The following is a 57671-nucleotide window of genomic DNA, read 5'->3' on the forward strand; positions in this document are numbered from 1 at the left end:
GACGATTGATGTCATCATAAGGTTGATGACATGATTGGATCCTTGCAAAAGTTGAATAGAGGCTTCCTCCTGCTTCGGAATGACAATGCCATAATCCACCTGCTGCAAGCGCAGCTGTTCCGCCAACGCGGCTGAGGTTGAGATCTGCTCAATCGTGATATAACGGCTGACCTCTTCATGCCGGGAGAACTGTGTAAATGCTTGAGCCATGGACTCGTTGCCTTCACCAACAAGACCAACCGTAGCAACCGGCAGGATAACATCCTCCTGTTTGAAGACTTCTGAGCCCGCCAAGGAGGAACCAAGCACAAAGATCATAATAAGCGGAACGAGTATAAACTGAACGTATGTGCTGCGCTCCTTAAGCCAATAGGAAAGCTCATGCCAGAAAATATGCCAGAATCTCATGCTATCTCCTCCCTTCAATCCCGCAATTGCCGGCCTGTCAGTGATAAGAATAGATGTTCCAAATCCGGAGTTTCTCGCTTCAGTGTGAGAACCGATAAACCGTGTTTAGCCAATATAAACAAGATATCTTGCAAGCGGTCATAGTGTGGAGAGAGCATAAGTTCCAACTGATTGCCTTCCAAGTGAACGTCGAGAACGATGGCGCTCTTCTTGAGTTCGTCAATGGCGGGATGATGTTCTGATTCCACGCCTTCCTCTGTCTCAATCGTAAGCTTCTCTTGACTCGCAATGCGCTGTCTGAGCTCTGCTTCTGTTCCCAAGGCGATGCATTTGCCTTCATTCATAATGCCGATGCGAGTCGCAATCGCCGATACTTCCTCCATGTAATGGCTCGTATAAATGATGGTTGATCCGTCCAGATTCAGTTTTCTTACAGACTCTAGGATATGGTTTCTCGAATGGGGATCAATGCCTACCGTCGGCTCATCCATAATGATCAGCTTCGGCTTATGTGCAATCGCACAGGCAATATTCAGACGACGCTTCATTCCGCCAGAAAAGGTGGATGGAAGATGGTGCTGGCGCTCCATTAATCCGACCCGCTCAAGCGCCTCATCCACGCTCTCCTTTAGCCCTTTTCCACGAAGACCATACAGTTTGGCGAAGAACTCCACATTTTTTCTCGCACTGATATTTTCATAGACTGCAATGTCTTGAGGCACGAGTCCGATATGGCGCTTTACCTCCGTAGGTCTCTCTTGAATGGACTGGCCATCGAGCTTAATGGTGCCGCTGTCGATCGGAAGAAGCCCTGTAATCATTTGAATCAAGGTGCTTTTTCCTGCCCCATTTGGCCCCAATAGGCCAAATACTTCTCCTTCTTCGATATATAGATCCAAATGATCAACGGCGATCACTTGCTTAAAGCGTTTGACGAGCTTATGAACGGTTAACAACACGCTCCACCTGCCTTGTGGTTTTGATATTTCCATCTTACCTTCTCACCTTGAAGCTGACAGGTGGATATGGTCATTCTTTTCCATATGACCTTCGTCATATTTGCATGCGGAACCATCCCATACTGCTTGAGCCATGCTATAATACGTAGGTCTCTTCCCTGGATTCAAGACAACGATAAGGAGGAAGTCGTATGCCTGGCAGCTTGCTGTTTGCGCTGCGCTATCTATTCGCGCTGCTCCCCTTTACCTATGTGCTGCTTGCAGAGCCAGCACTGGCTTCTGCCTTTTCCTTACAGCATTATTGGCTTCTTTTTCTACTGTTTTTAACGAGCATAGAGCTTAGACGGCAGTTTCCACGTTTCACCTTAATCGGCCTTATCTTGGAGACCACTATTGTTCTATGGCTTACATACGATGTCTCAGCCCTACTGTCGCTGCTGTGGATATCAAGCCTGCTCTCCTCAGAAAGATCCGATGTTGTGACGCTGATGCGAAGCCTACTTTTTGCAGGGTGGCTTGCCTTCAACATCGTCTTGTTCGATTCAGACACAACATGGCTGGTCTTATTCAACCTTGTTGTCGGACTTGCGATCTCCTTCCAATGGTATCGATTAAAGATGGAAACCGAACAGCAGCTGCAGCGAATGGAATATGATCATTTGAGAGGGCATAACTACGAGTTGGAACAAGCTAGGCAGGAGATGATTCAATTTTCACGGATGGTTGAAATGGTCGCGCAAATGGAGGAACGCAGCCGCATTGCGCATGATCTTCATGATGAGCTTGGCCATCAGCTCGTTCGCCTGAAAATGATGATGGATGCCTCAGTCGAGGTCATTGAAGTGAAGCCAGAAGAAAGCAAGAAGCTGTTCCTCGTTGTTCGCGACCAATTAAGCGACAGCATGGAGCTAATGCGAGCAACAGTCCAAAGGCTTAAGCCTCGGCAAATGAATACCAAAAGCTATTCGCTTAAGCATCTGATTGAAGAATATAGGGATGCGCCTGTTGCGATTCACTACAGCATGTCCGGCCAGCCAATCGAGATGTATCCAAGCATGGAGATTACGTTCTACCGCAACGCCAAGGAGGCGATTGCCAATGCCATTCGGCATGGACATGCCACAATAATTACATTGCATCTTCATTTTGATCAGCGCCATATCGTCCTCGAGGTGCGCAATAATGGATGTATCCCCGACCATATTAAGCTTGGCATGGGGCTTCAAGGCATGAAGGATCGCGCAGAGACGCTTGGAGGAAAAGTTGAGGTCGCCACAGCACCTGAGGTTACGGTGAGAACAGAGCTGCCGATCCTTTAAATAGAGGTTCGCAACCATTATGTATCGGAAAAGGAGGCTGCACGGATGTCAGCATTAATGCGTGTCGCCATCGTTGATGACGATATTTTTATCCGAGAAAGTCTAAGCATGATTATTCAGATCAAAGAAGGATTTGAATTGGCGGGCACTTGCGCCAATGGCTTTGAGGCCTATGAGCTCGTACAGCAGCAGCAGGTCGATGTTGTGCTCATGGATATGAGGATGCCTGAATGTGACGGCGCAGAAGGAACAAGGCTTGTTAAAGAAGCCTGTCCCGCTACCAAGGTGATTATTTTGACCACCTTTGACGATGAGCAGTATCTTGTGCAGGCTCTGCGTCATGGAGCAAGCGGCTATCTCCTTAAGAACAGCTCGCCTGATCGCTTGCTGGAATCCATACGCAGCGTCATGAACGGCAATGTGCTGATGGACTCCAATATGGCTTTGAAGCTGACGACACTTATTAGTCAGCATCCAACTCCACAAGAAAAGCCAGCATGCATCCCATGGGAACATCTTAGTCTGACAGCTTCAGAACGAGGAATCGTCGAGCATATCGCGAATGGCAGAACGAATCGCGAAATTGCCGAATCTTTATTTTTGAGCGAAGGAACGGTGAAGAACTACGTCACTGATATTTTGTCTAAGCTTGCGCTTCGCGATCGCACTCAGTTGGCCATTTGGTATTGGAAACAGCAGAACCAACAGCAGCCATAATCACTGTAATACCCATTCACGGCAAGGCAGGTTTGAGCTTTAAGCGCATAGAAGCTGATAAAGACATAAAGAAAAAATGTATAAAGTGATTCTTGACCTTACACCGATAAAAGGCATGCCAAAAAAGGGAGATATCACCATCTCCCTTTTATAGAACAACTAGCTAATTCATGATTGGACTCTTATTATCTGCTCTTTACCAACAGCTCCACTGCTTCTTGTATCACATCTGATGGGTCCTCGCCAGCATCCAACTGCTCTTCGATGCAGCTCTTCAGATTCGCGCCAATCACAAGCCCGATTGAGCGGTCAACAGCCGTGCGGATTGCTGACAGCTGGGTTACGATATCCCGGCAATCCTCGCCTTTTTCGATCATATTCAGCACGCCTCGGATTTGACCTTCCGCGCGCTTCAGCCGGTTTTTAATCGCGACTTCATATTCCATTATCCACCCTCCTTACCTTCAATGCTTAAATGAACAGGTTGAGTCCTGAATCCTCCGCATCGCTTAAGTAGCTTGCCACACCGCCAAGCTCCACGCCAGGCATAAGCTCGTCCTGATGAACGCCCATCAGTTCCATGCTCATTGTACATGCCACGAACTTTACTCCTGCAGCTTGCGCATTCTTGATCATCGTATCCAACGAATCGACATTCTTATCGCTCATAACCTTCTCGATCATTTTCGGCCCCATGCCGGCAAAGTTCATTTTAGACAACGGGAGCTGGCTTGCGCTGTTCGGCAGCATCATACTGAACATTTTACCAAATAGATCTTTGTCTGTCTTGGGCGCATCCGTGCGCTTAAGAATGGATAGTCCCCAGAACGTAAAGAACATGGTGACCTTCTTGCCCATAGAAGCCGCGCCTGTTGCAATAATAAACGAAGCAATAGCTTTATCTAGATCTCCGCTGAACACAACCAGCGTAGCGTTTTCTTGCGTTTTTTGCACGGGGGCAATGGCTGACCCTTGGTTCACTTGGCAGCTAATCGCACTCGCTGCATCAGCCTCTGTCATCCCTTGGCCTTTTTGCACATAAGCAATCAGTTCGCCTTTGTTCATCTCAGCATGAAGAAGCTCGTTTCCTGTGCGCTGACACCATTTATCCACATCGGAACGAAAGCCTGGATCTGTCGCCATGATCTTAACCACTTGCCCTTCTTCCATCGACTGTAGTGTCTGGTAGAGCTGCAGGATCGGACCTGGACATTGCAGACCTCTGGCATCAAGCTCCTGATGCGGCTTAGACAAGTCTATCTGAGAAGAGGCCGTCTTCCCTGCGTCAGATGGCGCCTCAACACTAGCCTCGCTCATTTGCTTCAATCCTCGATCATGATTCGTACCGCCGCTTGGTTTCATTGCTGCTCTCATTGCTTGCTCCTGCTCCTTCTCATTAGCTTGCTGACGCTCACGATTGCGAATCACAGCTGCATACGTTTTATAACCGCCATCCACATTCTTTACCTTCTTGCCGTGCAGAGCGAGCAAGCGAGCTGCAACGTAGCCCCTTAATCCCACCTGACACGACACATAGACGACTTGATCATTCGAGATCTCGTCGAGACGATCACGCAGCTCGTTCAACGGTATATTTTCCGTGCCAGGAATATAACCTGCTTCTCGCTCAATCGGCTCACGAACATCAATAACACGTCCGCCCTCTGCGATGATTGCGTCCACCTCATGCCACTGCACGGTGTCCACAAGTCCGTCCATCATGTTGCCGGCAATATAACCAAGCATATTGACTGGATCCTTCGCTGAGGAATATGGAGGCGCATAGCTAAGCTCTAGATCTGCGAGATCCTGAACCAGAAGTCCGCCTTTCATCGCAGTGGCGATGACATCGATTCGCTTGTCCACACCGTCTGCGCCAACACCTTGTGCGCCAAGAATTCTGCCTGTTGCAGGATCAAAAAGCAGCTTCATGGAGATAGAGGATGCCCCTGGATAATAGCCTGCATGAGACATCGGATGTGTATGAACAGCACGGTATTCGATGCCTTGGCGCTTCAGTGTCTTCTCATTATTGCCCGTGGAGGCAACGGTAAGGTCGAACACCTTCGCAATGGCAGTTCCGTATGCCCCTTGATAACGTGCAGCTTTGCCGTTTAATACGTCTGCCAGCAAGCGCCCTTGACGGTTCGCTCCCCATGCCAAAGGTACATATGCGGCTTCTCCATTGACAGCATCCTTCACTTCAATCACATCACCAACTGCATAGATGTGAGGATCACTTGTCTGCAGCTGTTCATTAACACGAATTGCGCCTCTTAGGCCCGTGTCTAATCCTGCTTCCTTGGCCAGCTGGCTCTCCGGCTGCACACCAATCGCCAATATCGTCATGTCCGTTGTGATTTTACGGCCTGTAGAAGTAACCAGCACCTTCCCTTCTTCTTCGAAGGCATTCACGCTCTCGCCGAAGATGAGCTGCACACCGTGGTCCGTCAAGTGCTGATGTACAATAGCAGCCATCTCTTCATCTATCGGGTTCAAGACCTGCTGTCCCATCTCGACTAAGGTGACGTCCACTCCGCGCTCGCGAAGATTCTCTGCCACCTCTACGCCAATGAACCCTCCGCCGATAACAACAGCGCGCTTTGGCTCCTTTTCATCTACATAGGCCTTAATCCGATCGGTATCCGGAATATTGCGAAGCGTAAACACATCCTTAGCCTGCTCTATGCCTTCAATGCTAGGGCGAATCGGCTTGGCTCCTGGCGAGAGCACCAGCACATCATAAGGCTGCTCATACATGCTCCCATCGTCTAGACGACGAATGTGGAGCATCTGTCGCTCCCGATCAATCGCAACCGCTTCGTTACGCACACGAACATCGATCCTATATCGATCCGACATTCCCTTTACCGTTTGCACCAGCAGCTTGCTGCGATCTGTAATCGCTCCGCCTATATAATAAGGAAGCCCGCAATTTGCAAAAGAAATATGCTCGCCGCGCTCCAGCATAATAATCTCATCCTGCTCATTCAATCGGCGCAATCGAGCTGCAGCCGAGGCACCCCCGGCAACGCCTCCTACGACAACAATCGTACGACCTTTTTTTATTTCTAGTGTCATGTACAGTTCTCTCCTTTATCAAAATGTAAACTATTTCACATACCTATACAGGTATTTTTACATGCGCATTTATACCCTTAGGGGTATATTAACATATCCGTTTTTACTGGTCAACCCGATGACCGAATTGTCTTTTATGCACTTCGACAAGAATTCGCAACACGAGTATCGTCAAACCGCTTTTAAACAATGATAAAATGAGAATCATGTCGAACAAGGACTTCTTCATGAGCAGGAGGGTTAATGTGAGCATTGCAACAAAAGGAAATACTGCGTTGTTGGAGGAAGCTGTTGCATTTCTTACACAGATGTACGCAGAGCTGCAGCTATCGCAAGACGAACGGCATCGTCGCATTCAACATATAACGAAGGAAATACAAGAAGAGGGCTTCTACCTGCATACCCAAGGTGAGCTGGAATATGGAGCCAAAGTGGCATGGCGCAACAGCAACCGCTGCATTGGCAGGCTGTTCTGGCAGTCTCTTCATGTGATGGATCGCCGGCATGTATCTACGCCTGATGAAGGCTATCAAGCCCTTCTGGAGCATATTGAGTATGCAACGAATGGCGGCAAGATACGTCCGACAATCACGATTCTCGGCATGGATTATCCTAATCATACTGGGCTGCGCATCGTCAATGACCAGCTGATCCGTTATGGTGGCTATGAGACGAAGGATGGAATTACAGGCGATCCGATCTCCATTGACTTAACGAAAAAGGCCCAATCTCTCGGCTGGAGAAGCAAGCGCACGGCATTCGACATTCTCCCACTCATGCTTGAGTCAGCGGATCAAACTGTTCATTGCTATGATTGGCCGAAGGAAGCGATCCTGGAAGTTCCGCTGACTCATCCTACTCTGGAGTGGTTTGAGGAACTTGGGCTGCGCTGGTATGCTGTTCCTATTGTGTCTAATATGAGGCTAGAGATTGGAGGCATCTCCTACCACGCCGCCCCGTTTAATGGCTGGTATATGGGAACGGAAATAGGCGCGCGCAATCTAGCTGATCCGTTCCGTTATCATTTGCTTCCTGTCATCGCAAAGCGAATGGGGCTTGCAACAGACTCTAACACGACGTTGTGGAAAGACAAAGCGCTTGTAGAGCTAAATCTAGCGGTTCTTCATTCGTACAAGGAAGCTGGTGTGAGCATCGTTGATCATCATACAGCAGCTCAACAGTTCATGCAGTTTGAACGCAAAGAACAAGAGCAAGGACGAAGCATAACCGGGGACTGGACTTGGTTAATACCACCCATGTCGCCAGCTGCGACGCCAATCTTTCACGAGTCGTATGATCCAACATGGAACAAGCCGAACTTCTTCTACCGCAACGATGAAAGCTAATCATCAAAAAGACTGCCTTTTCGCATATTTTGCGAGTAGGCAGTCTTTTTGATTCATAAGTCTAATTTTATGTTTAGGACAGCTGATAGACCTCTTTGGTCTTATTCGTCAAGTAATCAACAAGGTATTGAGGATTCAACGCTTCACCTGTCATGCTCTGAATAATGTCAGATGGCGTTTTCAGCTTGCCATATTGATACACATGCTCGGTCAAATAAGCTTTGATCGGCGCAAGTTCGCCATTCTCAATGCGAGCATCAAGATCAGGCATCCCTTTGCGCATCGAATGCATCATCTGCGCAGCATACATATTGCCAAGCGCATAGGATGGGAAGTAGCCGAAGCTGCCTCCAGACCAGTGAACGTCCTGAAGCACGCCTTCTCCGTTATTTGTTGGCCGGACGCCAAGATAGCTCTCGTATTTGTCATTCCATACCTCAGGAAGATCATCAACAGAGAGGTTGTCATTAAAGAGCATTTTTTCTATCTCATAACGGATAATGATATGCAAGTTGTATGTGACTTCATCCGCTTCAATACGGATAAGAGATGGTTCAACACGGTTAATCGCACGATAGAAGTCCTCAGCCTTCACTTGGCTCAGCTGGGAAGGAAAGGTGCGTTGAAGTTCACCGTAATACTGCTTCCAGAATGGCAAGCTGCGTCCAACCAGATTCTCCCACAGGCGAGACTGGGATTCATGGATACCCATCGAAGTCCCTTCGCATAGCGGCAAGCCAGCAAATGCAGGAGAGATGTTCTGCTCGTACAATGCATGGCCGCCTTCGTGCAAGGAACTAAAGATGGCGCTTGCCACGTCCTTCTCCAAATAGTTCGTCGTGATGCGAACATCGCCCAGGTTCAAGCCGATTGCAAAGGGATGGACACTCTCATCGAGTCTGCCTGCTGTAAAATCAAAGCCCATTTGGTTCAAAATAAAGTTGCTGAACGATTTCTGGCCTTCGATCGAATATGTATCTTTCAAAAATGCAAATGCTGGCTTGTTGTCCGCCTGCTTAACCTCTTCAACGAGCGGCACCAGCTGATCTCTCAAATCGCCGAAGATGCGGTCAAGCTCAGCAACCGTCATACCAGGCTCGTACATATCAAGCAGCGTATCATAACGCGTCTCTTTGACACCCCAGTAATCAATAAATTGCTGTGAGATCTTCACAATATCTTTTAGGAAAGGCTTGAATGTATCATAGTCGCCAGAGTGCTTCGCTTCTTCCCAAGCACTTTCGGCCTTCGATGTCAGTACGACATATTCTTGATACAATTCAGGAGGCAACAGCTTATTGCGGTTGTAATCCTTTCTTGTATCCTGAACCATCTTCTTGAGCGGCGCGTCAAGTTCGTCCATCTTCGCTTCAAGCGTATCCAAATAAGCCCCCATCTCATCTGAGACGCTCAGCTTGAACACGTCCGTGGACAACATTCCAATTGTCTCAGAACGCCCTGGAACACCTTTTCGAGGAGCGCCCGTACGCAGGTCCCAATACAGCATGCCAACCGCTTCGCTGTACGCTTTTAACTTTTTCAACAAATCAACAAATGCTTGGCTCTCGTTCGTATACGTTGCGCTCATCATACCACCTCAATCTAGAATTTATCGAACGTGAATATTTCAAGGATTGCGACCCTACCTCTTGATGATACGCTCTCCATTGATTATAATCAACTTTCAAATACAGCTTATCCCAAAAGGGTTAGTTAATCGAGGTGATCCCCAATTATGATGCAACTGATTCTCTCGGAACCTGCGCTGCAGGATCTAAGCGAGCGGTTGTCACCGAGTGGCATGCTTAAGCTCGTCTATGACACCGACGGATGCGGTTGTGCGGTAAATGGTGTACCGGCAATATGGCTTGTTGATCACCCATCCGCTGATGATCAGACGATCACGAGCAATGCTCCTTTTGAGGTCCTTATTCAGCCGAATCAGGCTGTGTTCTTTGAGGAGCTCATGATGCTTGATCGGAATACAACAGGCTACTTTCGCTTAGCGAGCCATCAACAAATTTATTCTACCCATGTCGCTTGTTATGACAAACGCGGACTGCAATCTCAGGAGGTATAATCATGAGTAAAATGTCAGATATTCTAACCTACAATGAACAATTTGTTAGCCAAAAGGAATACGAGCAGTATTTGACTGACAAATATCCAGAAAAGAAAATGGTCATCATCACCTGTATGGACACTCGTCTCGTCGAGCTGCTCCCAAAAGCAATGAATCTTCGCAACGGCGATGCCAAGATCATTAAAAATGCAGGAGCGATCATCTCCCAGCCATTCGGCTCTGTTGTACGCAGCGTGCTCGTTGCCCTGTACGAGCTGGAAGCCGATGAAGTCATGGTCGTTGGACATTATGGCTGCGGCATGACGGGTCTTAACTCCGAACATATCGTGGAAAAAGCGCGCAAGCGCGGCGTTGATGATGTTGTGCTGGACACGCTGACGAACTCAGGAATCAAGCTTCATCATTGGCTGCGCGGCTTCGACAATGTCCATGAGGGCGTACTGAACAGTGTGCGCACCCTGCGCAAGCACCCGCTTCTGCCAAATGATGTGCCTGTACATGGCTTGCTCATCAATCCAGAAACAGGCGCTATAGAGTGGATCGCTGACGGATATCGTTATCTTGAGGATCAGACTCAAGCAACGCACAGCACGGATGATAAAGAGCACAACCCTTCAATGACAAGGTAATGCTGTCCTTGAGCGAATCACTCTCTATCCTGCCTAATGATTAGCATAAGGGCCGCTGCACTCTCTTGGAGTAAGCGGCCCCTTTTTACAAATACGAAAGTCCCCTTATTAATCCTCTTCAAGCAGTTGGTATAACCTTTGCTCCAGTTCAGCCGCATCCATCTGCTCACCGATGACTACGATGACATCGTCAATCTCGCCTTGTGGCATAATTGGAATAAACTCCGTTGCACGATAGGCATATTGGAACATATAGCGCTTCGACGTATCGGTGAACTGAACAATCCCCTTCGCACGATACACGGTATCAGGCAGCGCCAAGAGCCACTGTTCAAAGCGCTCGCTGCAAACCGGGGACGAAATAGCATGCGTCCAGGCGGTAACAAACGCATGATGGGGCTGATGGATATGGTGGCTGTCGACTTGATCTGCCGTCCTGTGCTGATCATGAGTGCTGCAGCAATCGCATGCCTGCCCGGTTGTGATGGGGTTCTCTGTCCGCTCATCTGATAAGCGAAGCGCATCAAGCCACACATTCCTATCAAGCTTGGCGTGGCTTGTCCTTAACACAGAAGCAGTCGCATTCCATGCTCGGATCTCATGCAAGACGCGGTCTGCTTCTTGTTCGTCCACTAGATCACATTTATTCAAAATGATGGTGTTAGCCGAGCGAATCTGCTCCTTGACGAGTTTCTTCAGCTTCGTGGAACCCTTTTTCTCTGCTTTTACAAACACTTGTTCTGATAACTGAGCAGCATCAGCCAGCGAGATCAGGCTCGTCAGCTGCACAGGGGCATACATCGATACCTCAGTCAATGCATCAACAATCTCCATAGGCTCCGCAATGCCTGTGCATTCGACATAAATAACGTCAGGCCTTAACTCCAGCACCAGCTCGTACAGCTTCAGTCCAAAGTCTCCTCGAACGGAACAGCAAATACATCCCCCAAGAAGCTCCTCCATCTGCACGTTATCAGGCAGCATCTGACCATCGAGATTCACTTCACCCACCTCGTTCATGATCACTGCAGGTGTAAGACCTGCTTCCATGCTCCAATCCACCAGCTGCTTAAGCAGCGTCGTCTTCCCGCTTCCAAGAAAGCCGGATAAGATGACAACCGGAATATCATGCCGCTTGTGATCTTGTTTTTCTATTGAACTCATCTAAACAACCCCATTCTGTCACATCTATGATCCGTGCAGCCTGTATAAAGCGAATACGAAAGGAAATACAAGCTCAACTGTACCATTTTTGTTGCGCAATTGCGCCGTTTCTATTACATTTTATATAGTGAATAGGTTTGCCTGCAAGATAATGCTCATGCAGCCAGTCCTTCACGATCTACAAGGAGGTTGATTATGTTAAACACGCTGTCATACGGTCTGCTTGGCCTGCTTACTAGCGAATCAATGTCAGGATATGATTTGATGCTGCGCATCCAGCCTTTCTGGCAAGCAAAGCACTCCCAAATCTACCCGCTTCTCGCTAAGCTTGAGAAGTCCGGATACGTTCAGTATGAGCGGATTGAGCAACGAGACAAGCCCGATAAGAAAGTTTACACGATTACAGAAAAAGGCCGGACGGCTGTCATGGCATGGCTTGGCGAGCCGCCTACTGAAGCAACAACAAGGGATGAGCTTAGCCTGAAGTCTCAATGCATTTGGCTTGCTGACAAAGAGCTCGTGATTCCGCTGTTCTTGACAAGACGCAAGCAGCTCGATACGAAGATGGCTTATTACGAGAAGCTATTATCACGAATTTCTGAAGATGAACAGCATGTCCACTCCCCTAAGTTCGGCGATTATATTCTCCTCAATCGTGCTATTTCGGTTGCCGAAGCCCATATGAAATGGTGCAATTGGGTGGTCTCCATGCTGGAGCAGGCTAAAGAGCAAGAATCGAGTCAATAAGCGGTCGATGGACCATTCGCACATAGATTAGCTTTGCTGACAAACAAGCAGCCATCCTTGACAGTACATACTGTGATGGGCGGCTGCTTGTTTGTGTGTGTTCTAATCACATTTCCAAAGAATCAGGTGGAGAGCGCCGCAATGCCTCTTTCTTGGCCAACGATGCTTCCCGCGCTTCGATCACGTCTGTGCGATCTCGCTGGCTGTGGCGATGAATAATCGCCTCATCATGCTGCCACTCCCGATCGTGCCAATCAAGACCTATCAAGCTTGCATGCTCTACACATGCTTCAATCAATCGATGATCACACAGGGGCAGTTCAAGATACAAATCATAGGGAGGGGCAGCCTGAGCATGATGATTATGCTGAACCGCCTTGATTCGCTCCTCAACCAGCCCAGTCAGCTGGATTGGTTCTATTTTGAGACGCTGCCAAGCCAGATTGGGCATTGCCTCTAGAACACGTTCATACATGGTCAGTGCCCCTTTTGGATTGGCGCGCCGCTCATGGTACAATCCGACGGCAAGACGGATTAGAGACAGCCACAGCAGCTTCAATTCCGGATCCTGCTCTTCCTTCCATGCCTCCTCCATAATCTCGTGGCATTCAAACCAATCTCTTGTAAGATGCAGTTCAATTAAATAACGAATATAGGATTCAGGATACACACATCCACCCCCAAGATTACCAATTTCAAGAAACAAATAAAAATGTCTATGATTATTGTAACAACACCTAAACTTTTTTGAAACCAACCTGCAACTCTATCGTAGAAAACTAGGAAAAATCTTTTTTTCTTCATGAGGAGGAAGCACATGCGTAAATTAATGACAGCATTCTTGGCTGTTGCGTTACTTTTCACTTCAGTAGCCGTCGTAGCCCCTGATGTAGCAGACGCAAGACGTGGAGGATTCAGCTCGGGTACGAAGAAGTTCAACACAACACCGAAGAAGAGCACAACAAACTCCACGAACACGAACCGCAGTGACAATGTGAAGCAGTCCAACTCCACTAGCAATACGTCATCCACGACTCGTTCTGGCGGACTATTTGGCGGCAGCAGCTTTATGAAGGGCATGATGCTTGGCGGTCTTGCCGGCATGCTGTTTGGCGGATTGTTCGGCGGCATGGGAATGTTTGGCGAGATTCTAGGACTTATGGTTAATGTCCTTGCCATTGTTATGCTGTTCATGCTCGTTTCCATGCTGGTTCGTAAGTGGCGCGAGCGTCGCAAGCCGGCTTCCAATGACGGCAGGTGGAATGGCTAATGCTTACAATCTCGATGGACGAACTCGTTAATGCCATTTGCTTGAATATGGCGATGCGCAAGCAGGTACGGCCTGAAGATGTAGAAGTTGAGCTCTTGTGGGAAGAGGACCTCGGGTTCTCCACCAAGGTGACCATCCACGGGAGAGATCAATATCTCGTTGAAGCCAATATGCTTGAAGCGGTTGAGCAGTATGTCAATCGCGAATATGGCTATCGAGTATTTCGATCCGACATTAAGCTGCATGTAGAAGATGAGATGTGGGCGACGGTTGATATTCATCAATAGCCCGCCTTGTAACCATGCTTTGCAATTTCAAGGACTGTATTCCTGAGGCCATCCTTGGGGGTACCGTCCTTTTTTTATTTTGTCATGCTTATTATTATAGATTGAATGCATCATTGGCCCCAAGAATGTTCCTCAATTATCCGTTTCATCATCTCTTCATCATCAGGAATACAACGGAGCATTGTCCGTTCCTAAGCTTACCGATCTCTGCATATAGATCGTGCTGTTTGCTCCATATTGCATGTGCTAGCTGATATCCATATATATTTCAACCCACAGCAACTCTACCAATTCGTCCATAAGCTTAAATTTCTTTAAGGTAATCATAAAATCCTCATTTTCTTCTCATTTTCCTCAAAAAAACTGCCGAATGTAACAACTTTGTTGCCTGTTTTTAAGATTCATTTAATGTTCAGGCTCTATGATAGAGTCATAGCATTAGTTCACCTTAATTAGGAGGTAGTTAGTCATGAAAATGGTCTATATTGAATTTCAAGATCGTCAAATTCCCGTATATTGCACAAACGTGTCCCACAAAAATACATTCACACTACTTAAGGAAGCGTTGAACAACAAATGGGTAACCGGCAAGCGCGCAATTAAGACATGTCTCGACACACTCATCAGTATCGAAATTGTGGGTTCAGAAGCAATTCTCCACTCCAAGCGAGAGTATGATTCACTTGCTTTATCCTTGTACTAAATGGCTTCATCGCACTACTGGCCTGGGCGTATACTGCACTTCCATCATGGTTGATTCGGCAGTCACTTAAGATCAATAGCTACACAAGAAGACAAAGCGGTGCTCCATCACCTTTAAGGAGCATCGCTTTTTTGCGTTAAATCGACTCTGTTTGAGGGGTTATCTATAACAATTGCTTGACACGATACAATTTGTATCATAATCTACATGTAGAGGTAGATTTCTAGAATGACTGAACTTTAGCGAAAGGAAGTTAAACCATGTCTTTAGGTAAACGATTGCGTCAACTGAGACGACAGCGCAAATGGTCTCAGGAGCAGGTAGCCCGACAGATTGGTGTCACCAGATCCGCATACAGTCATTATGAAATTAACAGTAGACAGCCCGTCTACGATACAATTTGTAAACTATCTGTCTTGTTTGAGGTATCTATTGATTATCTAATCAACCCAGATATTGAGGATGTTGAGCCCGTGAAGACCAAAATCCTTCTGCAGTTGTGGCAAGCCATGGATGAAGTGGACAAGGATCATACACTAAATATGATGGCCCATGTGGTTAAGCAATCTACTGCCGAAGAGTACTAACTTACTGTTTATGAGGCAAGTTCCTCCGAGCTGTCACTCATGCTGCGAACAAGCTGCTGTATGTTGAACCGCATACTTTTTGCCCCAAACATTGTCAACATCTGTAAATATTCGCTATAATAGAGGGCATGCGGAGGTGAATACAAGAAATGCATGATCAAAACATCGTTGTTGCAGATCATGACAAGGAGACCATATCGATCCTGTCATTATTCTTAACACGAGAAGGCTATCAGGTTGCAGCAGCTGACAACGGGATAACTGCCCTTCAGCTTATACATGACATAAAGCCTGATCTCATTATTTTAGATACGCAATTGCACGGTTTGGATGGCATGGCTGTATGCAAGGAAGTGCGCAAGACGTCCAATGTTCCGATTATGTTTTTAAGTTCTGACAGCAAGGATGAAGCTATTATTCATGGTCTTAGCATAGGTGCGGATGACTATATGACCAAGCCTTTTAGTCCTAGCCAATTAGTGGCGCGCGTCAAGGCTCATCTTCGAAGACAGCAGCATCCGCATCTGAATCACCAGCTGTTATCCTTCCCAGGTCTGGAGATCGATCGAAGCAGCTATACCGTCAAAGTTGACGGTACGCTTATCTCCCTTTCCTGCAAAGAATTCGACCTGCTCTGTCATTTGGCCGAATCCCCCAATAAAGTATTCAAGCTCGAGCACTTATACCAACTGATATGGAACTCAGAAAGCTTTGGCGACACCCGAACACTCATGGTACATATCAGCAATCTTCGAAAGAAAATCGAGAAGGATCCTACCAACCCACGTTATATCCTAACCGTCCGAGGTGTTGGGTATAAATTTTCCTATTAATCCTCATGATACGTTTGGTCGCACTCCCCTATACACTTGAATAGCTTCAACGTCCAATTTGTAGTACAATAACGGTTAGTGAATTTTCAAGGTTAGGATGGATGCATTCGTGATGTATATGGCTCAAGACTGGAAAGATTATGAGGTTATTGATACAGGCAATGGCGAGAAGCTGGAACGTTGGGGAGATGTCGTATTAAGAAGGCCTGACCCACAAATTATTTGGCCGATTGAACATGAATCCAAGCAATGGTTTCAAGTGCATGGCCATTACCACCGCAGCCGCTCTGGCGGAGGCCAATGGGATATGAAAAAGCCGATTCCTGATCGTTGGACGATTGGCTATCGGGATCTAAAATTCTATATTCGCCCGACGAGCTTTAAGCACACCGGGTTATTTCCGGAGCAAGCTGTAAACTGGGCCTGGATGATGGACAAGATTGCGGCTGCTAAGCGTCCGATTAAGGTCCTTAATCTGTTTGCGTATACGGGTGGCGCTACGACTGCCTGTGCCTATGCAGGAGCAGAAGTGGTACACGTTGATGCTGCCAAAGGGATGGTGCAATGGGCCAAAGAAAATGTCCAATTGTCCGGTCTTGGCGATCGACCCGTCCGCTTTATTACGGATGACGTATTCAAATTTGTGCAGCGTGAGCAGCGTCGCGGGAACAAATATGATGCGATCATTATGGATCCTCCTTCCTACGGCCGCGGTCCTGGCGGAGAGACATGGAAGCTTGAGCAGAGCTTGTATCCGTTCATTGAATCGTGCATGAGCATCATGTCCGACAACCCGCTCTTTATGCTGATCAATTCCTATACAACAGGTCTATCTCCTTCCGTGCTTGATAACATGTACCAGATGACCATGAAGAAGCGCTACGGGGGACATATTCACTGTGGAGAGATCGGCTTGCCTATTACTCAATCCGGCCTTGTGCTTCCTTGTGGGATTCTAGGTCGCTGGGAGGCTTAGGAAGATGAGCCTGTCAACAGAGAGCAGGATTCCGATTCTGTATGAGGACAATCATATACTTGTGGTGGAAAAGCCAGTCAATATTCTCTCACAGGCGGATTCGACTCAAGATGAGGATATGCTAAGCCTGCTTAAAACAGATCTAAAGCTGCGTTATCATAAGCCAGGCAATGTCTATCTCGGGCTTGTGCATCGCTTGGATCGCCCGGTAGGCGGCGCTATGGTGTTTGCCAAGACATCGAAGGCGGCTTCCCGGCTGTCTGACACGGTGCGCAAGCATGAGCTTGGCAAAGAGTATGCCGCAGTCGTTCATGGCACGCCCTCGCAAAAGAATGGCACACTTGTCCATTCGCTGCTCAAAAATGAACGTACCAATACCGTTAAGGCCGTTCCAAATGGCACAGCAGGCAGCAAGCTGGCCAAGCTCGATTATGAGACAATCGGTACTCATGAGCAGTTATCATTAGTCCGAATTCATCTTCATACAGGACGGCCGCATCAGATTCGCGTGCAGATGAATGAGATCGGATGCCCGCTGTACGGAGATCAGAAGTATGGCGCTCAGGTCAACCGGGCTGGCCAGCAGATCGCATTGTGGTCGATCAAGCTCTCCTTCCCTCATCCAACAACGAAGGAATGGATGACCTTCTACTCTGCTCCGCCTGAGGCATATCCTTGGAATCAATGGACAACATCGAATTGGCTGCAGAGCTAGGCAGCTCTTGATTGAAGGTCGAGATCAGGGAGTTATCCCCTTCTCGACCTTCTTTGTTGTGCAGACATAAGCATTCCTGCCTTCACAACACCTTATGAAAGGGCTCTCACAAATGTCTTTACTCAACTATTAAGAATGGGAACTAATCGTCTCTGCAGAGGCTTCACGGTTTGCAGACGATGAAGGGGTTGCGGTCAGCTTATTCAGAAGCAGCAGTAACAGCTGTTGATTATGTAAAGAGATTCTATCCAATAAACTGTTCCAATACGTCTCGCGTATGGAGATGCCTCGCTTCATCTCCTGCTCGCCAAAGGCTGTCAGGCTGACCCATACAATTCGGCGATCGGCTTGGTCACGCTCGCGCATAATGAGCGCATTTTTCTCCATTCGATCCAACAGCGTCGTTACCGCAGCAGGTGTTGTCGCTAGATGCGGAAGTAAATCAGACGGCTTGACACGACCGTACTCCGCCACATGCTCCAGTACGATCAGTTGGCTTTCGGTCAGACTTGGCGCAAGAGCATCGTCCATGACACTCTTATATTCCTTCGTAAGTTTGGACCATTGCTTCGAAAAATCATTCGCGTACATTGTCATCCTCCCTACTGCATATCCCAAATCTCCAAAAACAACTAAATTATACCACACTTATGTATGGTTGGACATCCTCCCATGTTCGCTGCTGCAGCACAATCTTTAGACAAGCCTCGTCACCAACATCAGCAATCTTACATATGATGCATGATAGGCATCTGTACCAATGGATCTTAAGCACTAAGGAGGTAGGTTCACATGGAAGATTGGAAACGCAACCTGTTCGAACAGGCGCTCGCCACCGGAATAGTCAAAGACCCACAATGGCTGGATCGTCTGAACGAACCTGCTCCACTGTGGGTCATCTTGGATATCGCGCTTAGGCTTAGGGATCAGATCGATCCGCCTAATCGTCCTTATGATTAAGTTAAGTCTGTACCGGCTTGGTTACTGCAAATGCTTCAACGATCGTCTCGCCCTTGTCAAGCGTAACGGCCGATTTGCCGATTGATTTGCGATCCATTAGCGATGCATGCTCTGTAATCAGATGGTGCACTTCATGCTGAGAAGTAAGCATCGTAATCGTATAGGCTTCCCTTGAATAGAAGGCGCCAACCAGCTTGGAGCCGTTAGGCTTCACTCGCTTGCCTTCCTTGAATTCGAAGGTTTGGATTCCCTTCCCTCCACGTCCTTGGGTAGGATAATCAAGCAGCAAAGAGCGCTTGCTCCAGCCAATATCGGAGATCACGGTAACCTCTCCTTCATCTCCAGCAACAAGCATCGCGGCAACGATCTCGTCCTCATCCTTCAATTGAATGCCCCGAACACCGCCAGCTGCGCGGCCCATCGGATTAATCTCTGCTTCTTGGAAACGAATAGCCATTGCATCCTTCGTAACAAGCAAGAGCTCATCTGTACTTGTTGACGACAGCACCGTCAGCAGTTCGTCTCCCTCCTGCACCTTACATGCAACTACAGCCGCAGAACGGTTCGTCTCATAATCCTTCAGCATCGTGCGCTTCACTTGTCCTTTTCGTGTAACGAAGAGGAGTGATTGCTCTGCTTGATCGAAGTTTTTGACAGGAATAACCGCTACCACGCGATCTTCCTTGGCAAGTCCAATCACATTGACAATCGCTGTCCCGTTGTCCTTCCACTTGAATTCTGGAATCTGATGAACAGGCAGCAGGAAGTATTGGCCGCGCTGGGTAAAGATCAGCAGCTTATCCAGCGTGTTGACTTCATATATGATGCGGATGTGGTCGCCTTCTTTTACCCCAGACGCATCCCAATCGCCGCCAGAGCGCGTAAAGCTCATCTGGCTTGCCCGCTTCACATAACCATCATGAGAATACGTCACGATGACATCTTCCGCATTGACGAGCACTTCAAGATTGACTTTGATCTCCTCGACCTCGCCTTGAACGTCCGATCTGCGATCAATGCCGTAGCGGTCTCTAATCTCAGCCAGCTCTTTTTTGATCACATTCAGCAGCTTGCGCTCGCTGTTTAGTATCGATTGGTATTCCGCAACCTTTTTCTGAATTTCATTCAGCTCTTTCACCAAGGCTGTCAGCTCAAGGTTCGTCAATCGATACAACTGCAGCGCCAAGATAGCATCCGCTTGACGTTCTGTAAATCCGAACTGGTTCATCAGATTCACTTGAGCGTCCTGACGGTTCTTAGAAGCCTTAATCGTTGCAATAACCTCATCGAGCACATCAAGCGCCTTCACGAGTCCTTCTAGGACATGAGAACGATCAGATGCCTTATTCAGGTCATAGCGTGTTCTTAAGGTAACAATTTCGCGCTGGTGATCCACATATGCCTTCAGCATTGGCAGCAGCCCTAATTGAGACGGCGCTTTATTCACAATCGCAACCATGTTGAAGTTATACGTCACTTGAAGATCCGTTTTTTTCAACAAATAGTTTAAGATGCCTTGGGCATCCGCTTCCTTCTTCAGTTCAACGACAATACGAAGCCCATCACGTCCACTCTCATCCCGCACCTCGGCAATGCCGTCTACTTTCTTCTCAAGACGCACATTGTCCATCGCCGTGACCAGACGAGATTTAACGACTTGATAAGGGATCTCCGTGATCACAATCTGCTGCTTGCCGCCGCGCAGATCCTCGATCTCTGTCTTGGAGCGAAGGTAAATTCGTCCCTTGCCTGTGCGATAAGCTTCCTGAATCCCGCTCTCACCCATAATGATGCCGCCGGTAGGAAAGTCCGGGCCTTTGACTATTGACATGATCTCTTCGAGCTCCATGCCTGGCTTATCAATATAAGCTATACACGCGTCGATAACCTCACGCAAATTGTGAGGTGGAATCTCTGTTGCAAAGCCTGAAGAAATCCCGCTTACTCCGTTGACTAATAGATTCGGAAAGCGTGATGGAAGGACACTTGGCTCTTCCTCCGTATTATCGAAGTTCGGACGGAATTGCACCGTGTCCTTCTCGATATCGCGAAGCAGCTCCATTGCTATAGGAGACAAGCGCGCTTCCGTATAACGCATTGCAGCTGCAGGATCATCGTCAATCGATCCCCAGTTGCCGTGGCCGTCAACAAGCACATGCCCCATCTTCCAGGGCTGAGCCATTCTGACCATGCCGTCATAGATGGACGAGTCGCCATGGGGATGGTAATTCCCCATCACATCCCCTACCGTCTTGGCGGATTTGCGATATGGCTTGTCTGGTGTATTGTTTGACTCGTACATTGCGTATAGAATTCGCCGCTGAACCGGCTTAAGGCCGTCGCGCACATCCGGAATCGCGCGATCTTGAATGATATATTTCGAATAACGACCGAACCGATCCCCTACCACATCCTCCAAGAACGCGGGTTTAAACTGTTCCGACACACTCATATCTCTCACCCTTCTATTCTTCGAACTCCGTGAAGTCTACATTCTCAACGATCCAGCGCTTGCGCGGCTCCACTTTATCTCCCATAAGCGTGGACACTCTGCGCTCAGCCTTTGCCGCATCCTCAATTTGAACTTGCAGCAGCGTGCGCGATTCAGGGTCCATCGTGGTCTCCCACAGCTGGTCTGGATTCATCTCGCCAAGACCTTTGTAGCGCTGCAGCTCAATCTGGTTGTTGAACTGCTTCATATAGCTGTTCAACTGCTCTTCGGTCCAAGCATACCGTACCGTCGTGTGCTTGCCCTTCTTATTGGTGATCTTAAAGAGCGGCGGCTGAGCAATGTACACGCGTCCTGCATCGATCAAAGGCTTCATGTAGCGATAGAAGAACGTCAGCAGTAGCACTTGAATGTGGGCACCATCGGTATCGGCATCGGTCATAATAATAATTTTTGAGTAATTGCTGTCTTCGATATCAAAGTCAGCCCCTACTCCAGCACCGATGGCATGAATAATGGTACGGTACTCATCATTTTTCAAAATATCAGCAAGCTTCGCCTTCTCCGGATTGAGAGGCTTGCCCTTGAGCGGCAATATCGCCTGCGTCTTCGAATCACGTCCCTGCTTCGCTGAGCCTCCTGCTGAGTCACCCTCTACGATAAACAGCTCGTTGCGGCTGTAGTCCTTCGATTGAGCAGGGGTTAGCTTTCCGTTCAGGTTCGAGCTCTCACTGCGCTTTTTGCCTGTGCGGACTTCTTCGCGAGCTTTACGTGCCGCTTCTCTCGCTTTGGAAGCTTGAACGGCTTTCTTGACGAGCTGCTGTGCGACCTGCGGATTCTCCTCCAAGAAGATGCTCATCTGCTCCGACACCACAGCATCAACTGCACCTCGCGCCGTCGCGCTTCCCAATTGGTCCTTCGTCTGGCCTACGAATTCAACCTCCGACATTTTGATGTTCACAACGGCCATCATGCCCTCACGAAGATCGTTGCCGTCTAGGTTCTTGTCTTTTTCTTTGAGCATGGCATTTTTGCGGGCATACTCATTCATGACGCGAGTATAAGCGGTTTTGAATCCGGTCTCATGCGTACCGCCGCCGCGTGTTGGAATCGAGTTGACAAAAGAAGCGATCGTTTCCGTATAGCCATCGTTATACTGAAGCGCGATTTCAACCTCGATCTCGTCTTTATCCGCAGCAAAATGAATCACATCATGAAGAACATTTTTATCCTCATTAAGATAGCGGACGAATTCACTTGCACCGCCTTCATACAAGAATATCTCAGCCTTGCCCGTTCGCTCGTCCTTCAAACTCACCTTCAAGCCTGAATTCAAAAACGCGATTTCCTGCAAACGCTCATAGAGCGAATCAAAATTCACATTAATATTGCCGTGGAACACTTTTTTGTCCGGCTTAAAGGTTATCTTAGATCCCGTTCTATTGGTATTGCCGACAATCGTAAGTCCCGTTACCGCCTCACCTACATGCTCCTTCCCATCTGGATCAACCCAAGATTCGAAGCGCTGCTTATGAATTTTGCCATCACGGAATATCTCTACCTCAAGCCATTCAGATAAAGCGTTCGTTACCGAAGCACCTACACCGTGGAGGCCTCCTGACTTCTTATAGCCTGCTCCGCCGAACTTTCCTCCGGCGTGAAGCATGGTGAAGACAACCTGCGGCGTAGGAACCCCTGTCTTATGTAATCCGGTTGGAATACCACGTCCATTATCCCGCACCGTAATGGATAGGTCTGCATGAATTGTTACATCAATAACAGAGCAATACTTTGCCAGATGCTCATCGACTGCGTTGTCTACGATCTCCCATATGAGATGATGAAGTCCCGAGGAGCTTGTACTGCCTATATACATCCCCGGTCTCTTACGAACCGCGACAAGCCCTTCGAGCACTTGAATGTCGTCAGCACCATAATCCGAGCCCTGCTGAACTGCTGCTCCATTCTTATTCGGCTGCTGACCGAACAAATCGATCTGTTCGACCATTCGTGCTCCTCCTCAACTAATCAATGTATTTCCATATAAGCGTTATGTTCGATTCTGCCCAAGCAAGCTCCTTTCATCCGCTTGATGGACAGCATTCTCATAATGCTCATATAGTTGTATAAATCCGTCAGCAAAAGAAAATCTGCCGCATCTGGACTTTTTGGCCTTTATCGCCGCGTCTTCTCGTCCAAATGCAAACAGATGTTTCGCATTCTCGTCTATTTTAATTCAACATGTCCTGTTTCGTAAAGACGCGGAATGCAATCAACAGTGCAATTACTCCCCAAACCGCAAGCACGATCAAGGAAAAGCCCAGCGTCATCCCCTCTACGGGAGGCGGACTTCCAGCCAAATAGCTGGTCAAGTTCAAATTAATCATGAACAAATATTTGGCAGTTGGCCAAGAAGAAGCCATATTGTATAAAATAGAGCCTGCGATCAATACTGCCATCAAGGTCACAATGCTTGCCGCAGTGCTGCGCACAAGCACGGATACCATAAACGACAGTGCTGCCACAACGAGGCTCGAAAACCAAATCAATCCACACTGCATGAGAAGATACAGCCAAGAAGGCATCATATGTACAGACTCCACATGCACGTCTGATCCCGACAGATTAAATCCCGAGAATAAAGGAAAGCTCCAGCCGCCATAGCCAAACACCGCGCCAGAGATCAGATATGAGAGCAGTGCAGTCGCGAGGACAATGATCCCCGAGAACAGCATGAGCACGATCCATTTGCTCATTAGAATCTTCCAGCGACGTACTGGCCTAGTAAGCAGCATCTTAATTGTACCAGTCGATCGTTCAGAGGATACAATATCACTAGCAATCGCCATAATCAATAGTGGGATGAACAAAGTAACTGCATTATCCATGAACGTTCTGGTAAAAGTCACGCCGTTCGGCTCATTTGGATTCACATCATGATCCAGATAATATTGAAGCTGCTGAATCATAATCCGCCGCATCGTCTTCCATTCTTCCGGAATGCGATCACTGCCAAGCGTATTTTGATAATCTGCTATTTGCTGAGTGATCTCGCGCCGCCAATCTTGATCGAACTTCTCCCGGCTGTTCTGAGCGATCTTCATCTGCGCATAGGTGAAGACGGGTATTAATACCACAAGGATGAGCAATATGACATAAAAGCGCTTTTTCTTCAGCACCTTTAACGTTTCATTGTGTATAAGTGCCAGCATATTAATCAATGCCTCCCCCTTCCGTCATTTCAAGGAAGAGCTGCTCCAAGGTTGGAACGACACGCTGAATCCCCTCAACTTCCATTCCAGCAGCAAGCAAGGCTTGATTGACCTTTGCAATTAGATCGGTATTCATCTCTGTAATGATATAGTCCTCAGGCAGGCCAAGCAGCGCGGTTTCATCGATCATGCCTTCATGAGGCTGTACAAGATGTACGCCATCCTGCTGCTCAAGCAGCGCTCGGGCACGCTCAGGTGATTTGGTCATCCATATGACGTATTGATTGCGTCCCACGAGCAGATTCTCCACATCATCAACAGCCAGCACTCGGCCATGATTAATGATAGCGACTCGGTCACACATCAGCTGGATTTCACTTAGCAGATGGCTGGATACAAACACCGCCATGCCTTCGTCAGCGAGTTGCCGAATAAAAGTGCGCAGTTCTTTAATTCCCAGTGGATCCAATCCATTCGTAGGCTCGTCCAATATCATAAGCCGCGGCCGCACCAGAAGCGCTTGGGCAATGCCAAGCCGCTGGCGCATCCCAAGCGAATAGTTTTTCACCTTATCATGGATGCGCTTTGCCATTCCTACGATGTCCACAACCTCATGAATGCGGGTTTCATCAATGTCTGGAACCATTCGTGCAAACTGCTCAAGATTCTCCCATCCCGTCAAAAAACTGTACATCTCGGGATTCTCCACAATGGCCCCTACAAAACGAAGGCTTTGTTCTGGATCTCGATTAACATCGTAGCCGCAGACCGTGATCTTCCCTGATGTAGGCTTAATCAGATCAACAAGCATCCGAATAGTAGTCGTCTTTCCCGCTCCATTCGGGCCTAAGAAGCCAAAGATCTCACCTGCTCTAACCTCAAAAGTGACATCCTCAATAATCCATTTGCGGCCAATACGCTTTTTTAGCTGCTGAACGGATAATACCACATCGCGCTTATCTTCATGCAAGGATGTTGTCATCAACGGGCTCCTTTCCATTTCTCATCCGTTATCCATTCTCACAATCTATCGTCATTAGGGCAGGCTTTGTACAATTCGTGTCGCGATTGCATCATAGCCTGTACCATTCGGATGGAAATGATCTGCTGCGATGTATTTATCGATATTATGCTCAAACAGATCCTGCGTCGGGATCATCAGCATATTGGCGTCCTCATTCATAAATTCCTTAGCCGCATGATTCCATCGCTCGACAACACTGCTGCCGACCGTGCTCATTTCCTTTACATTGGAAAAGGGATTGTACAATCCGACAAACACGATTAAAGCATCCTTATTCGTTTCACGTATTTTGTTCAGCACTTGCTTTAGCGAGCTAATACTTTCATCGGCTTTTTTGTTCAAATATTCAATATTCAATTGAGCGGAACTTAACTGCTCGGATTGAGCCCCCTGAAACAAATCGTTGCCTCCGATGGTCAAAAGCACGAGATTGGCTTGCTTTAAGCTATACCCGATGTGCTCCTCATCCAAACGTGTGACTAATTGGTCCGCGCGAAGGCCATTGATCGCTAGATTGTTCAAGAGCTTCGCTTCACGTTTGTGCTTCTCAAGCATCTCTACCGTGCGTCTCACATAGCCTTTGCCGGTATCATCCCCTGTGCCTCTCGTCAGAGAATCCCCAATGGCAACAATTCGATATTCTGCTTTACTGTTATCCACAGGTACCTCAGGCGTGCTCGCAACCGGCTTCTCCGTAAATGGCACTGAGCCGGGATGCAGTACATTCGTCACCCCAAGAATGAATCCAGTGAGCAGCAATACGGAACTTAGACATCCGATCAAAGCAATGATGGACCAGAGCGATCCCTTACGCTTCATCCATTCTCCCCCTAGCTATAGTCGATTGAAGGCTGCTTCCCTAACAGCATTGTCCTAACCTTGCTACTACAATACCCATTTCACTAGGAGAATGCAAATAATTGCCCCTACAAATGCCATAGCTTGCCCCATTTTGTCTAGATTCAAAAAGCATGGTTTCGTGCTGAAGTCGACCATTCCCTTTTATCACTTCATCTCTTAACACGATAGCTGAAAAAACGGCCATATCCAAGTCTAAACTTTGGACATGACCGTCAATATGAGTTTTACATATATTTATACTGGGCTTCAACGAGTCCGTTATAGGTTCCTCGCTTCACCATCAACTGCTCATGGCTGCCCTCTTCCACGATTCGACCGTGATCAAGCACAATGATCTTGTCGCAATAGCGAATCGTTGACAGGCGGTGAGCAATGATGAAGGACGTTCTTCCTTTAAGAAGCGTCTTCAGCGCCTCTTGAATCTTCAGTTCTGTCTCTGTATCAATACTTGCTGTGGCTTCATCCAAGATGAGAATTCGCGGATCAGCAAGCAGCGCTCTTGCAAAGGACAACAGCTGACGCTGCCCCATCGAGAGCACGTTGCCTCGCTCCTGCACTTCTGTATCATAGCCGTTCTCCATGCTCATGATGAAGTCATGGGCATGCACCGCTTTGGCTGCTCTCTCTACCTCTTCATCTGTGGCATCCAGTCTACCAAAGCGAATGTTGTCGCGGATTGTTCCCGAGAAGATGAACGTATCCTGCATGACAATCCCGATCTGAGAGCGCAGGCTTTCGAGCTCTACATTGCGGATATCAAAGCCGTCGACCAACACGCGGCCTTGCGTAGGATCATAGAAACGGCATAGCAAGTTGATGATGGTACTCTTGCCCGAGCCCGTATGACCAACCAGCGCAATGGATTGACCCGCTTCAGCGTGCAGGGATATGCCTTTTAGAGCCGCCCGACCAGGTTCATACTCAAATACCACCTGCTCGATGTTGACATCTCCCTTGATGGAAGGCATCAGCATCGCGCCTTTATTTTCACTGACGGAAGGCTTTTCATCCATAAATTCAAAGATACGCTCGGATGACGCCATCGCGATCAGCATTTGAGAATACATTTGTCCTAAGCGGTTGATCGGTTCCCAGAAGTTGCCGACATACTGTGCAAAGGCGAACAAGATCCCTACCGTGATCGCTTCAGCCTGCACGAGCCCCGTACCATAGACAAACAGAATGAAGGCTCCGATCGCACTCGTAATCTCGATAATAGGCCCGAAGGTTTGGTTCAGTGCGGATGCACGGTTCCATGACTTCAGGTTCACCGTATTCATGTAATCAAAGAACGTCATGTTCTCTTTCTCTTGCGTGTAGGCTTGTGTTACACGCATCCCTTGAATCGCTTCGTTCAAGTGTGAGTTGATTCTCGATTGCTTGATGCGCACATCCTGCCAAGCCATCCGAATCTTCTTGCGCAGCTTCGTTGAGATCAAGAACATGATCGGCACGGTGATCATGACCGCAACTGCTAGCTTAACGTTCAAGAACAAGAGAATGATGATAATGCCTAGCAGTTGCAAGCAGTCCACCAAGACGTTGATGGCTCCGTTCGTAAATAAGTCCTGCAGCGAGTTGATATCATTGGTTACCCGTACAAGCACCGATCCTGCCGGACGCTTGTCGTAGAAGCCAAAGGACAGCGATTGCAAATGCTTGAACAAATCAGCACGAAGATCATAGATGATGCGCTGTCCGATCATATTCATAAATTTAATGCGATACGTATTCGTTGCCCATTGAATCACATAAAGCACAAATGCTGTTCCAGTAATAATAAGCAGCAGCTTCATGGATGGATCAACGCCAGGTTCTGGTGCAATCGCGTGGTCAATGGCATAGCTGATTAGGAAAGGAATCGCTAGCTTGGTTAACGTACCAAGGATCATCAATATAACAAGGATCGGCAGAAGCTGTCTCTTATAAGGCTTCATGTAGGTCAACAATCTTCGCATCTGCGCCCAGTTAAACGGCTTCTCGATAATCTCATCGTCCTGATACACAAACCGATTTTTCTTATCATATGGGATGGACCCTTGTGAATCAGCCTTATTCGAGTGCTGCTCACCCGTCATGCTTGCCTGGCTCATACTTTCACCTCATTCCCTTGCTGGCCGGCCTTTCCCTCTAAATAGTCGGCATATTGTATATGGTAGATATCCTGATATGTTCCAGGCACCTGCGTTAACTGCTCATGAGTGCCGCGCTGCACAACGCGTCCCTTATCAAGCACTAGAATCTCGTCTGCTTCACGCAAGGAGGAGATACGGTGTGCGATGATAAATACAGTACGTCCCCGCATTACTTCCTTAAAGCCTTCTTGTATCTCATGCTCGGTCTCCATGTCTACCGCGCTAGTCGCATCGTCCAAGATAAGAATCTTCGGATCATTCAAGAGCGCACGTGCAATCGCGATACGCTGCTTCTGGCCTCCTGACAGGCCTAACCCGCGTTCACCAACGATGGTATCATAGCCAAGCGGCAGCTCCATAATGAAGTCATGCGCCTTTGCGAGCTTCGCCACTCGGACAATGTCGTCCTCCGTAACATCATGGCGACCGTAAGCAATGTTGTTGCGTATGGTGGAAGAGAAGAGGAACGTCTCTTGGAACACCGTAGCAATCTGACGGCGCAGACTCGTGATATCGATATCCCGAACATCAGTTCCATCAAGCATTACCTGTCCGCTCTGTACGTCGTAAGCACGCATCAACAGCTGTATAATCGTTGATTTGCCTGCCCCTGTACCACCAAGAAGTCCAATCACCTTTCCTGCCTCAGCATCGATATTGACATCATGCACCGCATGCTGATCGCCTTCATAGCCAAAGGATACATGTTCGAACTGCACATGGCCTTTAACTAACTCTGGATCCAGTTTCTTCGCATTTGGCTTATTCACGATATCTTCTTCTGAGTTCAGCAGTTCTAACACGCGTTCACCAGAAGACTTTGCCTGTGTGTAGTTGTTGATATGGAAGCCAAGTCCCCACATGGGTCCGATAATGTACCAGATCATGCTGAAGAAGGCTACTAGCTCGCCAAGAGTCAGTTTTTCTTGAATAACAAAGGTACCGCCGACGCCAAGCAAGATGACAACACTGATGCTTGCGAGAATTTCCATGACAGGGAAGTAGTTCCCCCACAAATTCGCAATCAGAATCTGATTGTCCTTATAAGCATTATTGCGATCAACGAATTTATCAACTTCATAGGGCTCTCTTGCAAAAGATTTTACGGTGCGCACGCCCGTGATATTCTCTTGAACAGCTGTATTCAAGGAGCTGAATGTCTTGCGCATCTCGCGAAATGCAGGGTGGATCTTATTCTCGAATCGAATCGCGACAAACCCAAGCACAGGTATAAAAATAAAGCAAACCAATGTCAGCTGCCAGTTAATCGACAGCATCATCGCAGCTCCGAACACGATCATCAGCACCATGTTCAGAATTTGTGCAAAGCCAAACCCAACAAACTGTCTAACCCCCTCAAGATCTGCTGTTAGGCGGGACATCAGATCTCCCGTTCTTGCTTTGTCATAATAGCGATAAGATAGCGATTGCAATTTGCGATAGGAGGCATTGCGCATCGCATAGGCCGTGTAGTTACCCAGTCTCCCCCCAAAGAAGCCGTGTAAAAATTGTAAGGTGCCTTTAAGGCTAACAACGGCAACCACCGTACCAGCTAGCCAAGGCACCCATTCGTATTTTTCCTCTGTAATTACGTCATCGATTAGGATCCTGAGTAAGTTCGGATACACAAGCCCTAATGCGGTGGCGATCATTAAGCAAAGGATCGATACAAACAGCAGCTTTTTTTTCGGCCAATAAAAAGGTGCTAGCTGTTTAAAGACGTCCATGATTAATCCCCTCTCCGTGTTTCTAACGATATGTACCGCAGTTTATCATCACCCCATACGAACTTCAAAACCAGTTTTTCAGCGTTATGACGTAAATGAGACGATTCTTTGTCATTAAGACCCCATAACCTTATGTAATCTTTTATATCTGCCGTATTCCTGCGTTCACATCCTTTTCTTAAACATAAAAAAACCCGAGGCGCATGAAGCAGTCGGGTTTTGGAAAAGCATGGTTGTAATCGATATCATTTTGATATATAAATTCATAGAATTGATCTCATTTCGGCTATGAATGGAGGCGAAGCGCAGCATCTAATTCCTCAATCGCAGCTTCTAGGCGTTCAAGCTGCCTTGGATCCGACAAAGCCTCCGTCATGGACTGTTTGTATATATTTATTTTTTCCACAGCAAAGGTCTGCCATTCAACAAATGAGCGCTGCCACTCGGCCCACGCATGCGCTGCAAATCCTGATTGTTCTGCCTGTATCGCTGCCGTGATAAACTTCTCCGCTCGCTCATCGAGTCTTGCCCGCAGCTTCTCGCGTCCGCCGCCGGTAAAGAAATGCTTGCTGCTCTTGTACAATGCCATCAGTTCGCGCTCAGACAATGGGTCATTCTTCTCCATCCACTCGGCCGTTAGCTGAATAGTTGGCGTGGTCCATGATCCAGGCTTCCAATCCTCTGGGTCATAGTCATTTAATCGGACAGTGACCTGCTCCCATTGTCGTTTAATGAACAAAAGCAGTTCACGCTTGGCATATTGCTCAACCCGCAGACTTGTTGCAAGCAGTTCATTGGTCAGCTCCAAGGTAAGCGTCGATTCCCAGTCGCGCAGCGATTGAACCAAAGCGCTCGTAATATGCTTGTCGTCGCCTCTTAACGTTGCGGGATTGAACGCATGCGCAAAGCTGTCATGGGAGCGATACATGATTCTTTGCTTCACATGATAGAGCAGCTCTTCGCTTTCTTGAATTAAGAAACGCTGAGTAGAACTCCCGTCTTCCGCAGCAATGAGCTCTACAGCTTGATCGGAATGAACTTTTAGCTCCAGGAGCCTGCTTTCGCGTGTCCTGCTGTCCTGCTTTGCAGCATGATTCATCGTCAGGAGCTGATGTCTTAGCTTCTCTACATCGGAGATTGCTGCCTGTGTGACCATGCCGCTTAATTCCTGATCGACAAATTGATGAAAAGCTTGCTCGAATTGGAGGAAGCCCGACGACTCATGCAAAGCCTGATCGCCAATTTGTTTGGCTTCCAATCCACGCAGGCTCGACACGGGGAACAGGCGTGGGTTGCGAATGCCAAATTCCTGCAGTCGCTCCTTCACATATTGTAGCACACTATCCAATTCCTCATTAGAAGCAGCTAGATCACAGGCATTAACGATAAAGAACATCTTATCCAGCTCAAATGCATCCTTCACCCGACCAAGCTGCGTCAAGAACTGGCGATCTGCTTGGGAAAAGGCATGATTGTAATACGTCACAAAAAGAATCACATCGGCATTCTTGATGTACTCGAACGATACCCCCGTATGTCTGGCGTTCACAGAATCTGCGCCAGGGGTATCTACGAATGTAAAGCCGCTTTGGGTCCACGGACTATCAAGCAATAGATCAATGCGCTCAACAAATGCGGACTTGCGTTCTACCGCTACGAACTGTCGATACTCCTCTTCTTGAACATGCTGCACCTGACCAAGCGAAGACGACAACTCCTTATACCCCTCTGCCACTGCCTGTATAAAGCTGTAATAAGGCCTTCCTGCTGGATGCACCTGCTCTGGCTTCCACGCCGCGGCGAGATGCAGTGTCTCCTTCATGCTTAACTCTTGCGTATGATCCGCTCCCAGCCTAGCGCATGCATAGCGCATATCATCAAGCAGCCTATCCTCTGTCTTCAGGCGCACAGCCGCAGTGCGATGATCCTCCGGCTGTCTTGCAAGCGAAATCTGATTAATCGCTGCAGTCGTAGGATTCGGAGAGACTGGCAGTACGGACTCACCGAACAAGGCATTGGCAAAAGAAGACTTGCCTGCGCTGAAGGCGCCGAACAATGCTGCCGTATACTGCTGATGAGCGATGCGTCTATTCTTCTCCTTAAGTGAGGCACAAAGCGATGCCATTGCTGGAAACTGTGCTGCTGTATGCGAAGCATGCTCAAGCAGCTCCTGGACACGAAGCATTCGATCCTTGGCATGTTGCTCTCTTGCAGCGAATGGCGCCCAAGAGCCAGCAGAGACATTCTCCGAAGAGGTCGTAGCTACCGCAGTACCAGAGTCATCAGACTCTTGAATGATGGAGCGTTCCGGAGAAGGATGATTGGCACGCATTTCCTTTAGCGCATGCCTTAATCTTGCTTCAGCGGTCTCTGTAAACTCCGGCAGCATCGCTTGATAGCGAAGATAGCCTGCTTGAACCTGCTCCATTTCCTGCTGGATCTGTTTTTCCCGCTCCAGCTGATCCTCAAATGCTTGAAGCTCCTCTTGAATGGCGGCTGCGCGCTCTTGATCCTGTCTTTGAATCATGGAAATAAGCTCATCTACCTTGGCCAGAACAGCTTTGCGAATGCTTGATTTGGCAAGCTCGCTTTGGGTTCGGCAATAATTCAAGGTGTATTCCCCCGATCCAGCGGAACTTGGTTGAACCGCCGCTTGGAACCACTGCTCTGTAAAAGCAGGGAAGGCCTGTTCCATTTGTTCGACCATCTGAGCTTCATCGCCACCTGCTGCAGAAGCTAGATGGCGGATCAGGGTTAGGACATGAGGGATGATATTTCCTTGCACTTCATGCCGGAACCGCTGACACAGCTCTTGCAGCCGGCTTTCCTTTTCCTGCTCCGTTTTCTTCGAACTGAACAACAAGCCAACCTTGAACCCCGGCCGCATGCTCTCCAGATAATGCGCTGCTGCATCTCTTAGAACAGCAGGCGTTATATTCGCATCTTTGAGCAGCTTATCAAGCTCACGCACCGTCTGTTCCCGTACTTCTGCTGAATGGGCCAACTGCTGCTGCATGTTTGACTCCAGTGAGGCAGCCTTCTCATGGAGGACACTAGCCGCCTCTTCTCCACCAACACTTTCTTGCCATAATTCGTACTTTTCTAGCAGCGGCTCCAACTCACGCTCCTCATATTCCTTAAGCAGGGCTATGGCTGCCCGTATGATGGATTGCGCTGCTAATTGCCCGCTCTCCTGAACGAGAACTTCAATTCCAGCCTTCAGCTGCTCCCATTCATTATGAGGATGATCCAGCTTCTTCATCGATATATAATAGATGTCGAGTGGCTCAATGCCCCACATCGTCAAGGCTTGAGATACATCATGCTGATAGGTCGAGAATGGAAGCTCTTGTTCACGGTGCTTATCAATCTGATTCACAACCCAGATTAACGGCTTGCCAGCTTCTGATACCTTCTTCGCAAAGTCAAAATTCAGCTCGGATTGCACATGGTTGTAATCCGTCATATACACAACAACGTCCGCCATATGAAGGGCTGATTCTGTAGCCTCTCGATGGAGCGGATCAGTGGAATCAACACCTGGTGTATCCAGCAGTGCAGTACCACTCTCCAGCCAAGAGAGAGGCTCATAGATCGTGACTCTTTCAACTTGCTCCCCATCACGGCATGCTTCCTCTAGCTGTGCCAATGGTACTTCCTCTACCAGCCTGTGCGCGCCTTCCTCTGTTCTCCTCACCAATTGCACCCTGCTGTCTCCATAGCGAATCGTCACCACGTTCGCGCTCGTAGGGATGGGGCTAGAGGGCAGAAGCTGCCGTCCACACAGCTGATTAATAATCGTTGATTTTCCTGCCGAGAAATGCCCGCACATTGCCAGCATAAATTGTCTTTCATGTGCTTTTTGGGCAAGCTCCCTTAACTTATTCTTCAAATCATCATCTTGCACCTGATCTGCTAGATTCAACAAGTGATCATGCAATTCCAAGCTTGTATTCCCCAATCCCCCGTTATCAGGCGAATACCTTCTTGCTTCCACTTCATGCTGCATTGTACGATTCTACCTCACTCCCACTAGGTATAACGAAACTTTGCCTTCCTTTTGCTTGAGAAAAAAAGAAAAAACCGAGCAGCTCGGCTTCCTCTTTTTGCCTGCTTACTCGGTTTCTAGTGTACCATATTTTGCTGTTCAGGTAGAATAATTTCAAATTGCTTAGAGTGCTGAAGGATGGTAATGCCTTGATCCTTCACTCTCATCACGACAACATCCCGCTTCTGGCGAAGGCGATTAACGTATTCCTCTGGTACATCTCCCGCTCCGTACACCGTTACTCCATCGACCACGATCTCTTCATCTTCTCCAACACTTTGCTGCATCACCTTGTCATAAATATCGGAGAACTGTTCAAAATTGTCTGTATATACGGCTATGCACTTCAAATCTACCGACCACCTGTCTCTAATCTTCTTATTTACCATTCTTTCTCGATGGAGCTGATTTCATACGTTTTTTTCCGAATTTACATATATCAAGTAAAGGGCAAACCTCACATTGTGGGGATTGTGCTTTGCAATGATAACGACCAAAAAAGATAAGACGGTGATGGGTCAATGTCCACTCATCACGTGGTACCTTGCGCATCAGCTTCTTCTCTACTTCCAATACACTATCTTCTTCATTTGCAAGACCCAAGCGCTTCGAAACCCGCTCTACATGGGTATCCACTGCAATGGCAGGCACACCAAACGCATTGGAAACCACCACATTCGCTGTCTTTCTTCCAACTCCGGGCAGTTCTGTTAACTGCTCATGCTTCTGAGGAATCTCACCGCCATACTGATCAAGGACCAGTTGGCACAGCTTCTGAATATTTTTCGCTTTATTTCGATATAGCCCAATTCGACGAATATCCTGCTCAAGCTCTTCTAAAGGCACAGCGAGATAATCTTCCGGCCGTTTATACTTTTGAAATAAATTCGCTGTGACCTTATTCACCGTTTCATCTGTGCATTGAGCGGACAATAACACCGCAATCGTCAGTTCAAAGGGATTTGAATGATGCAGCTCACAATGAGCATCTGGGAACATCTCGCCCAGCGTATCCAAGATTCTGCGAACCTTTGCACTTGTCGCCACTCTCATTCCCTCCTATCCATCTTTATGCATTATATCATTGACTGGTAGCGTAAAAACAGTCTTATATGCAAACTGTCCCATCCAAATGTTGGACGGGACAGTTGAAGAAACCAATCAATTCATGAATTGCAGTTGAAAGCTACATTTATAGCTTTTCAATCTCGACAATTTGACCCTTTTGCAAATACAACACAAGTGAATCTCCATCTTTTAAGGAGCTTACGCTTATGGTATTTCCATTGCTGTGAATATAAGCATTTGGACTAATCGTATAACGATAGTTGTTATCATTAAGGTTGCTGCGGCGCACAGACAACTCTCTGCTGGAAGCATCGTATTTCCAGAACGTCTTGCTAAGGCCTGCTTGTACTTTTAAGACGGAAGCATTCTTCGCATCTTTGCGAGCCTCAACGCGATCCCCTACTTTTAGCGAGCTAATGCTTGATGCAGCACCTGTGCTCGCCAGAACAGTCAAGCCATTAGCAGAAGAGTAGGTTGAGGTTTGCCCCGCATAATTCTTGATAACGACAACACCGTTTGAAGTATCCACAGACTCCACGATTCCTGTTGTTACAGGAATAACTCGAAGCTCAACAAGATTGCTGCCATCAAAGATCGCATTCACAACATCATTTGTTGTGAGGCTGGACAGGTTAATCCGTTCATTCTTCTCATTGTAGATCGGTTGGCTTCCTACATAGATTTCTTTTACGATATTGTCTGTATCGCGCAAAGATACTCGATTGCTGCTTGTATTCACCTGAGCAACCTCAAACTGCTTATAACTGCGAACAGCCAGTGAGATCACATAGTTTTGGTCTGTAGAGAGCAAAGCTGTAACATAATCACCGCTGTTCACATCAGTTAACGTTGCGTTACTTTTGCCAAACATATCAACGCTAATCAAAGAATACTGATAGGGCAGCGTTACGATCTGATCATTAGCCAGCTTCAGTGTAATGGTTCTAGATGATGTGCTGGCATGGATCAACGTGCCTTCGTATTTATGAACAATTTGTACAAGCAGCACTTTATCCGCTGTGTACTGAATATTGATCTTGCGAGAGCCGTTTAACATTGACAGAATCGCTTCACCCATAATTGGGTTTCCATTGTATTCATATTTGGTATCATTGCCAAGATAGAAGATGTATGGCTTGTTCTTATCGTCTGTCACAGACAAGAGCTTCTTCTCTTTGTCATAGTTGATCACGGACGCCCCAATCAATGACTCTACCTTGCGATCTACGACTTCAATCTGTGTAACCTGATCATCGCCATTGACAGTAAGCTTGACACGATCGCCATATTCGCCAGCTACAAGATCATCAATGCTAGGATTGGTCATGCCTTTGATGACCACAGATACACGTGTAACAAGGCGCTTTGCTTCTAACTTGCCATCGTCTTTTAGGATCGTAACGCTTGTCTTTGTCGGTCCAACTTCAAATAGACGGCCTTGAATCGTTACCTCTGGCGCCTTTGCGAGCTCAATGCTTGTAATCACGCTGTTTTTGACCGTGTACGAAACTTTGCTGTTCACGGACAGATCTTTGATGCCATTAGGCATGATTTGATCTCCATAGCGAACAATCACGTCGTCAGCAACGCGGAACGTCTCTTTTGCGCCATTCTCAGCTTGAATCTCAAGATTGCGGGCAGTCGTATCAATGGAGGCGATGGTGCCTGTAGCCGTTTTATTTACCGGACCGGACTTCACCTTAACGACGAGCACCTTGCGCTCCTGAGAGAACGTTTCCTTCATGATTTCAATCTCGGAATCTACTTTTAGATCCTTAGCCGCAATAACATTGCCAGATGCATCTTTAAATGAGGTATTGTCCTCATATTTAATACGAGTATCTTCGCCTGAATTGAAGTTTACAAAAATTGTGTTCTCACCAGGGAGCACATACTTGACTTTACCCGTAATGGTCTCCACCTGCTGCTTGGCGTCCATCAGTTCCACATATGGCGCACTATTTAGCGTAGAGATCACTTTTACCTTCGTATACATCGGAATGTCGCTCTTCAAGATCGACTTCTCGCTGTCAGACTTGTACCACATCGTCTTGTCATCAATGCGATAGCTTGTCCACTTGCCATCTTCCGTATATACCTTAATCGCATTGTCCGTGATTTCACTTACGATGCCCATTACCTGCGCATCATAAGCAATGCTGCTCACTGCATCCCCACGGCTAAAGAAGGTGGCGATCTGTGCTCTTGTTACTTTACCTTGTGGATCGAAACGATTCTTATCTACACCCGTCGTAAGACCAAGCTCAACGGCCACATTTACGTATCCCAGATTGCTGGCATTGATCTTGCTGTTGTCTGCGAAAGAGGTTGGCATGGTCATCACTTGCTTGGCATCGGATTCCTTGCCTACTGCGCGAACAAGTATCTTGGTGATCCATTCACGAGATGCTTTTTGGTCACCCCACGGTTTTTTCGGATCCAAGTTTTTAAGCTCCTCTTCACTGTTCAACAAGCCTTTCTGGAAGGCGAGCACCGTATAGGACTTAAAGTAATTGCCTACTTTAAAGTCCTCTGGCAGCGCAGCATTACCTGATTCGTTCAATTCATTTTCAAGCCCCATGTAACGTATGGCAAGCGCAATTGCTTCCTGCTGCGTAATATCATCAGCTGGTCTGAATTTGCCGTTGTTTCCTTTCAATATTCCAAGTGCAGCTAGCTTATGTATATGCTTTTCAGCCCAGTGGCCTAATTTAACATCGCTAAAAACAGGACTGTAAGTTCCCTCCGCTGCGCTCGCTGTCACTTCAGCATGCTCAGCAGGAGCCGCTAGAACGGCAGGAACTGCAGATACCGTCATTGTCATTGCCAAAAGCGCACTTGTGACCGTGCTTACTTTCTTCTTCATGTTCGGCTTCATCTTATCTCTCCTCTTCCATAGTTCATAAAAAATGTGCATAACAGCTATAATTCGACACAAACAGGGGCATATCCTGCCCCTGTTTGTGATTCTTTCTTATTTCATGCCATGTCATTATGGACGCATAAATGGGTGCTCTAATGTAACATGCCCCATCAAGCTTTCTGTTGCTTGACCATCGACCAGCAGATCAATGGACTTCACCTCATCAAATTGGAACAAGGTCTTCGTTAACGCTTCGATGGCAAATGACTCTCCGCCAGCACCCAAATGTCCATTATCAGGAACATGAACATCAATCGTCAGCATGCCGTTGTCATTTAGCTTTGAAGATTTGAACTCTATTTTTTTCCACAGCGCATACGTCTGATCGCCATCGGTCTGAAGTGCCTTCAAAGCCGCTTGAATCTTCTCTTCCACATTGCCAAAGGTGATCGTCACTTTCTCTTCCTTCAGCTCCATAAGCTCATCATCGGTCTTATACACGGTAATGCTCTGCTGTTGTTTAGCCGCATCAGGCTTATCGTTGGAGCCAGAAGAGCCATTGTTAGAACCGCCTTCGTTCGGCTTCGTGCTGTCGGTGTCCCCGGTGTCGTTCGAATCGCCTTGCTGATTGCCATTTTGGTCTTGCCCTGTATGCTGATCAGTGGAATCAGTAGTTGTCTGATCACCTGACGAAAGATTCTTGTTCGTACAAGCTGCAAGCATCGTGATAGCCAACACAAAGATCATAAGACCTAACCATTTACGTTTATTCATTCCCTATCAACCTCCTTGTCATGGTTATACACGTATGACGGACTTCTCAAACATAGTACGTCAAGATAACCCGAGATACGCTTTAATTCCATTGAACACCTGTTCAGCAACTCGCTGCTGGAATTGCTCATCGAACATTTTGGCTTCATCGCTTGTATTGCTCAAGAAGCCGATTTCGAGCAGGATGCCAGGCATTTTCGTATTCCGAATGACATGAAGGTTTCCTTGGCGGACTCCACGATCCTTTAGCTGTGTGCCCTGCAATAAATATTTGTGCATTACGTCTGCAAATGCCTTGCTCTCTGGACGATACCAATAGGTCTCTGTACCATTGGCAGCAGCTGAATCCGCGCTATTGCCGTGAATCGATACAAACAGGTCTGCATTTAGATCATTCGCAATCTTTACACGATCAGACAGTTCTAAGAATGTATCGTCTTCTCTTGTCAGTACCACATGGAATCGATCATCCTTGCGCATAAGCTCAGCAATCTTCAGCGTTTGCTGCAAGTTAAAGTCCTTCTCTGTGCGCTTCTTGACACTTACAGCACCTGAATCGTGGGCACCGTGCCCAGCATCCAATACGACTGTATACTTGCCGTCTGGCTTCGTTGGGGGAATCGTAGTCCCGCCGCCAGATGACTTGGTGCTTACTTCAAAGGAGAGCAATCCGCTGCCATTCTTCGTTGTCTTAACATCAAGCGCGTAGCTTGCATCAATCACGAAGCGGACGGTTTCCTTTTCGAATTGGGCAAAACGAACCTGCTGCACATCAGGGTAGCCTGTAATAAGCTGTGTTCCCTGCCCGCCATTCGTCATGCCGTACTTTTCCAGGAACTCTTGAGAGAATGTCGTCTTAGGCAAGTCAATAATGACACGATCAGGTGCTGTCATCATCGAAATCTTGGGTTCGACGTCTTTTTCAAGTGAGATATGTAAAGTATTCTCTCCAAACACGAAGTCCTGCACCTTGGTCAGGCTGGCATTCGGCGTCTCCGACCCAGTGCCATTGCCCTCTCCCGTGCCGCCAGTTCCAGGTGGTGTTGGTTCCACAGTAGAGCCATCGTCTGGTGTAAACAGATATACTGACTTCGAGCTGTTATCCCAGTCCACCGTTAGTCCCATGCTCTCACCAACAAAGCGTAGAGGCACAAGCGTTGAACCGCCTGAGATATAAGCAGGTTGGTCCAACTTTACTTCTTTGCTGTTGATGGTAGCTGTCTTGCTGTCAATCTTCAATTCAATTCGCTTGTTATCACCATATATGACAACCATTCGCGTGTTCTTTTCCCAATCAACCTTATACCCTAGCGTCTCTGACACAACGCGAATTGGTACCATTACAAAATTATTTTTTAACGTAATGGGCTCAGGAGTCTTAATCGAACTTCCGTCTAAATAAAGCGAGGGTTGTGGGGCAGCCTGTCCCACTTGTGGAAAAACAATTGCAAGAAGAAACATGAACATTAAGCCAGTCAACCATCTTTTCGTCTTTTGCTGCATCTTCACCTCTACATCCTTTCGTATTGTTCTGACACTCTGAATCTATGAAATAACGTTCAAAGGAACAGACGTTAATTTAGACGAAAATAACTGACAAAAGTTGCGTTAATCCAAATAAAACTGACATAGAAATTATAGCGTATTTTACCAAGGTTCGTCAGCAATAAAAAACACGGACCTTTAGTTATTAACTAAAGGTCCGTGTTGATGCGTGTATACGTTGATCCTATCCCATTAAGCTTGTGCAGGGTATGCCAAGCGATTGCTGTGCTTCAGCTCGTAATTGCCAATAGCCTCTTCATGCTTCAGCGTTAATCCGATATCGTCAAGGCCTTGAAGCAGAAACTGACGACGGTGCTCATCAAGATCGAAGCTGTAGCTTAAGCCATAGTCATCGGAGATTTGCTTCTTCTCCAGATCGATATGCAGTTGATAGCCTTCATGCTTGCTTGTGCGTTGGAACAATTCTTCCACTTGCTCCTCCGAGAGCTTAATAGGAAGAATTCCGTTTTTGAAGCAGTTGTTATAAAAAATATCCGCATACGAAGGCGCAATCACACAGCGGAAGCCAAAGTCCAAGATAGCCCATGGCGCATGCTCGCGCGATGAGCCGCAGCCAAAGTTCGCACGGGAGATCAGTACGCTTGCATCTTTATATTCAGGCTGATTCAAGCTAAAGCTAGGAATCGTATTTCCTTCCTCATCAAAACGCCACTCATAGAACAAAAATTGTCCAAATCCGCTGCGCTCAATTCTTTTTAAAAATTGCTTTGGAATAATTGCGTCAGTATCGACATTGACACGATCCACTGGTGCTACAAGTCCGGTCATCGTTGTGAATGCTTGCATCTTGATTCCTCCCTACTAGTTCATCACTTCAGTTTTGATTTCCCAGTTCCGCACATCGACAAAACGTCCCTCAATCGCTGCGGCTGCAGCCATCGCGGGAGAAACAAGATGCGTACGTCCGCCTCGCCCTTGGCGACCTTCGAAGTTGCGGTTCGAGGTAGATGCGCAGCGTTGTCCGGGCTGCAGTACATCTGGATTCATGGCCAAGCACATGCTGCAGCCTGCCTCCCGCCACTCGAAGCCTGCGTCAACGAAGATCTGGTCCAAACCTTCCTTCTCAGCCTGCATTTTTACTCGTCCAGATCCTGGAACCACAATTGCGGTTACCTTATCGCTTACCTTGTAGCCGCGTGCAATCTCAGCCGCAGCTCGCAAGTCTTCAATACGTCCATTCGTGCAAGAGCCAATGAATACATAATCGATCCCGATCTCAGTCATCGGCGTTCCTGGGGTAAGCCCCATATATTCAATCGCCTTCTCGGCTGCTTTTCGTTCATTTTCGGTTGTAAAGTCCGCTGGATTAGGAACAGCAGAAGTGATGTTCGTTCCCATGCCAGGGCTTGTTCCCCAAGTCACTTGTGGAATCAATGCATCTACATCAAAATCAACAACCGTATCATATGTGGCTCCTTCATCTGTTGAGAGCTCGCTCCACTGCTGTACCATTTGCTCAAATGCTTCGCCCTGAGGAACATATTGGCGGCCTCTTAAATAATTATACGTTGTCTCATCAGGTGCAATCAGACCTGCGCGTGCGCCGGCTTCAATGGACATGTTGCATACGGTCATGCGCTCTTCCATCGTCAGCTCACGAATGGCATCCCCCGTATACTCCACAACATATCCTGTAGCAAAATCTGTTCCATACTTAGCAATAACGCCGAGGATCATATCCTTCGCGGTTACTCCAGGCTTGCGCGATCCCGCAAAACGGACTTCCATCGTCTTGGACTTTGCCTGCTGCAGGCATTGTGTAGCCAGCACGTGCTCAACTTCGCTTGTCCCAATACCAAAGGCAAGCGCTCCAAAGGCACCATGTGTCGAGGTGTGGCTGTCGCCGCAAACAATCGTCTTGCCTGGGTGCGTCAAGCCAAGCTCAGGCCCCATGACATGCACGACGCCTTGGTCTACATCGTTTAGGTCGAACAAGCGAACGCCAAAATCCTCGCAGTTCTGGGACAGCGTATCGATCTGCTGCTTCGAAATAGGATCTGAAATATTAAAGCGATCCTTAGTAGGAACGTTATGATCCATGGTGGCATAGGTCAAATCTGGACGACGAACCTTGCGTCCACTCAAGCGAAGCCCTTCGAATGCCTGTGGCGATGTAACCTCATGAACCAAATGAAGGTCGATATAAAGAATGCTCGGCTTTCCTGTCTCCTGCACAATTTCGTGCTGATCCCAAATTTTTTCATATAACGTTCTCTTCGTCATATTCCTCACCTCTCGCATTGATCTGCGTTCTCTTTGTATTGCAATCAATATATCATTCCTTTATTCATAGTTCCAAGATATAATATCTATAATATTAATAGGTTTGGACTATATAGCAGATGAGGTGTAAACATGGAATTCAGGCAATTGCAGTATGTTCTGCAAATCGCAGAGGAAAAGAACTTTTCAAGAGCAGCAGACAAGCTGCACATCGCCCAGCCATCGCTTAGTCAGCAGCTCTCGAAGCTGGAGAAAGAGATCGGAGTGTTATTGTTTCAGCGAACGACGAACTCTGTGGAGATGACGCATGCAGGAGAGGTATTTGTAGAGCGTGCGCAGAAGATCCTTGATTCTATGGAGCAGCTGCGAAAGGAGATGTCCGATATCTCGCAGACCAAAGCAGGAAAAGTTACAATCGGTACGATGCCGATCACCGGATCGCATATCCTGCCTCATGTCGTTCCTCAGTTCCATCATCGCTACCCGGACATTGATTTCGTATTGACTGAGGAGCCTTCGACTTCCATGTTGATCAAAATGACGGCCCAAGGCAAAATCGACCTATGCCTGCTCTCCCTGCCGATACAGGAAGAATCCTTATCTTATGAACCCATTATTGAAGAAGAGATTTTTTTAGCGGTGCCTAAGGAGCATCGCTTATACAAGCACTATGTTGACCATGGAGAACCAATCGATCTAGCTGCCGTGCAGGACGAGGCCTTTATATCGCTTAAGCGCGGTCAGGGCTTCCGCCAGATCACGCTTGATCTGTGCAGAGAATCGGGATTCGAACCCAAGGTCGTATTTGAGAGCAGCAATATTGAGACCGTGCAATCCCTAGTAGCGTCAGGCATGGGAATTGCCTTTGTCCCTTCCCTCATTGCAACTGCGCCAAGAAGCGAGTTTGTACCCGCTTATATTCCGCTTCGAAACCGTCCTTCTAGAACGTTGGTGCTCGCATATCGTACTGGACGCTATATGTCCAAGGCAGCCGAGGCCTTCATGGAAACATTAAAAGACACGGTCGCTGTTCAGTTCAGTGACCGTGTCCGTGCCGTACTTCATCATAATCATCTATAAGCTTGCTACCAAGGAGCCGTTTGACTGTTATCAACGTTCATTGTGAATCAAGGCCTATTCAACGGGAGAGCGTCCAGGCGGTGGATCTGAGGCGAACAACGCCTCAACCACTGCTTGGATATTCGCTGTTGTTGCTCCGTAGCTCAAGAAACGAAGAGGCACACCTTCCAGAAGCTCGGTATCATAAGGTGATCCAATGGAGACTGAGGCCATATTCATACCACTGTTCGCAACATGCGCAATCGCGCTTGTCATCACATTTTGAATTTGCGGCTTGAGCTGCAAATCCCTAGTAACAAACAAGATTCCATCCTCATCGGTATCCATCGTGGCAAGATGCAGCTTATTTTCAACCTCATCTTCTGACAATGCACGCAGAGAAATCACCTCTGTGACGACCGCCTTGTTATCTGAAGCATAAGACTGAATCGCTTCGTTCAAGAGCTTAATGGCATATGGATCAGTACCTACAATATGAAGCTTCTTCATCTTCGCATGAATGAACGGAAGCTTAGAAGCATCTCCTTCCAAGGTAGTTGAGAGCCTAGCAACCTGCAGTGCAAACTCAAGATCTCCGTTGCTCTCTATCCACTCTTGAGCATGCTTCAGCTGTTCCTCTTCTTCAAGCATCTCACGATTCTCAGCCAATAAGCCGTACTTTGCCTTAATCGTCAAGACGCGCAACACACTTTCATCAATTTTTTCCTGCGGGAGACGCCCTTTAAGAACCGCATCGATCAAATGCTGTTTAACACGTGCAGGGTGCGCAGGCATTAGCAGGACATCAGCACCGGCGTTAATGGCCATCTCGCTTGCCTCTTCAATGCCAAAGTGCTGCTCAATCGCCCCCATATTCATGGCATCGGTAATGATGACGCCTTGAAAGTCCATGCTCGTGCGAAGGAGATTCGTAAGCAGTTCCTTAGACAGCGAAGCTGGCGTATAGATCGGCTTGCCATCCTTTCTCGATTGAATCGTGGAAGAATCAAGCGCTGGCACCGCGACATGCGCGCTCATGACCATGTCCACGCCTTGGTCTATCGCATCCTGAAAAGGCTTAAGATCTATGCTTTCCAACTGCTCCTTCGTATGCTTAAGTACTGGCAGATTCACATGCGAATCAACATTTGTATCGCCATGCCCTGGAAAGTGCTTCACTACTGCTGGGATATTGGCCTCATGCATTCCTTCAATCATCGGCAGCATATATCGGCTAACCAGATCCGCCGACGAGCCGAAAGACCGAATGCCGATGACCGGATTGCGAGCATTGCTGTTCACATCGGCCACGGGAGCGAAGTTCACATTCATGCCGAGCGCCTGCAAGTTAAGACCAATCCGCTTCCCCGTTTCGCTGGCTAAGCTGGGTCTGTTTGAAGCGGCGATGGCCATATTCCCATTCATCCCCGACATAAATGGAAAACGAGACACAACACCCCCCTCTTGATCCACACCGATCCATGCAGGAACGGCTGTCTCAAGACGACTTAGCATCGAAGTATACGCTATCGTCTTATCGAGCGTATCGGCATCGGACCGAAACAGTATAACACCACCCGGCTTGATCTCGTCCAGCGCCTGTTTGATCGTCTTGGTTGGATGCTCTACTTCAACTGCAGACATATCCACAAACAGAAGCTGGCCAATCTTCTCTTCAAGCGAGAGCTGTTCCAAGGCGCTTTTTGCAGCAGCCTTGGCTTCTTCTTCTTTTTGTTCGAGTTCCGATTGAAGTGGAGGTTGATTCACAGCGCTCGACTCAGGCGGCTTGGCATGCTCCTGGGACGAGTTTGTCATAGGAGGAGAAACGGAATCCTTGTTCCCTAACTCCTTAAGGCTGCTATATATAAGTACACCTGCAATCATAATTAGCGCTGAGATGATTGCAATCAGCCATTTTAGATTCGTATTATGTTTCTTATTGCTTTTTTGGGAATGGTTCGATTGGCGTTGTTGCATTAGCATCTCCCCTTGTTATTCCTTGATTCAGCTTATTCTTGTACACCCAACTGATAGATATGCGGCTTGCGGTCTTTAAAGACAGGAATTCGAGAACGCACTTCGGGTATTGATTCAAGCTTTAACGTCCCTTTCAAAATCAGTGCTTCCTCCCCGGCAGAAGCGATCACTTCTCCCCAAGGATCAAGAATCATTGAATGTCCGAAGAAGGTTGTTTCCTCTCCGTTATCCCCTATACTGCTTCCCGTTCGATTGCAGGCCACTACCGCCATTTGATTCTCAATTGCTCTTGCAGCGAGCAGCGTCTTCCAATGATATAGCCTTGGATTTGGCCATTGGGCAGGTACAAAGAGCACTTCTGCCCCGCTTAGCGCCAAGGTCCGAGACAGCTCCGGAAATCTAAGATCATAACAAATGATGCTTCCGCACGGTATGCCATCTAATTCAAAGCGATGAAGCATGTCTCCTTCTGTCAAATATAGATGCTCATCCATTAATTTGAATAGATGGATCTTAGCATACTCGCTAACCCGTTCTCCTTGACGATTGTAAACATACGTGACATTTTGTACTTGGCCCTCTTGTTTGACGGCTACTGATCCGCCCACAATATTTACCCGATAGTGCTTGGACAATCGATGGAGCAGTTCCTTTGTGCGGATACCCTGTTCATCAGCCAGCTGCTGAATTCGATTCAAAGCATACCCCGCATTCCACATTTCAGGCAGTACAATCACATCTGGAGCATCATGCCCCTGCATGGCAAGCTTGATATTCTGTTCAACCTGCCGATAGTTTTTATCTGGATCGCCAATAGCTACATCCATTTGAATAACATTGATCTTCCAATCCGATACCTTCATGTATGCCCATCCTTCCAATGTGTCACTTTCTACCATCATATCGGTTCATGGAAATCCGTCAAGGTGGGCAAAGTATGAAAATCAGTACGCTGACACCCATTGTTCGAAAGGAGAATTCTATATGCAGAAGGCAAGATTACGAATTCAGGTTCTGTTGTTTCTATTATGTATGATGTTCACCTGCACATCTCCAATAGCTCAAGCTGCTCCAGAACAGCCGCTTAACGTCCCTCCTGTTCAAATGTTCGACATGAAACAGGAGCGTATCATTAAAAGTGTGCCAAACCAAGAGAAATATCAGCAATATGCTGAGCAATGGCTAAAGTCCATTACCAAGGTGGCCCCGCAAGTATCAATTGGTACGAAGTGTGGATATATAGTGAGAGTCCCGCTTGCCAAGCCATTTACTGTAAACTTGCCGAACCTGCAGGTAGAAACCAATACGGTATTTCTTATTTATTGCCCTGAAAAAGAACCAATGCTGCTTGTCTTCGGTCCTGATCGAAAGCCTTACCTTATGGAATTCAAGGCTGATGTCAAGCCTTTCATAGAAGAGATGCTGACACCAAGCCACCCTGGAGCGAATCGACAATAGCACTCCTCATAGCCTAATGGAAAAAAAGGTATACACTCCAGTCAAAACATGCTAAATTAAGCGTTAATAATTGGTAACCACGCATGATATAGAAGATGGAGTGAACGAAAGATGCCTTATGTCAATGAAGCAGCCATACCTATTACTCCGGCAGATCGTATGAGCGATCTGCCTACTCAATTTTTTGCGAAGCTTGTGCAGAAATGCAACGCCCGAATCGCTGAAGGCCATGATGTCATTAACTTAGGACAAGGCAACCCAGACCTGCCTACCCCTTCACATATCGTAACTTCCATGCAGCAAGCTACTGCCAACCCGCAGTATCACAAATATTCTCCTTTTACTGGCTATCGTTTTTTAAAAGAAGCCATTGCCAAACGTTATTTGGAGGATTATCAGGTGGAGCTCGACCCCGACACAGAGGTCGCGATCTTGTTCGGAGGAAAGACAGGGCTTGTGGAGCTCAGCCAGATCCTTCTTAATCCAGGGGATATCTGTCTCGTCCCTGACCCCGGTTATCCCGATTATTGGTCAGGCGTTGCCTTAGCAGGCGCAAAGTTGGTCATGATGCCGCTTGTAGAAGCTCATCAGTACCTTCCTCAATATGATGCGATCGCAGCTCAGGATCTGCAACAAGCGAAGTTGATGTTTCTTAATTATCCGAACAACCCAACTGCAGCCACTGCTGATGCCGCCTTCTATGAGCAAACCGTTCAGTTTGCGAAGGAGCACCATATTGTTGTAGCCAGCGACTTTGCCTACGGCGCCATCGGCTTCGATGGCAAGCGTCCTGTCAGCTTCTTGCAAACACCTGGCGCCAAAGAAGTAGGCGTCGAATTCTATACCCTGTCAAAGACGTACAATATGGCTGGCTGGCGCGTAGCTTTTGCACTAGGCAACAAAGAGATTATTCGCAACATTAACCTCATGCAGGACCATATGTATGTTAGTCTCTTTGGAGCCATTCAAGAAGCCGCAGCTGAAGCGCTGACCGGACCCCAGGATTGCGTCCATTCCTTGTGTGAGACGTATGAAAAACGTCGCAATGCGTTGTTTGCCGCGCTAGAACAAATCGGCTGGCAAGCGAAGCTCCCAGCAGGCTCTTTCTTTGCATGGCTTCCTGTACCTGAACCTTATTCCTCTGAAACATTTGCTGATCTACTGCTTGAAAAGGCAAATGTCGTTGTTGCGCCTGGCATTGGCTTTGGCACCCACGGCGAAGGTTATGTTAGGGTAGGATTATTGGCAGAGGAAGATCGGTTAGTTGAAGCGGTTGAACGCATCGGAGCGCTGAATTTATTCTGATCTCCTTAAATGTGCGATTTGCTTTCTTTACTTTTGCTCGAATAGCGTGCTACACTGGTATCAAGTTTAAGTACGCCGAATAATCTAATCATATATAACGTGATGAGAGGGCCAGTATGCGCGGTCCATTCCTGATGGAGTGGATGTGATGCTCAGAGAACAGCTGCCATTGGCTGCAAGCAGCTGTCGTTCACACCGGCAGAACCCTACCCTTGAACGGTCATAGCTGACTTCACCGCATTATTGCGGAATGAATGGTCGGTTATGGAACGGCTGCCCCGTTATCGGCATGAAGTGGGAAGCGATCTACTCCTGTATGGAAGTATAACCATCAAACTAGTAGATATCGCTTCAATGAAGGTGGTACCGCGGAAGCAACAGACTTTCGTCCTTTTATGGACGAAGGTCTTTTTTTATTGTGATGGAAGTGCTCTGTGCAATCTCAGCAGATCTCGTTTAAGTGTTACGATGCCTGATGCCTGTGGGAACGCAGGAGTCTTCAGCCGCATCCGCCATAATATCTCACTTTACAACATTACAACGTTATTGACTTAAAGAGATGCTCCCACCTCTGAATTGGATGGAACGGTGCGAGCGGCAGTTTATTCGGCAATGATCAAAAGGGTGGATGAGAAATCATGAACGAACAACGTATTGTCGTAAAAATCGGAAGCAGTTCCCTCACCTCCGAGCATGGCGGCCTAAACCGTGAACAGGTCCGTTTCTTTGCAGAAGAGCTAAGAACGCTTCGTCAAGCGGGGTATCAAATTGTACTGGTCACCTCCGGTGCCGTAGCCGCTGGCTTTCGTCAAATGGGCTACGAGCAGCGGCCGAAGCTGCTTCATGAGAAGCAAGCTGCCGCTGCCGTTGGTCAAGCGCTGCTCATGCAGGCTTATCAAGAATATCTGCTGCCTTACGGCATATCTGCTGCTCAGATTCTGCTGACAAGGCAAGACTTTGCAAGTCGCAAGCGCGGGCACAATGCGTATATGACGATTGAAGAGCTGTTGAAGCTTGGCGTTATCCCGATCGTTAACGAGAACGATACGGTATCTATAGACGAACTGAAGTTTGGCGACAATGATACCTTGTCTGCGCTTGTTGCAAACCTCGTTCATGCTTCACAGCTCATTATCGTGACAGACATGGACGGATTATATACCGAGGACCCGAGAAAGAATCCACATGCCACACGCTTCGACGTAATTGAACAGATTACCGATGAAATATACAGTTACGCAGGCGGTGCTGGCTCTGCTGTCGGTACTGGCGGCATGCGCTCTAAGCTGGATGCTGCACGCATTGCCATGCGTGGAGGCGTTAAAGCCTTTGTTGGGCGAATCGCTGAGCCGCATGATCTAATGAAGACGGTACAGGGAGACGGAAGGGGCACCTATTTTGAGACTCACCAACACGGCCTTCCCGTTAAAAAACAATGGCTTGGCTTTCATTCGACGCCACTTGGGCGCGTCGTCGTAGATGAAGGTGCCGAGCAGGCTTTGCTTGATAGAGGCTCTAGTTTGCTCCCGGCAGGCGTGAAATCCATCCATGGAGAATTCCATCCAGGCGATGTGGTGGAAGTCACGAACCTAAGAGGAGAAGTGCTGGGCAGAGGAATCGTCAATTATGATCATGAGCAATTGAGCCAGGTGGCAGGACTGTCTACACCAGACGTCCTGAAGCGCTGCGAGGTCAGCCGAATTGAAGTTATTCACCGCGATGAATGGGTTACGCTGCGCTCCTTATAACGGTAACAAGACCCATGTCCTACCCCAATCAGAAGTTGCTGCTGTAGCGTCAAAATCACCCCATCAAATGATAGTCACGAGGAGGCATATAAAAATGAGTGAAGTATTGCAAAAAGCCAAGCTTGCAAAGGCAGCTTCCATCCAGATGAATCGTGTCAGCACCGCAGATAAGAACGAAGCGCTGCTTCGAATGGCGGACCACCTGATTACGAGTCAGCTATCCATTATCCAAGCCAATCAACTTGATCTCGACAATGGCCGCAAAAATGGAACGAGTTCTTCTCTGCTTGATCGTCTCGCATTAAATGAAAAGCGAGTGGCAGAGATTGCGGAAGGCCTTCGTCAAATTGCACAGCTGACCGACCCTGTAGGCACCCTGCTGCAAACCATTGATCGTCCAAATGGCATTCGTATTGAGCAGCTTCGAGTACCACTCGGCGTTATCGGCATGATCTATGAAGCTCGTCCAAATGTCACAGTAGATGCCGCGGGCCTGTGCTTAAAAACCGGGAATGCCGTTGTTCTGCGCGGCGGTTCAGCCGCTCTCCATACGAATAAGCGAATCGTGGAAGTGCTGCATGAAGCGTTAGAATCTTCCGCGCTCCCTAAGGATGCTGTGCAATTGATCGAAGATGCTGATCGCAAATCCGTTGATGAGATGCTTAAATTGAATGGCTGGCTTGACGTCGTTATTCCAAGAGGAGGCGCCTCTCTCATTCAAAATGTTGTTCAAAATGCGACCGTGCCTGTGATCGAGACAGGGGCAGGCATCTGCCACACCTATATTGATCAAGGAGCCAACCCTGAGATGGCCACAGCGATTGCATTGAATGCCAAGGTCCAACGCCCATCCGTATGCAATGCTATGGAGACGCTCCTCATTCACCAAGACTATGATCAAGCCGCTGTTACAGAGCTGTTGAAGGCCTTTCATGACGCACAAGTGGAGCTGCGCGGCTGCGAACGCACGCTCCAGCTAGCGCCATACGCCAAGCAGGCGACTGAACAGGATTATGCAACCGAATATAATGATTACATCCTTAATATTAGATTTGTGTCCAATCTAGACGAAGCGCTTGCTCATATCTCGCGCTACGGAACCAAGCATTCGGAATGTATTGTGACGGAACGCTCAAGTGAAGCCGAACGCTTCCTGCAGGAAGTGGATGCAGCGGCAGTCTACCATAATGCCTCCACCCGCTTCACAGACGGATTTGAATTTGGATTTGGGGCTGAGATTGGCATAAGCACACAGAAACTTCATGCTAGGGGTCCGATGGGACTTGTCCCATTGACTTCTACGAAATACCGAGTAACAGGCCAAGGTCAAATCAGAAGCTAACTGTGTCCATTATTTATGTTCAGAACTGGGGAGGAAACCATACGATGAGTGCACACCTAACCTATTGCTTTTACGGCGCAGGGTCTGCTGCTGAAGCGGTCGTCAAAGGAATGCTAGATAAAAAAATAGCTCTGCCAGAGCACATTCAGATGATCAACCGCAGCAACCAGGAGCGCCTTCAAGAACTTAAGGATCGTTATAACGTACATGCATCCAATGAACCAGAGCTTACCCATGAATGGCTTCGTACTGCCGATGTAATTATACTCGCGATGAAGCCCAAGGATGCCGTTCAAGCGCTGCAAGCACTCCGCCCAGCACTTGAGTCACAGACTATGCTGGTCTCGCTCATAGCAGGACTCAGCATTGCTACCATACAGCGCATTGTCGGCCCCTCATCTGTTGTTCGCACCATGCCGAATACCTCTAGCACTATTGGCCTCGGTGCAACGGGAGTATGTTACTCCCGCGAGGTAAGCGAAGAACAGTATGCTATTGCCAGGTCGATGCTTGGAGCGATCGGAATTGTCACGGAAGTAGACGAAAAGGATATGGATGCGATAACAGGGGTATCCGGAAGTGGCCCTGCTTATGTATACTATATAATGGAAGCCTTAATCGAAGCAGCCGTGAGCGAGGGCTTAACGGCAGAACAAGCGGAATCACTCGTGATTCAAACGGTACGAGGAGCAGCTGAGATGGTGCGGATTACGGGCGAGAGCCCTGCAGTTCTCCGTCGAAAGGTTACATCTCCTGGGGGGACCACCGAAGCGGCCTTGAAGGTGCTACAAGAATGCCACGTAAACGAAGCGATGAAAGCAGCAGTTGCTCACGCTCGCGCCCGTGCTGCTGAGATGGGAGAACAAATTGGGAGTGAGCTATAGATGAATGAATATTGTGTGGCCACGTATCGGCTCTTTGATGATGCGGCGTCATTCGATAAGAAAGCGGAAGGCATTGCCCTTGGTCTGACTATCGGCAGCTGGACCGATCTTCCTGAAGCGAAAAAGGCATCAATGGAGAAGCATCTTGGACGTGTGCTGTCCGTCGATGTGCATGAGTCCGATGAGCCCGGCAAGCGCTATGCAGACATTGCGATTGGCTATCCTGACGTGAACTTTAGTCATGATATCGCCGCCCTGCTGGTTACGGTATTCGGCAAGCTGTCCATGGATGGCAGAATCAAGCTGATTGACCTAAGCTGGTCTACATCGTTCCAGCACGCCTTCCAAGGACCGAAGTTCGGCATTGAAGGTGTTCGCAGCCTGCTATCTGTTCATGATCGGCCGCTGCTGATGAGCATCTTCAAGTCCGTAATTGGACATGACCTCGACGGTCTTCGTGAACAATTTTATCAGCAGGCTCTCGGCGGTGTTGATCTCATTAAGGATGATGAGATTCTATTCGAGAATCCATTGACGCCGATTCAAGATCGGGTTCGTACTTGCATGGAAGCAGCCAAGCAGGCACAGGAGATGACCGGCAAGTCTTTGCTGTATGCCACAAATCTTACAGGACCTGTGTTCAAGCTGCGCGAGCAAGCGCTCTGGGCCATTGATGCTGGAGCGAATGCCCTGCTGTTCAACGTGCTGGGCTACGGCTACGATGCGCTCCATGAGCTGAGCGCAGATCCTGAGATTGCGGTGCCGATTCTGGCACATCCGGCTTTGGCAGGAGCCATGTATCCAAGCATCGATCAAGGCATATCCGCCAAGGTGCTGCTTGGGAAGCTGATGCGCCTTGCAGGTGCTGATCTTGTGTTGTTCCCGTCTCCATACGGATCGGTAACCATGCCTAAAGAAGACAACCAAGGCATCAAAGCAGCCTGTATCGACGATACGCTGCCGATGAAATCAAGCTTCCCTGTTCCATCAGCGGGCATTCATCCAGCATTGGTACCCGTGATTGTTGAGGACTTTGGACTTGATGTCGTCGTAAATGCAGGTGGAGGTGTTCACGGCCATCCTATGGGAACGGCGAGCGGCGGCAAAGCATTCGTTCAGGCGATCGATGCGGTTATGCAGCAGGTTCCATTGGAGGAGGCCGCCAAACAGCATCCAGAGCTTCAAGTTGCATTAGAACGTTGGGGGAAGAAATAATGACAGCGAAGAAACGCAAAGTTGTATTTTGTGATTTTGATGGAACGATAACGAACAATGACAATATCGTAGCCTTGTTCAAGCATTTTCAACCTAAGGGCTGGGACCAGATCGTGCTCGATATTGTATCAGAAAAAAAGTCTGTTAGACAGGGTGTCGGCGAGCTCTTTCACCTGCTACCCTCCTCTATGCGAGAAGAGGTCGTGGAACGTGCCATTCAACAAGCAATCATCCGCCCTGGCTTCAAGGAATTCCTTGCTTATTGCAAAGATAACGACATTGAATTCTATGTAACAAGCGGCGGCATTGATTTTTTTGTATACCCGCTACTTCGCAATTTTAATATTCCGCAGGATCATATTTTTTGCAATGGCAGTGACTTTACGGGAGAGCATATTACCATTACATGGCCTCATGCATGCAAGGAGCCTTGCGAGAATGACTGCGGCATGTGCAAGACGACGATCGTTCGTCAATTCTCTGCAGAACAATATGAACGAATTGTGATTGGAGACAGTGTAACGGACTTCGCAGCCGCCAAGCTCGTTGATTTTATCTACGCGAGAGCACAGCTGATTGAGAAATGCGAGCAATTGAAGCTGCCTTATGCTCCATTTGAGACATTCCATGATATTATTCAGCACTTTAGTGAGCAGGAGGCGGTTGGCCGTGAGTAATATAACGCTTGAAATGAAACAAGAAGCCTATCAAACGCTTCGCGTAATCAAAGAGACCTTTGCTGCCCGTCATTGGTTCCCAGGAACAAGCGGCAACCTCTCCGTTCGCGTTGGCGATATTCTTGATGGTCAATTCCAATTTGCTATTACTGCGAGTGGAAAGGATAAATCCGTACATACGCCAGAAGATTATTTACTCGTCGATGAAGCTGGTGTGCCTACAGAGCAGACAGGTCTGAAGCCGAGCGCAGAGACGCTTATTCATTGTGAGATTTATAAGCAAACCGGCTGCGGGGCTATTTTCCACGTGCATACGGTGTTCAACAGCCTTGTATCGGAACGTTATGGCGACCTTGGAACCGTTCCAATTCAAGGAGTCGAGCTCATCAAGGCCTTTAACATATGGGAAGAAAATGCTCGAATTGAAGTGCCGATTGTGCCTAACTTCGCCCATATTCCAAGCATTGTTCCCCATGTGAGCGAGAAGCTGAATCCAACCATACCTGGCATTCTCCTTCGCAATCACGGCATCTATGCTTGGGGAGCCAACAGCTTTGAGGCCAAGCGCCATCTGGAGGCATTCGAATTCTTGTTCGAGTACGTATATCGGATGGAACTGTTAAAGGCAACAAGCTTGTAAGCAGCGATCAAATTACGACATGATAGCCAGTAAGTCTGTGACTTCGTGCGTTTATGTTAGTGACAACCGCAATCATGTCATATTACGAGCGAACGGCAGAGCACAACCAAGAAATAATCATCAGCAATTAAGTAATAAAGCAATAATACGATAGCTTCTCTAACAGGCAGCTATCACATACATCATAGTACCCATATAAAAACCGCTGATTCAGCTGCCATCCTGCTGGTCGATGAGCTTATATGCTCAAGGAGACCTTCATGCTTGGCTTTTGCATTCAGCGGTTTTATTGTTCAAGCTATGAACCCTGGATTCTGAGATTATTCCCTTATGAGCGATTGCCGCGAAATTTTTGCGTATACGCTCTCGCTTCCTCCGTAGTAGTGATCTTGTTGCGGCTCCATTCAAGCAGAATACGGTCTATGTACCGAAAATGGATCTTGCCTGCAAATACCGCCTCTTTAAGTGCGAGTAAAATCAGAGCTTGAGAATAGCGATCATCATCGATCCATCCGCCTATCGTCTCGTACTCCATCGGAGATAGCGGCCTGCCAAATTCCTTCTCAAAGATTTCAAACAAGTTAAGCTCTGGCTGCCCGCCTCTATGCAAATCTTGCGAAGCCTTTTGCTGTTCATGCTGCACTCGAATATCTTCCGATAGAAGCTGGCCTAATCGTTCCCATAAGCCTGTCCAATTGTAGTGTTCATACTGCACATGTGTCGCTTCATCGACATGCTCATCGATGCTTAGAAAGCCATCCTTAATGAGCCGCTGCAAAGCTGCTGTAACCATATTCGACGGCATCGCCATTCGCTGCTGAAGTTCATCCAACGATGGGAAATCTTTTTCTTCAACCTGCTTATATCCGATCAGCTGAATGATCAGCATCGTCTCTGATTCGGTAAGTCCTAAGCGCTTATAATGCTTTAACAAAACATATGGCAAGGTAAGCTGTCCTGCCTGAAGCATATGAGAGATCCCTTTTGCATAAGCACGATACGCTTCTTCTCTCATTGGACACCCCTCCTTATCCGTTCTAATCCGGCTCAATTATACAGCCTGCCCCTATTGTCTCATGGGGCCTCACAATATACAAGACATCCCGAACCACAACTGTGATCCGGGATGTCTATCTTAAGTATAGGCAGCTTAACGATGGGAATCCAAGCTGGATTCTTAGCAGATAAGCTGATTCATATTACTTCATCCGTACTGCACAAGCATTGATATCCGATTAAGGATACAAGCGATACAGCATGCGAGGGAACGGAATTGTCTCACGAACATGGTCTACGCCGCAAATCCATGCCACGGTACGCTCAAGACCAAGACCGAAGCCCGAATGAGGCACTGTTCCGTAACGGCGAAGATCCATATACCATTTGTACGTCTCTGAAGATAAGTTATGCTCCTTGAAGCGCTCTTCCATAAGCTCAGGATCATCAATACGCTGCGAACCACCGATGATCTCTCCATAGCCTTCAGGCGCAATCATATCTGCGCACAGTACGACTTCTGGGCGATTTGGATCCGGCTTCATATAAAATGCCTTAATACCAGCAGGGTAATTGGTAATGAAGACAGGTGTTTCGTAGCTTTCCGCTATCGCCGTTTCATGCGGAGCACCAAAGTCTTCACCCCACTCGATCTCATGACCATTGTCCTTCAAGAACTTAATGGCATCATCATAAGAGATGCGAGGGAATGGAGCTTTGATCTTCTCAAGCTTCGTAATATCGCGCTCCAGCGTTTCAAGCTCGGCACGGCAGTTCTTCACCACTGACTGCACGATATGGCTTACGAATTGCTCTTGAATGCGAAGGCTCTCTTCATGATCCACAAAGGCCATCTCCGGCTCAATCATCCAGAACTCGATCAAGTGACGGCGAGTCTTGGATTTCTCTGCACGGAATGTTGGGCCAAAGGAGTAAACCTTGCCCAGCGCCATAGCTGCTGCTTCCATGTAGAGCTGGCCACTTTGAGTCAAGAATGCATCTTCATCAAAGTACTTCGTATGGAACAAGTTTGTTGTCCCCTCTGCGGAAGTCGGCGTCAGAATTGGCGGATCCACAAGCGTAAACCCGTTCTCATCGAAGAAGTTCTGAACCGCACGAATAATCTCGCCGCGAACGGTAAGAATCGCGCGCTGCTTCGGCGCACGGAGCCACAAGTGGCGGTTATCCATCAAGAAATCAACGCCATGCTCCTTCGGCGTGATCGGATAATCATGCGTGATCTGAATGATCTCGACATTCGTTACCGTCATTTCAAAGCCAGACTTTGAACGCGGCTCTTCGCGGATGATTCCGGTAACATACATCGAGCTCTCTTGCGTTAAGCTCTTTGCATTGTCCCAGATCTCTTCCGACACTTCACTTTTCACAACGACGCCCTGGATGTATCCAGTACCGTCACGAAGCTGCAAGAATTGAATCTTGCCGCTAGAACGCTTGTTGTGCAGCCAGCAGCCAATGCGGACTTCTTCGCCCACATGGCGATTGACATCGCGTATGACACAAGTTGTCGCCATCGATACGTTCTCTCCCTTTAACGATTATTTAGCTTCTGTTACGAGGCGATACGTGTCGCGTGCAATCATAAGCTCTTCGTTAGTCGGCACGACCAACACTT

General features: G+C 47.8%; 51 protein-coding genes (2 of these 51 only partly in view). 23 read left to right on the forward strand and 28 right to left on the reverse strand.

Annotated features, from left to right (window positions below):
• Positions 1-408: the 5' portion of an ABC transporter permease gene (locus B9Y93_RS07020; protein WP_085493583.1), read on the reverse strand. 735 nt of this gene lie to the left of the window's left edge; 408 of the gene's 1143 nt are visible here — the first part of the coding sequence; it begins with the start codon at positions 406-408; the stop codon falls past the left edge of the window.
• Positions 409-422: 14 nt separating this feature from the next.
• Positions 423-1400 (reverse strand): ABC transporter ATP-binding protein, encoded by a 978-nt coding sequence (locus B9Y93_RS07025; protein WP_085493584.1) that lies wholly within the window; start codon positions 1398-1400, stop codon positions 423-425.
• A gap of 158 nt (positions 1401-1558) precedes the next feature.
• Between B9Y93_RS07025 and B9Y93_RS07030 the strand changes: the two genes are divergently transcribed.
• Both B9Y93_RS07030 and B9Y93_RS07035 read left to right on the forward strand, forming a co-directional pair.
• Complete coding sequence (locus tag B9Y93_RS07030; protein ID WP_085493585.1) at positions 1559-2686, forward strand: sensor histidine kinase; 1128 nt, start codon at positions 1559-1561, stop codon at positions 2684-2686.
• A gap of 45 nt (positions 2687-2731) precedes the next feature.
• Positions 2732-3403, forward strand: a complete 672-nt coding sequence (locus B9Y93_RS07035) for a response regulator transcription factor (RefSeq protein WP_085493586.1) — start codon at positions 2732-2734, stop codon at positions 3401-3403.
• A gap of 185 nt (positions 3404-3588) precedes the next feature.
• Here the strand turns inward: B9Y93_RS07035 and B9Y93_RS07040 are convergent, their stop codons facing one another.
• Both B9Y93_RS07040 and B9Y93_RS07045 read right to left on the reverse strand, forming a co-directional pair.
• The gene (locus B9Y93_RS07040) at positions 3589-3849 is read right to left on the reverse strand and encodes a metal-sensitive transcriptional regulator (protein WP_085493587.1); all 261 of its coding nucleotides are present in this window, start codon (positions 3847-3849) and stop codon (positions 3589-3591) included.
• Positions 3850-3874: 25 nt separating this feature from the next.
• On the reverse strand, positions 3875-6484 hold the full coding sequence (locus B9Y93_RS07045) for an FAD-dependent oxidoreductase (RefSeq protein ID WP_085493588.1): 2610 nt from the start codon (positions 6482-6484) through the stop codon (positions 3875-3877).
• Positions 6485-6735: 251 nt separating this feature from the next.
• On the opposite strand from B9Y93_RS07045, the gene B9Y93_RS07050 reads away from it, so the two are divergent.
• On the forward strand, positions 6736-7830 hold the full coding sequence (locus B9Y93_RS07050) for a nitric oxide synthase oxygenase (RefSeq protein WP_425320338.1): 1095 nt from the start codon (positions 6736-6738) through the stop codon (positions 7828-7830).
• A 73-nt stretch (positions 7831-7903) separates the two neighbouring features.
• Here the strand turns inward: B9Y93_RS07050 and B9Y93_RS07055 are convergent, their stop codons facing one another.
• Positions 7904-9418, reverse strand: coding sequence for a carboxypeptidase M32 (locus B9Y93_RS07055; RefSeq protein ID WP_085493590.1), 1515 nt, complete (start codon positions 9416-9418; stop codon positions 7904-7906).
• Positions 9419-9565: 147 nt separating this feature from the next.
• Between B9Y93_RS07055 and B9Y93_RS07060 the strand changes: the two genes are divergently transcribed.
• Together B9Y93_RS07060 and B9Y93_RS07065 are read left to right on the forward strand one after the other, a co-directional pair.
• Entirely contained in the window at positions 9566-9910 is a 345-nt protein-coding gene (locus B9Y93_RS07060; protein ID WP_240968178.1) for an iron-sulfur cluster biosynthesis family protein, read from the forward strand.
• A gap of 2 nt (positions 9911-9912) precedes the next feature.
• Positions 9913-10542 carry a beta-class carbonic anhydrase gene (locus B9Y93_RS07065; protein WP_085493591.1) on the forward strand — a complete coding sequence of 210 codons (630 nt, stop codon included), beginning with the start codon at positions 9913-9915 and terminating at the stop codon, positions 10540-10542.
• A gap of 108 nt (positions 10543-10650) precedes the next feature.
• Here B9Y93_RS07065 and B9Y93_RS07070 read toward each other — a convergent pair whose 3' ends face one another.
• The gene (locus B9Y93_RS07070) at positions 10651-11706 is read right to left on the reverse strand and encodes a CobW family GTP-binding protein (RefSeq protein WP_085493592.1); all 1056 of its coding nucleotides are present in this window, start codon (positions 11704-11706) and stop codon (positions 10651-10653) included.
• A gap of 195 nt (positions 11707-11901) precedes the next feature.
• Here B9Y93_RS07070 and B9Y93_RS07075 point away from each other — a divergent pair, with 195 nt between their 5' ends.
• Entirely contained in the window at positions 11902-12453 is a 552-nt protein-coding gene (locus B9Y93_RS07075; RefSeq protein WP_085493593.1) for a PadR family transcriptional regulator, read from the forward strand.
• Between the two features lie 106 nt (positions 12454-12559).
• Here B9Y93_RS07075 and B9Y93_RS07080 read toward each other — a convergent pair whose 3' ends face one another.
• Positions 12560-13123, reverse strand: coding sequence for a DUF309 domain-containing protein (locus B9Y93_RS07080; protein WP_176228864.1), 564 nt, complete (start codon positions 13121-13123; stop codon positions 12560-12562).
• A gap of 147 nt (positions 13124-13270) precedes the next feature.
• Here B9Y93_RS07080 and B9Y93_RS07085 point away from each other — a divergent pair, with 147 nt between their 5' ends.
• The 7 genes from B9Y93_RS07085 (at position 13271) to B9Y93_RS07115 (ending at position 17824) form a co-directional block, all read left to right on the forward strand.
• Positions 13271-13723: a hypothetical protein gene (locus B9Y93_RS07085; protein ID WP_085493595.1), complete on the forward strand. Its 453-nt coding sequence runs from the start codon at positions 13271-13273 to the stop codon at positions 13721-13723.
• A complete protein-coding gene (locus B9Y93_RS07090) occupies positions 13723-14010 on the forward strand; it encodes a DUF2653 family protein (RefSeq protein WP_085493596.1) in 288 nt (95 codons plus the stop codon). Before B9Y93_RS07085 ends, B9Y93_RS07090 begins: the two co-directional genes overlap by 1 nt.
• Positions 14011-14479: 469 nt before the next feature.
• A complete protein-coding gene (locus tag B9Y93_RS07095; RefSeq protein ID WP_085493597.1) occupies positions 14480-14713 on the forward strand; it encodes a 3-dehydroquinate dehydratase in 234 nt (77 codons plus the stop codon).
• 260 nt (positions 14714-14973) lie between these two features.
• On the forward strand, positions 14974-15300 hold the full coding sequence (locus B9Y93_RS07100) for a helix-turn-helix transcriptional regulator (protein ID WP_085493598.1): 327 nt from the start codon (positions 14974-14976) through the stop codon (positions 15298-15300).
• 149 nt (positions 15301-15449) lie between these two features.
• On the forward strand, positions 15450-16133 hold the full coding sequence (locus B9Y93_RS07105; RefSeq protein ID WP_085493599.1) for a response regulator transcription factor: 684 nt from the start codon (positions 15450-15452) through the stop codon (positions 16131-16133).
• A gap of 112 nt (positions 16134-16245) precedes the next feature.
• Entirely contained in the window at positions 16246-17109 is an 864-nt protein-coding gene (locus B9Y93_RS07110; RefSeq protein ID WP_085493600.1) for a class I SAM-dependent methyltransferase, read from the forward strand.
• Between the two features lie 4 nt (positions 17110-17113).
• Complete coding sequence (locus B9Y93_RS07115) at positions 17114-17824, forward strand: RluA family pseudouridine synthase (RefSeq protein WP_085493601.1); 711 nt, start codon at positions 17114-17116, stop codon at positions 17822-17824.
• A 129-nt stretch (positions 17825-17953) separates the two neighbouring features.
• Here B9Y93_RS07115 and B9Y93_RS07120 read toward each other — a convergent pair whose 3' ends face one another.
• Positions 17954-18415 (reverse strand): MarR family winged helix-turn-helix transcriptional regulator, encoded by a 462-nt coding sequence (locus tag B9Y93_RS07120; RefSeq protein WP_085493602.1) that lies wholly within the window; start codon positions 18413-18415, stop codon positions 17954-17956.
• Positions 18416-18616: 201 nt separating this feature from the next.
• Between B9Y93_RS07120 and B9Y93_RS24520 the strand changes: the two genes are divergently transcribed.
• Positions 18617-18784: a hypothetical protein gene (locus B9Y93_RS24520; protein ID WP_169028021.1), complete on the forward strand. Its 168-nt coding sequence runs from the start codon at positions 18617-18619 to the stop codon at positions 18782-18784.
• A 1-nt stretch (position 18785) separates the two neighbouring features.
• On the opposite strand, the gene gyrA is transcribed toward B9Y93_RS24520, so the two are convergent.
• From gyrA to leuC, 15 genes are all read right to left on the reverse strand, one after another.
• The gene (gene gyrA, locus B9Y93_RS07125) at positions 18786-21236 is read right to left on the reverse strand and encodes a DNA gyrase subunit A (RefSeq protein ID WP_085493603.1); all 2451 of its coding nucleotides are present in this window, start codon (positions 21234-21236) and stop codon (positions 18786-18788) included.
• A 13-nt stretch (positions 21237-21249) separates the two neighbouring features.
• Positions 21250-23241: a DNA topoisomerase IV subunit B gene (gene parE, locus B9Y93_RS07130; protein WP_085493604.1), complete on the reverse strand. Its 1992-nt coding sequence runs from the start codon at positions 23239-23241 to the stop codon at positions 21250-21252.
• 223 nt (positions 23242-23464) lie between these two features.
• Positions 23465-24454, reverse strand: a complete 990-nt coding sequence (locus tag B9Y93_RS07135; protein ID WP_085493605.1) for an ABC transporter permease — start codon at positions 24452-24454, stop codon at positions 23465-23467.
• Positions 24447-25427: an ABC transporter ATP-binding protein gene (locus B9Y93_RS07140; RefSeq protein ID WP_097675939.1), complete on the reverse strand. Its 981-nt coding sequence runs from the start codon at positions 25425-25427 to the stop codon at positions 24447-24449. The genes B9Y93_RS07135 and B9Y93_RS07140 overlap by 8 nt, the downstream gene beginning before the upstream one ends.
• A 54-nt stretch (positions 25428-25481) precedes the next feature.
• Entirely contained in the window at positions 25482-26288 is an 807-nt protein-coding gene (locus B9Y93_RS07145; RefSeq protein ID WP_085493607.1) for a GDSL-type esterase/lipase family protein, read from the reverse strand.
• Between the two features lie 266 nt (positions 26289-26554).
• A complete protein-coding gene (locus B9Y93_RS07150) occupies positions 26555-28408 on the reverse strand; it encodes an ABC transporter ATP-binding protein (protein WP_085494006.1) in 1854 nt (617 codons plus the stop codon).
• An 11-nt stretch (positions 28409-28419) separates the two neighbouring features.
• Positions 28420-30192 (reverse strand): ABC transporter ATP-binding protein, encoded by a 1773-nt coding sequence (locus B9Y93_RS07155; protein ID WP_085493608.1) that lies wholly within the window; start codon positions 30190-30192, stop codon positions 28420-28422.
• Positions 30193-30478: 286 nt separating this feature from the next.
• Complete coding sequence (locus B9Y93_RS07160) at positions 30479-34201, reverse strand: dynamin family protein (RefSeq protein WP_085493609.1); 3723 nt, start codon at positions 34199-34201, stop codon at positions 30479-30481.
• 116 nt (positions 34202-34317) lie between these two features.
• Positions 34318-34590: an NAD/NADP transhydrogenase alpha subunit gene (locus B9Y93_RS07165; RefSeq protein WP_085493610.1), complete on the reverse strand. Its 273-nt coding sequence runs from the start codon at positions 34588-34590 to the stop codon at positions 34318-34320.
• A 28-nt stretch (positions 34591-34618) separates the two neighbouring features.
• Positions 34619-35293, reverse strand: coding sequence for an endonuclease III (nth, locus tag B9Y93_RS07170; protein ID WP_085493611.1), 675 nt, complete (start codon positions 35291-35293; stop codon positions 34619-34621).
• A 139-nt stretch (positions 35294-35432) separates the two neighbouring features.
• Positions 35433-38186 carry an S-layer homology domain-containing protein gene (locus B9Y93_RS07175; protein ID WP_085493612.1) on the reverse strand — a complete coding sequence of 918 codons (2754 nt, stop codon included), beginning with the start codon at positions 38184-38186 and terminating at the stop codon, positions 35433-35435.
• A gap of 114 nt (positions 38187-38300) precedes the next feature.
• Positions 38301-38945 carry a GerMN domain-containing protein gene (locus B9Y93_RS07180; protein ID WP_085493613.1) on the reverse strand — a complete coding sequence of 215 codons (645 nt, stop codon included), beginning with the start codon at positions 38943-38945 and terminating at the stop codon, positions 38301-38303.
• Positions 38946-39005: 60 nt separating this feature from the next.
• Positions 39006-40448 (reverse strand): N-acetylmuramoyl-L-alanine amidase family protein, encoded by a 1443-nt coding sequence (locus tag B9Y93_RS07185; protein ID WP_085493614.1) that lies wholly within the window; start codon positions 40446-40448, stop codon positions 39006-39008.
• Positions 40449-40682: 234 nt separating this feature from the next.
• Entirely contained in the window at positions 40683-41297 is a 615-nt protein-coding gene (gene leuD, locus B9Y93_RS07190) for a 3-isopropylmalate dehydratase small subunit (protein WP_085493615.1), read from the reverse strand.
• Between the two features lie 15 nt (positions 41298-41312).
• Positions 41313-42734: a 3-isopropylmalate dehydratase large subunit gene (gene leuC, locus B9Y93_RS07195; protein WP_085493616.1), complete on the reverse strand. Its 1422-nt coding sequence runs from the start codon at positions 42732-42734 to the stop codon at positions 41313-41315.
• Positions 42735-42866: 132 nt separating this feature from the next.
• Between leuC and B9Y93_RS07200 the strand changes: the two genes are divergently transcribed.
• On the forward strand, positions 42867-43814 hold the full coding sequence (locus B9Y93_RS07200; RefSeq protein ID WP_085493617.1) for a LysR family transcriptional regulator: 948 nt from the start codon (positions 42867-42869) through the stop codon (positions 43812-43814).
• A 54-nt stretch (positions 43815-43868) separates the two neighbouring features.
• Here the strand turns inward: B9Y93_RS07200 and B9Y93_RS07205 are convergent, their stop codons facing one another.
• Both B9Y93_RS07205 and B9Y93_RS07210 read right to left on the reverse strand, forming a co-directional pair.
• Positions 43869-45770, reverse strand: coding sequence for a glycoside hydrolase family 3 protein (locus B9Y93_RS07205; protein ID WP_176228865.1), 1902 nt, complete (start codon positions 45768-45770; stop codon positions 43869-43871).
• 32 nt (positions 45771-45802) lie between these two features.
• Complete coding sequence (locus B9Y93_RS07210) at positions 45803-46633, reverse strand: carbon-nitrogen family hydrolase (RefSeq protein ID WP_085493619.1); 831 nt, start codon at positions 46631-46633, stop codon at positions 45803-45805.
• A 121-nt stretch (positions 46634-46754) separates the two neighbouring features.
• Between B9Y93_RS07210 and B9Y93_RS07215 the strand changes: the two genes are divergently transcribed.
• From B9Y93_RS07215 to mtnB, 8 genes are all read left to right on the forward strand, one after another.
• The gene (locus tag B9Y93_RS07215) at positions 46755-47228 is read left to right on the forward strand and encodes a hypothetical protein (protein ID WP_085493620.1); all 474 of its coding nucleotides are present in this window, start codon (positions 46755-46757) and stop codon (positions 47226-47228) included.
• Positions 47229-47339: 111 nt separating this feature from the next.
• Positions 47340-48533, forward strand: coding sequence for a pyridoxal phosphate-dependent aminotransferase (locus B9Y93_RS07220; protein ID WP_085493621.1), 1194 nt, complete (start codon positions 47340-47342; stop codon positions 48531-48533).
• 638 nt (positions 48534-49171) lie between these two features.
• Complete coding sequence (proB, locus tag B9Y93_RS07225) at positions 49172-50281, forward strand: glutamate 5-kinase (RefSeq protein WP_085493622.1); 1110 nt, start codon at positions 49172-49174, stop codon at positions 50279-50281.
• A complete protein-coding gene (locus tag B9Y93_RS07230) occupies positions 50253-51623 on the forward strand; it encodes a glutamate-5-semialdehyde dehydrogenase (protein WP_085493623.1) in 1371 nt (456 codons plus the stop codon). The genes proB and B9Y93_RS07230 overlap by 29 nt, the downstream gene beginning before the upstream one ends.
• A gap of 44 nt (positions 51624-51667) precedes the next feature.
• Complete coding sequence (gene proC / locus B9Y93_RS07235) at positions 51668-52507, forward strand: pyrroline-5-carboxylate reductase (protein ID WP_085493624.1); 840 nt, start codon at positions 51668-51670, stop codon at positions 52505-52507.
• On the forward strand, positions 52508-53722 hold the full coding sequence (locus B9Y93_RS07240) for a 2,3-diketo-5-methylthiopentyl-1-phosphate enolase (protein WP_085493625.1): 1215 nt from the start codon (positions 52508-52510) through the stop codon (positions 53720-53722).
• The gene (locus tag B9Y93_RS07245) at positions 53722-54399 is read left to right on the forward strand and encodes a 2-hydroxy-3-keto-5-methylthiopentenyl-1-phosphate phosphatase (RefSeq protein WP_085493626.1); all 678 of its coding nucleotides are present in this window, start codon (positions 53722-53724) and stop codon (positions 54397-54399) included. The genes B9Y93_RS07240 and B9Y93_RS07245 overlap by 1 nt, the downstream gene beginning before the upstream one ends.
• Positions 54350-55039, forward strand: coding sequence for a methylthioribulose 1-phosphate dehydratase (gene mtnB / locus B9Y93_RS07250; RefSeq protein ID WP_425320333.1), 690 nt, complete (start codon positions 54350-54352; stop codon positions 55037-55039). The genes B9Y93_RS07245 and mtnB overlap by 50 nt, the downstream gene beginning before the upstream one ends.
• Positions 55040-55367: 328 nt before the next feature.
• Here mtnB and B9Y93_RS07255 read toward each other — a convergent pair whose 3' ends face one another.
• The 3 genes from B9Y93_RS07255 to B9Y93_RS07265 form a co-directional block, all read right to left on the reverse strand.
• Complete coding sequence (locus B9Y93_RS07255; protein WP_085493628.1) at positions 55368-56054, reverse strand: DnaD domain-containing protein; 687 nt, start codon at positions 56052-56054, stop codon at positions 55368-55370.
• A gap of 220 nt (positions 56055-56274) precedes the next feature.
• Positions 56275-57570, reverse strand: a complete 1296-nt coding sequence (asnS, locus tag B9Y93_RS07260; RefSeq protein WP_085493629.1) for an asparagine--tRNA ligase — start codon at positions 57568-57570, stop codon at positions 56275-56277.
• A gap of 24 nt (positions 57571-57594) precedes the next feature.
• A protein-coding gene (locus tag B9Y93_RS07265; protein ID WP_085493630.1) for an acetate kinase crosses the window boundary here: on the reverse strand, positions 57595-57671 show its 3' end. The gene runs 1129 nt beyond the window's last position; 77 of the gene's 1206 nt are visible here — the last part of the coding sequence; its start codon lies off the right edge, out of view — the gene reads right to left on this strand; it ends in the stop codon at positions 57595-57597.

Origin of the sequence: Paenibacillus aquistagni (assembly GCF_900177815.1) — a bacterium.
GTDB classification, from domain to species: Bacteria; Bacillota; Bacilli; order Paenibacillales; family Paenibacillaceae; genus Paenibacillus_B; species Paenibacillus_B aquistagni.

Bases quoted from the DNA above. Each gene is read 5' to 3' on its own strand.
- B9Y93_RS07025 (WP_085493584.1), bottom strand. From the start codon at position 1,400: ATGGAAATATCAAAACCACAAGGCAGGTGGAGCGTGTTGTTAACCGTT.
- B9Y93_RS07030 (WP_085493585.1), top strand. From the start codon at position 1,559: ATGCCTGGCAGCTTGCTGTTTGCGCTGCGCTATCTATTCGCGCTGCTC.
- B9Y93_RS07035 (WP_085493586.1), top strand. From the start codon at position 2,732: ATGTCAGCATTAATGCGTGTCGCCATCGTTGATGACGATATTTTTATC.
- B9Y93_RS07040 (WP_085493587.1), bottom strand. From the start codon at position 3,849: ATGGAATATGAAGTCGCGATTAAAAACCGGCTGAAGCGCGCGGAAGGT.
- B9Y93_RS07045 (WP_085493588.1), bottom strand. From the start codon at position 6,484: ATGACACTAGAAATAAAAAAAGGTCGTACGATTGTTGTCGTAGGAGGC.
- B9Y93_RS07055 (WP_085493590.1), bottom strand. From the start codon at position 9,418: ATGAGCGCAACGTATACGAACGAGAGCCAAGCATTTGTTGATTTGTTG.
- B9Y93_RS07060 (WP_240968178.1), top strand. From the start codon at position 9,566: ATGATGCAACTGATTCTCTCGGAACCTGCGCTGCAGGATCTAAGCGAG.
- B9Y93_RS07065 (WP_085493591.1), top strand. From the start codon at position 9,913: ATGAGTAAAATGTCAGATATTCTAACCTACAATGAACAATTTGTTAGC.
- B9Y93_RS07070 (WP_085493592.1), bottom strand. From the start codon at position 11,706: ATGAGTTCAATAGAAAAACAAGATCACAAGCGGCATGATATTCCGGTT.
- B9Y93_RS07075 (WP_085493593.1), top strand. From the start codon at position 11,902: ATGTTAAACACGCTGTCATACGGTCTGCTTGGCCTGCTTACTAGCGAA.
- B9Y93_RS07085 (WP_085493595.1), top strand. From the start codon at position 13,271: ATGCGTAAATTAATGACAGCATTCTTGGCTGTTGCGTTACTTTTCACT.
- B9Y93_RS07090 (WP_085493596.1), top strand. From the start codon at position 13,723: ATGCTTACAATCTCGATGGACGAACTCGTTAATGCCATTTGCTTGAAT.
- B9Y93_RS07095 (WP_085493597.1), top strand. From the start codon at position 14,480: ATGAAAATGGTCTATATTGAATTTCAAGATCGTCAAATTCCCGTATAT.
- B9Y93_RS07100 (WP_085493598.1), top strand. From the start codon at position 14,974: ATGTCTTTAGGTAAACGATTGCGTCAACTGAGACGACAGCGCAAATGG.
- B9Y93_RS07105 (WP_085493599.1), top strand. From the start codon at position 15,450: ATGCATGATCAAAACATCGTTGTTGCAGATCATGACAAGGAGACCATA.
- B9Y93_RS07110 (WP_085493600.1), top strand. From the start codon at position 16,246: ATGTATATGGCTCAAGACTGGAAAGATTATGAGGTTATTGATACAGGC.
- B9Y93_RS07115 (WP_085493601.1), top strand. From the start codon at position 17,114: ATGAGCCTGTCAACAGAGAGCAGGATTCCGATTCTGTATGAGGACAAT.
- B9Y93_RS07120 (WP_085493602.1), bottom strand. From the start codon at position 18,415: ATGTACGCGAATGATTTTTCGAAGCAATGGTCCAAACTTACGAAGGAA.
- B9Y93_RS24520 (WP_169028021.1), top strand. From the start codon at position 18,617: ATGGAAGATTGGAAACGCAACCTGTTCGAACAGGCGCTCGCCACCGGA.
- gyrA (WP_085493603.1), bottom strand. From the start codon at position 21,236: ATGAGTGTGTCGGAACAGTTTAAACCCGCGTTCTTGGAGGATGTGGTA.
- parE (WP_085493604.1), bottom strand. From the start codon at position 23,241: ATGGTCGAACAGATCGATTTGTTCGGTCAGCAGCCGAATAAGAATGGA.
- B9Y93_RS07140 (WP_097675939.1), bottom strand. From the start codon at position 25,427: ATGACAACATCCTTGCATGAAGATAAGCGCGATGTGGTATTATCCGTT.
- B9Y93_RS07145 (WP_085493607.1), bottom strand. From the start codon at position 26,288: ATGAAGCGTAAGGGATCGCTCTGGTCCATCATTGCTTTGATCGGATGT.
- B9Y93_RS07150 (WP_085494006.1), bottom strand. From the start codon at position 28,408: ATGACGGGTGAGCAGCACTCGAATAAGGCTGATTCACAAGGGTCCATC.
- B9Y93_RS07155 (WP_085493608.1), bottom strand. From the start codon at position 30,192: ATGGACGTCTTTAAACAGCTAGCACCTTTTTATTGGCCGAAAAAAAAG.
- B9Y93_RS07160 (WP_085493609.1), bottom strand. From the start codon at position 34,201: ATGCAGCATGAAGTGGAAGCAAGAAGGTATTCGCCTGATAACGGGGGA.
- nth (WP_085493611.1), bottom strand. From the start codon at position 35,293: ATGAGAGTGGCGACAAGTGCAAAGGTTCGCAGAATCTTGGATACGCTG.
- B9Y93_RS07175 (WP_085493612.1), bottom strand. From the start codon at position 38,186: ATGAAGCCGAACATGAAGAAGAAAGTAAGCACGGTCACAAGTGCGCTT.
- B9Y93_RS07180 (WP_085493613.1), bottom strand. From the start codon at position 38,945: ATGAATAAACGTAAATGGTTAGGTCTTATGATCTTTGTGTTGGCTATC.
- B9Y93_RS07185 (WP_085493614.1), bottom strand. From the start codon at position 40,448: ATGCAGCAAAAGACGAAAAGATGGTTGACTGGCTTAATGTTCATGTTT.
- leuD (WP_085493615.1), bottom strand. From the start codon at position 41,297: ATGCAAGCATTCACAACGATGACCGGACTTGTAGCACCAGTGGATCGT.
- leuC (WP_085493616.1), bottom strand. From the start codon at position 42,734: ATGACGAAGAGAACGTTATATGAAAAAATTTGGGATCAGCACGAAATT.
- B9Y93_RS07200 (WP_085493617.1), top strand. From the start codon at position 42,867: ATGGAATTCAGGCAATTGCAGTATGTTCTGCAAATCGCAGAGGAAAAG.
- B9Y93_RS07205 (WP_176228865.1), bottom strand. From the start codon at position 45,770: ATGCAACAACGCCAATCGAACCATTCCCAAAAAAGCAATAAGAAACAT.
- B9Y93_RS07210 (WP_085493619.1), bottom strand. From the start codon at position 46,633: ATGAAGGTATCGGATTGGAAGATCAATGTTATTCAAATGGATGTAGCT.
- B9Y93_RS07215 (WP_085493620.1), top strand. From the start codon at position 46,755: ATGCAGAAGGCAAGATTACGAATTCAGGTTCTGTTGTTTCTATTATGT.
- B9Y93_RS07220 (WP_085493621.1), top strand. From the start codon at position 47,340: ATGCCTTATGTCAATGAAGCAGCCATACCTATTACTCCGGCAGATCGT.
- proB (WP_085493622.1), top strand. From the start codon at position 49,172: ATGAACGAACAACGTATTGTCGTAAAAATCGGAAGCAGTTCCCTCACC.
- B9Y93_RS07230 (WP_085493623.1), top strand. From the start codon at position 50,253: ATGAATGGGTTACGCTGCGCTCCTTATAACGGTAACAAGACCCATGTC.
- proC (WP_085493624.1), top strand. From the start codon at position 51,668: ATGAGTGCACACCTAACCTATTGCTTTTACGGCGCAGGGTCTGCTGCT.
- B9Y93_RS07240 (WP_085493625.1), top strand. From the start codon at position 52,508: ATGAATGAATATTGTGTGGCCACGTATCGGCTCTTTGATGATGCGGCG.
- B9Y93_RS07245 (WP_085493626.1), top strand. From the start codon at position 53,722: ATGACAGCGAAGAAACGCAAAGTTGTATTTTGTGATTTTGATGGAACG.
- mtnB (WP_425320333.1), top strand. From the start codon at position 54,350: ATGATATTATTCAGCACTTTAGTGAGCAGGAGGCGGTTGGCCGTGAGT.
- B9Y93_RS07255 (WP_085493628.1), bottom strand. From the start codon at position 56,054: ATGAGAGAAGAAGCGTATCGTGCTTATGCAAAAGGGATCTCTCATATG.
- asnS (WP_085493629.1), bottom strand. From the start codon at position 57,570: ATGGCGACAACTTGTGTCATACGCGATGTCAATCGCCATGTGGGCGAA.